The sequence below is a fragment of the Nocardiopsis sp. FR4 genome (assembly GCF_009830945.1).
Taxonomy (GTDB): domain Bacteria; phylum Actinomycetota; class Actinomycetes; order Streptosporangiales; family Streptosporangiaceae; genus Nocardiopsis.
Genome location: NZ_VWVV01000017.1, coordinates 56,318 through 113,019 on the forward strand (window position 1 = coordinate 56,318; position 56,702 = coordinate 113,019).

The following is a 56,702-nucleotide window of genomic DNA, read 5'->3' on the forward strand; positions in this document are numbered from 1 at the left end:
GCGGCGGCGAGGCCATCCACGCCCTGCTGCTGCTCCTGGCGGTGGCGCTGCTGGCCGCGGCCCTGTGGCAGGTGCGCCAGGACCGCAAGGGCCTGGCCGCGGCCGGGGCCGTCGCCGCGGTCCTGCTGCTGGCCTGGTACCTGACCACCGACTCGCTCCCGCGCGAGCTGGCCACCTACAGCCCGCACATCACCACCCTGCTGGTCCTGTCGCTGGCCTCCCAGCGGCTGCGCCCGCCCGCGGGCATCGGCAAGCAGTGGAGGGCGAGCCGCTCATGAGTTCCGCACCCCCGGACCCGGCCTCCGTGGACTGGACGGCGCTGCGGGACACCGCCCGCCAGGCGATGACCCGCGCCTACGCGCCCTACTCGCAGTACCCGGTGGGCGCCGCGGCGCTGGTCGACGACGGCCGCGTGGTCAGCGGCTGCAACGTGGAGAACGCCTCCTACGGGCTGGCCCTGTGCGCCGAGTGCGGCCTGGTCAGCGCCCTGCACGCCTCCGGCGGGGGCCGTCTGACCGCCTTCAGCTGCGTGGACGGCCAGGGGCGGATCCTCATGCCGTGCGGGCGCTGCCGACAGCTCCTGTTCGAGCACGGCGGCCCGCACCTGCTCGTGGACACCCCCGAGGGCGTGTGGACCCTGGACCGGGTCCTGCCGCAGGCCTTCGGCCCGCACAACCTCACCTAACCGCGCCGCTCCCCGGCCCCGCCCGCACGGCGACGGCCGGGGAGCGGCGTTCTCGCCAGGAAGGCCAGGACATGGACGTCATCGAGGTCATCCGCGCCAAGCGCGACGGGCACCGGCTGACCCCCGAGCAGATCGACTGGGTGATCGACGCCTACACCCGGGGCGAGGTGGCCGAGGAGCAGATGTCGGCCCTGGCCATGGCGATCTTCCTGCGCGGCATGGACCGCGCCGAGGTCAGCCGCTGGACCGAGGCGATGCTGGCCTCGGGGGAGCGCCTGGACTTCACCGGCCTGGACCGGCCCACCACCGACAAGCACTCCACCGGCGGCGTGGGCGACAAGATCACCCTGCCGCTCACCCCGACCGTGGCGGCCTGCGGCGGGGCCGTCCCGCAGCTGTCCGGACGGGGCCTGGGCCACACCGGCGGCACCCTGGACAAGCTGGAGTCCATCCCCGGATGGCGGGCCTCGCTGTCCACCGCCGAGATGCGCCGGGTCCTGGAGGAGACCGGCGGGGTGATCTGCGCCGCCGGAGCCGGACTGGCTCCGGCCGACCGCAAGCTGTACGCGCTGCGCGACGTGACCGGGACCGTCGAGTCGATCCCGCTCATCGCGGCCTCCATCATGAGCAAGAAGCTCGCCGAGGGCACCGGGGCCCTGGTCCTGGACGTCAAGGTGGGCTCGGGCGCCTTCATGAAGGACGTCGCCTCGGCGCGCGAGCTGGCCCGCACCATGGTCGACATCGGCACCGACCACGGGGTGCGTACGGTCGCGCTGCTCACCGACATGTCCACGCCCCTGGGGCGCCGGGTCGGCAACGCCCTGGAGGTGGCCGAGGCGGTGGAGGTGCTCTCCGGCGCCGGACCCGCCGACGTGGTCGGGCTGACCGTGGCCCTGGCCCGGGAGATGCTGGCCGCCGCCGGGCTCACCCCCGGACGGGGCGGGGTCAAGGACCCCGCCGAGGCGCTGCGGGACGGCAGCGCGCTGGCCGCGTGGAAGGATCTGGTCCGCGCGCAGGGCGGCGACCCCGAGGCGCCCCTGCCCGAGGCCGCCGAGCGCCGGGTCGTGCTCGCCCCCGCCACGGGGACGCTCACCCGTCTGGACGCCTACCAGGTGGGGCTCGCCGCGTGGCGGCTGGGCGCGGGCCGGGCCCGCAAGGAGGACGCGGTGTCCTTCGGCGCCGGGGTCACCCTGCACGCCAAGCCGGGGGAGCGGGTCGCCGCGGGCGAGCCGCTGTTCACCCTGCACGCCGACGAGGCCGCGCGGTTCGACCGCGCGGCACAGGCGCTGGAGGGCTCCTTCGACATCGGGGACGACGCCCGCCACGAGCCCCGGCCGCTGGTGATCGACCGGATCGCCTGAGGAGCCCGGGGCCGCCGGGGTCAGTCGCCGAACGGGGGCGGCGGGAGCTGGGTGCCCTCGGGCACCAGCACGTAGGCCACCACCGCCACGACCACCAGCAGCAGGCTCACGATCAGCGACGCGGCGGCCGCCCAGCGGGCCCAGGGCCGGGTGCGGACCCCGGCCAGGACCAGGGAGAGCCCGGCGACGGCGGCCGAGACCACGGCGGGCGCGCCGCTGACCAGGATCTGGATGGACAGCTGCCGGGCCTGCTCCACGGCGATCGGCTGCCCGCCGATGAGGAACACCGTGGCCAGCAGTTGGGGCAGCTGGCCCGATATCAGGGGGATCACGACCAGGACCAGCGCGGTCAGCGCGAAGGTCTCCGCGGACAGGGCCTCGCTCAGGCCGCGCCGCCTCCCGCGCTCCGGCGGGGCGGTCGCCTCCGCGGCCGCCCGGTCCTCAGCGGGGGCCTGCGGCTCTCCGGGGGCGGCGGGATCCTCGTCCGGCCCCGCGAAGGGGATCCCGGTGTCCTCCTCGTGGGCGGCGAACCGGGGGCGGTTCCCCTCGGGCTGCGGAGCGGCGGCTCCCCCGGCCGGGTCACCGTCGGTCTCCGGGTCGGTGCCCGGGGCGCGTTCCGTCGGTTCGTTGTCGCCTGGTGCTGTACTCACGGGCCCAACGTACCCGCGAGAACGCGGCGGGGATCTCGCGAAACGCCCCCGCGGCGCGCTTCGGCGGTGTTCGGGGGCCGGTCGCGCCCCCGCCGGCCCCGCCCCCGGTCCCGGGCGTGTCGTCCGGGCCGCCCTTCGGTGACCTGGCGTGCGGCGGCGCGGAACCCGGCTGGAGACCGGGGCCGGGACCGGGGCGGTGCGGTCAACGCCTGCCCGACGGGCCGGTGAACACGCCCTCCGGGTCCGGAGAGGGGCCGCGGCCCCTCCGGTCGGTCGGTCCCCGCCGGGGAGGCTCAGCCGGTGGCGGGCAGGCTGACGTAGGTCAGCACCGAGACCAGGACCAGCAGGGTCCCGACGATCACGGTCGCGGCGGCGGTCCAGCGGCTCCACGCGCGCGTGGTGTAGCCGCCCAGGAACAGCGACAGGGCCGCGGCGAGCACGGACAGGGCGCTCAGTCCGCCCGCGACCACGATCTCCGCGGACGCCGCGGCCGCGTTCTCCGCCGCCCCGAACCGTGCGTCGGGGCCCACGGTGAACAGGCCGAAGAGCTGCAGCAGCCGGGTGTTCAACGCGGTGACCGCGAGCATCATGACGCCGACGAGGCTGAAGGTCTCCGCGGAGAACAGGCCGCTGGGGGAGGAGGTCGGGGTACCGGCGAGGAACGCGTCGCCGGCCCCGCTCGTGCCCCCCTCCTCCTCCCGGGCGGTCGGGGCGTCCTCGGGGGCCGTGGACTCGTCCGTGGGCTGTGTGTCTTCTGGGGAGGTGTTCACGGCGCCCAAACTACCGCGCGCGTGCCCCGGGGGCGGAGGGCGGTAACGCACGCTGAGTGGCCGGTTTCGGCCATATGGTGACCAGCTGTCCGTTCCCAGAAAAACAAGCAGCACTGCTTGTTTTTCTGGGCGGCCGGTGCCACGCTCGGTCCATGACCGCTGCACCGGTGCCCCCTCTGGTGGTGGCCAACGCCTCCGGTTTCTACGGAGACCGCTTCCGCGCCGTCCACGAGACGCTCACCGAAGGCCCCCTGGACGTCCTCACCGGCGACTACCTGGCGGAGCTGACCATGGCCATCCTGGGCCGCGACCAGTTGGGCGACCCCGGCCGCGGCTACGCCCGCACGTTCCTGCGCCAGATGCGCGAGAGCCTGGAGCTCGTCATGGAGCGCCGGATCCGGGTGGTCACCAACGCGGGCGGCCTCAACCCGCGCGGACTGGCCGACCGGCTCACCGAACTCGCCGAGGCACTGGGCCTGGAACCGCGCATCGGCTGCGTCACCGGCGACGACCTCATCGGCCGGGCCGAGGAACTGGGCCTGGGCTCCCCGCTGACCGCCAACGCCTACCTGGGCGGCTTCGGGATCGCCGCCTGCCTGCGGGCGGGCGCCGACATCGTCGTCACCGGCCGGGTCACCGACGCCTCCCTGACCGTGGGTCCCGCCATCGCCCACTTCGGCTGGACCCACGAGGACCTGGACGCCCTGGCCGGGGCCACCGCCGCCGGGCACGTCATCGAGTGCGGCACCCAGGCCACCGGCGGCAACTACGCCCCGCCCGGCTCAGCCGCCCCCGGACCGGAGCACCCCGGCTTCCCCCTCGCCGAGATCCACGCCGACGGCAGCGCGGTCATCACCAAGCACCCCGGCAGCGGCGGCGCGGTCACCCCCGGCACCGTCACCGCCCAGCTCGTCTACGAGGTCGCCGGGCCCCGCTACCCCGGCCCCGACGTCACCACCCGCCTGGACACCGTCCGGCTCACCGAACAGGGCCCCGACCGCGTCCTGCTCAGCGGCACGCGCGGCGAGGAGCCGCCCGCCGACCTGAAGGTGGGCCTGACCAGCCTCACCGGCTTCCGCAACGAGGTCGAGCTGTGCGTGACCGGCCTGGACGCCCGGGCCAAGGCGGACCTGGCCGAACGCCAGCTGCGTGCCGCCCTGGCCGACCGGCCGCCCGAGGAGCTGCGCTTCACGTTCGTGCCCGCCGAGGACCCCCACGGGCCCACCCAGGACGCGGCCACCGCCCGGCTGCGCGTGGTGGCCCGCGACCCCGACCCCGCGGTGGTCGGCCGCTCCCTCGGCGCCGCGGCCGTGGAACTGGCCCTGGGCAGCTACGCCGGGTTCCACCTCACCGCGCCCCCGCGCGAGGCCCGTCCCGACGGAGTCGCCGCCACCGCCGCCCCCGTCCCCGCCGACCGGGTGGAGCACACCGCGATCCTCCCCGACGGCCGACGGACGGGCATCGCCCCGGCGCCGCGCACCCGCCCCCTGGAGGAGGTCCCCGAACCCCCGCCGCCCGACCCCCTGCCGCCGGGCCCCACCCGGACGGCACCCCTCGGCCTGGTCCTGGGCGCACGCAGCGGCGACAAGGGCGCCGACGCCAACCTGGGGGTGTGGGTCGACGACGACCTGGCGTGGCGGTGGCTGGTCCCCACCCTCACCCCCGACCTGCTGCGCGCACTCCTGCCCGAGACGGCCGGCCTGCGCGTGACCCGCCACCTGCTGCCCGGGCTGCGCGCCGCCAACTTCTGGATCGAGGGCCTGCTCGCCCCCGGCACCGCCCGCCGGGAGGGAACCGACCCGCAGGCCAAGGGGCTGGGGGAGTGGCTGCGGGCGCGCCGCACCGCGATCCCGGAGGTGCTCCTGGGAAGGGAGGGGCGGTCGTGAGCGTCCTTCCCACCCGTCTGGACACCGCCTCGCCCGACTTCGCCGAGGCCCGCCGGAGCATGCTCGCCGCCCTCGCCGAGATCGACGCCGAACACGCCAAGGCCCTGGCCGGGGGCGGCCAGCGCTACGTCGAGCGCCACCGCGCCCGGGGCGGCCTGCTGGCCCGCGAGCGGATCGAACTGCTCCTGGACGAGGGCAGCCCCTTCCTGGAACTGTCCCCGCTCGCCGCCTGGGGCAGCGACTTCCACGTCGGCGCCAGCGTCGTCACCGGCGTCGGCGTGGTCTCGGGGGCGGAGTGCGTGCTGGTGGCCAACGACCCCACCGTGCGCGGCGGCTCCAGCAACCCCTGGACCCTGAGGAAGTCCGCCCGGGCCGCCGAGATCGCCGAACACAACCGGATGCCGCTGATCAGCCTGGTGGAGTCCGGTGGGGCCGACCTGCCCACCCAGAAGGAGATCTTCGTTCCCGGAGGGCGCACCTTCCGCGACCTGACCCGCCTGTCCGCCGCCGGGATCCCCACCGTCGCGCTGGTCTTCGGCAACTCCACCGCCGGAGGCGCCTACATCCCCGGCATGAGCGACCACGTGGTCATGGTCCGCGGCCGCTCCAAGGTGTTCCTGGGCGGCCCGCCGCTGGTCCGGGCGGCCACCGGGGAGGAGAGCGACGACGAGTCGCTGGGCGGGGCGCGGATGCACGCCGAGGTCAGCGGCCTGGCCGACCACCTGGCCGAGGACGAGCGCGACGCCCTGCGCATCGGCAGGAGGATCGTGGCCCGCCTCCGGCACCGCAAGGCCGGACCGGTGTCCCGGGGGCCCGCCGCCGAACCCCTGTACCCGGCCGAGGACCTGCTCGGCGTCATGCCGCCCGACCTCAGGGCGCCCGTGGACCCCCGCGAGATCATCGCCCGGCTCGTGGACGGCTCGGAGTTCGACGAGTTCAAACCCGCCTACGGCGGCGGCCTGGTCACCGGCTGGGCGGACCTGCACGGCTACCCCGTCGGGGTGCTGGCCAACGCCAACGGCGTGCTCTTCAGCGCCGAGGCGCAGAAGGCCGCCCAGTTCGTCCAGCTCGCCAACCGCGCCGACACCCCGCTCGTCTTCCTGCACAACACCACCGGGTACATGGTCGGCCGCGAGTACGAGCGGGGCGGCATCATCAAGCACGGATCGATGATGATCAACGCCGTCTCCAACAGCACCGTGCCCCACCTGTCGGTCCTCGTCGGCGCCTCCTACGGCGCGGGCCACTACGGGATGTGCGGCCGGGCCTACGACCCCCGCTTCCTGTTCGCCTGGCCCAGTGCCCGCTCCGCGGTCATGGGCCCCCGCCAGCTGGCCGAGGTCCTGTCCACCGTCTCCCGCCAGGCCGCCGAACGCCGGGGCCAACCCTACGACGAGGAGGGCGACGCCGCGCTGCGGGAGATGGTCGAGAACCAGATCGAGGCCGAGTCGCTACCGCTGTTCCTGTCCGGACGGGTCTACGACGACGGCGTCCTCGACCCCCGCGACACCCGCACCGTCCTGGGCCTGTGCCTGTCCTTCGTCCACAACGCCCCCGTCCGGGGCACCGACCGCTTCGGCGTCTTCCGGATGTGAGGAAGGAACCCCGCGCCATGCCCTCCGCCGCCCCCCGTCCGGCCGTCCCCGCGCGTCCCGTCACCCGCCTGCTGGTCGCCAACCGCGGCGAGATCGCCCGCCGCGTCCTACGCACCTGCCGCGACCTGGGCATCGCCACCGTCGCCGTCCACGCGCCAGGTGAGGAGACGGCCGCGCACGCGGCCGAGGCCGACACCGCCGTGGCCCTGCCCGCACCCGAGGGCCGCGGCCCGGTGGAGGCCTACCTCGACCCGCTGGCCGTCGTCGACGCCGCCGTGGCCGCCGGCGCCGACGCCGTCCACCCCGGCTACGGCTTCCTGTCCGAGAACCCCGACCTGGCCCGCGCCGTCACCGCCGCCGGACTCACCTGGATCGGCCCCTCCGCCGACGCCATCGCGGCCATGGGCGCCAAGACCCGGGCCAAGGAGATCGCCCGCGCCGCCGGAGTCCCCGTCGCCGACGCCCTCGACCCCCGCGACGTGCGCGCCGAACACCTGCCCGTCCTGGTCAAGGCCGTCTCCGGCGGCGGCGGACGCGGCATGCGCGTGGTCACCGGCCTCGCCGACCTGGCCGCCGGGGTCGACTCCGCCCGCGCCGAGGCCGCCGCGGCCTTCGGCGACCCGGCCGTGTTCTGCGAGCCCTACGTGCGCGACGGCCGCCACGTCGAGGTTCAGGTACTGGCCGACGCCCACGGCACCGTCTGGGCCCTGGGCGAACGCGACTGCTCGGTCCAGCGCCGCCACCAGAAGGTCGTCGAGGAGACCCCCGCCCCAGGCCTGCCCGAGCACCTGCGCCGGAGCCTGCACGAGGCCGCCCGACGCCTGGCCCGCGCCATCGGCTACACCGGAGCCGGAACGGCCGAGTTCCTCGTGCCCGTCTCCGGGGAGGGCTTCGGCGCCCCCGTCTTCCTGGAGATGAACACCCGGCTCCAGGTCGAGCACCCCGTCACCGAGTGCGTCACCGGCCTGGACCTGGTCGAGTGGCAGATCCGGATCGCCGAGGGCGCGGCCCTGCCCCCCGGCGGACCGCCCGCCCCGCGTGGCCACGCCGTGGAGGCCCGCCTGTACGCGGAGGACCCCGGCGACGACTGGCGGCCCCGCACCGGCCGCCTGCACACCTTCGAGGTCCCCGCCGCCACCGCCCGCTTCACCCCCCTGACCGCGCCCGGCGTGCGCCTGGACGGCGGCGTCGAGGCGGGCGGGACCGTCGGCGCCGACTTCGACCCCCTGCTCGCCAAGGTCGTCGCCCTGGGCCGCGACCGCCCCGACGCGCTGCGCCGCCTGTCCGCCGCCCTGGCCGGAGCCCGGATCCACGGCGTGGGCACCAACCGCGACCTGCTCGTGCGGGTCCTGCGCGACCCCGCGTTCACAGCGGCCGAAGAGCAGCCCGGCCGCCTGCACACCGGCCACCTGGCCCCCGCCCGCCTCGCCGACCTCGCCCGGCCCCTGGCCGACGACGCCACCCGGCGCCTGTCCGCGCTGGCCGCCTCCCTGGCCGCCGCCGAGGCCGCACGCGCCGGTTCCCCCGTCCCCGCGGGGATCCCCGCCAACTGGCGCAACCTCGCCTCGGGGCCTCAGGTGCGCCGCCACACGGTCGCCGGGACGGCCCGGCCCGGGGAGGACGCCGAGCAGAGCACGACCACCACCGCCTACCGGACCAGCCGGGGCCGCCACCTGCCCGAACAGGAGGGGGTCCGGGTCCTGTCGGCCGCGCCCGACCTCGTGGTCCTGGAGGCCGACGGCCTGCGCCACGCCTTCCGCGTCCACCGGGGCGGCGCCGACGTCCACGTCGACTCCCCCCTGGGCGCGGTCACCCTCACCCCGCTGGACCCGCTCCCCGAACCCCGGGCCGAGGCCGACCCCGGCGCGCTGCCCGCGCCCATGCCGGGGACCGTCACCTCCGTGGACGTGTCCGTGGGCGAACACGTCGCCCCCGGCCAGACCCTGCTGCGCCTGGAGGCCATGAAGATGGAGCACCGCGTCACCGCGCCCGCCGCCGGTGCCGTCCGGGAGATCCCGGTCGCGGCGGGCCAGAGGGTGCCCGCCGGGGCGCCCCTCGCCGTCCTCGACTACGAAGGGGCCTGACCGTGACCGGTGCCATGACCTTCAACGAACCCCCCGAACGCCGCGAACTGCGCGCCGCCGTGTCCGCGTTCGCCGCCGGATACGGCTCGGAGTACTACCGCGCCAGGGCCCGGGAGGGCGCCTACCTCACCGACCTGTGGCGCGAGGCCGGAAAGCTCGGCTACCTGGGCGTCAACCTCCCCGAGGAGTACGGCGGCGGAGGCGGCGGCATCGGCGACCTGGCCGCCGTCCTGGAGGAGTTCGGCGCCGCCGGGTGCCCCACCCTGATGATGGTGGTCTCCCCGGCCATCTGCGGCACCGTCCTGGCCCGCTTCGGCACCCCCGCCCAGCGGCACCGCTGGCTGCCCGGACTGGCCACCGGCGAGACCATCATGGCCTTCGCCATCACCGAGCCCGACGCCGGGTCCAACTCCCACCGCATCACCACCACCGCACGCCGCGACGGCGACGGCTGGGTGCTCAACGGCCGCAAGACCTACATCTCCGGCGTGGACGTCGCCGACGCCGTCCTCGTCGTCGGCCGGATCCGGGACGAGGGCACCGGGCGCCTGTCCGCGGCCCTGTTCGCCGTCCCCACCGACACCCCCGGGTTCGAGGCCCGTCAGATCGAGATGGACCTGGTCAGCCCCGACCACCAGTTCCAGTTGTTCCTGGACGACGTGCGCCTGCCCGGCGACGCCCTGGTCGGCGACCCCGAGGCCGGGCTCCTGCAACTCTTCGCCGGGCTCAACCCCGAACGCATCATGGCCGCCTCCCTGGCCTCCGGCAGCGCCCGCCACGCCCTGGACCGGGCCGTCGCCTACGCCCGGGAGCGCAGGGTCTGGCGCGACACCCCCATCGGCGCCCACCAGGGCCTGGCCCACCCGCTGGCCCAGGTCAAGATCGAACTCGAACAGGCCCGTCTGATGACCCAGCACGCCGCGCTCCGCTACGATTCCGGCGACGACGCGGGGGCCGGGGAGGCGGCCAACATGGCCAAGTACGCCGCCGCCGAGGCGTGCGTGCGCGCGGTCGACCAGGCCGTGCAGACTCTGGGGGGCAACGGTCTGGCCAGCGAGTACGGGCTGGGTTCGGCGATCGCCGCCGCCCGCCTGGCGCGCATCGCCCCGGTGAGCCGGGAGATGGTGCTCAACTACGTGGCCCAGCAGTCCCTCGGCCTGCCCAAGTCGTACTGAGCACACGGGAGGGCCGCGCCGGGGCCGCGGCGGAGCGGTGGGGGAGGACGAGGTGGACACCGAGGCGTGCCGGGAACCGCGCCAGGAGCGCAGCCGGGCGACCCGGGCCCGACTGCTGGAGGCCGCGGTCGCCTGCCTGGCCGAGGGCGGCACGGCCGGAGCCAGCGTGGGCGCGGTCGCCCGCCGGGCCGGGGTGTCCCGGGGTGCGGCCCAGCACCACTTCCCCACCCGCGAGGACCTGTTCCTGGCCGCGCTGGGGCACATGCTCGACAGCCGCGGCGCCGAGCTGCGGCGCGGCGCCGCAGCCGTCCCCGAGGGGCCGGGCCGCACCGAGGCGGTCGTGCAGATGGTGGTGGACGCCTTCACCGGCACCGACTTCCGGGCCGCCCTGCAACTGTGGTCGGCCGCCGCCAGCGACCCGGTCCTGCGCGAGCGGATCATCCCCATGGAGGAGCGGATGGGCCGGGAGATCCACCGGGCCGCCGTGGAGCTGCTGGGCGTGGACGAGTCGGTGCCCGGGGTCCGCGAGACCGTCCAGGCCACCCTCGACCTGGCGCGCGGCCTGGGACTGGCCAACCTGCTCACCGACGACGGGCCCCGCAGGCGCCGGATCGTGCGCCAGTGGGCGCGCACCCTCGATGAGCAGCTGCGGGAGCGCACCGGCTGAACCGGCCGCGTAGGCGGGGACCGGGACCCCTATCATCGGAAAAAAATCGGACGGCGGAGCCAGGAACGGGGCGGTGCGGCGGTGGATGCGCGAGCGGGCAGGGACATCCCGGGCCTGGCCCGGCGGGCGCTGGACGCCTTCGCTGAGAGCGCCTCGCGCCGCAGGGACCGCGACGCCCTGATGGACGAGGCCTTCGCCGCCCTCTTCGAGCTGTACCGGGCCACCTCCCCAGCCGAGCGCCGCTCCCCCGCCGGGCGAGACTTCAGCGCCACCCTGGCCGAACTCCTGGGCGGCGGCAACAACCCCGACCGGCTCAGCCTGTACGTCATCCGGGGCCAGACCGCGGCCGAGAACGGCCACCACGAGGGGTACCGGCCCGCCTGCTGGCGGCGGTCCATGCTGGAGCTGCTCGGCACGGAGTTCGTGCCCTGGGAGCGGGTCCTGCGCCCGGGCGACCTGGAGGCCATCGAACGCACCGACGCCGCCCTGACCGAGGTAGCGGCCGGGGCGGTCGGCGGCGGGGAGGTGCCCGACTGGGTCCCGGAGTCGCACTGGTGGTGGTGGGAACCGGCCCGCCAGCGCGGCGAGGAGGTTCCCGAGTTCGACGACAGCGGCACCCTGGACGCGGTCGCGGACTGACCCGACCTCACGGGGAGCGCACGGCCCGGATCCCGGAGCGGTCGAGCACCAGGTGGTCCTCACCCGGCCCCCGGGTCTGCACCGCCTCCGCCAGGTGCACCGAGAACGCGGCTCAGCGCCGGGCGGCGACGAGGTCCCGGTACCACGCGAAGGAGTCCTTGGGCGTGCGCGCCTGGGTGGCGTGGTCCACGTGCACCAGGCCGAACCGCTGGTGGTAGCCCTCGGCCCACTCGAAGTTGTCGGTGAGCGTCCACACGAAGTACCCGCGCACGTCGGCGCCGCGCCGCCGGGCGGCCTCCACCGCGCCCACGTGCCCCTCCAGGTAGGCGATCCGGTCGCGGTCCCGGACCCGGCCGTCGGAGGAGACGGCATCGGGGTAGGAGCAGCCGTTCTCGGTGACGTACAGCGGCGGCAGCGCCGAGCCGTAGCGCTCACCCAGCAGGAGAATCATCCGCTCCAGCCCCTCGGGTACCACCGGCCAACCGAAGCCCGTCACCGGAACCCCGGGGATCTCGCCGAACCCGAACGGTAGGCCCGCCCCCGGCTCCGTTGCGGTGACCCGGGTGGGGTTGTAGTAGTTCACGCCGATCCCGTCGGCGCTGCCCGCGATCAGATCCAGGTCCCCCGCGCGCACCCCGGGCACCGCGTCCGCGCCCAGGGCCGACACGTCCGGGTAGGCGCCCGTCAGCACGGGGTCGGTGAACAGCCGGTTGTGCAGGGTGTCGTAGGCCCGCGCGGCCTCCTCGTCGGGTCCGCCGCCGGCGCCCGACCCGCCCGCGGGCTCGACGGGGGAGTAGTTGTTGGTCAGCACCGCCTCCAGGCCGCGCGAGCGCAGCTCGGCGGCGGCCAGGCCGTGCGCGAGCAGCAGGTGGTGGGCCACCTCCAGCACTCCTGGCACCTCCAGGGTGCGGCCGGGGGCGTGCACGCCGAGCGCGTGCCCGTAGGTGGCGTGCACCAGGGGTTCGTTGAGGGTGATCCAGCGCCCCACCCGGTCGCCCAGACGGTCGGCGGCCTTCGCCGCGTAGGAGGCGAACGCGTGCGCCGTCGCGCGCTCACTCCAGCCGCCCCCCTCCTCCAGGGCCTGGGGCAGGTCCCAGTGGAACAGGGTGGGCAGAGGAGTGATTTCCCGGGCGAGCAGGGCGTCCACCAGCCGGTCGTAGAAGTCCAACCCGGCCGGGTTCACCGCGCCGTCGCCGGTCGGGACCACGCGCGGCCAGGCGATCGAGAACCGGTAGGCGTTCACCCCGAGCCGCTCCAGCAACTCCACGTCCTCCTCCCAGCGGTGGTAGTGGTCGCAGGCCACGGCGGGGCTGTGCCCGTCGCGGACCGCGCCCGGGCGCGCGGAGAAGACGTCCCAGACCGAGGGGGCGCGGCCGTCCTCGGCCAGGGCTCCCTCCACCTGGAAGGCGGCCGATGCCACCCCCCACAGGAACGGTGTCGACACGGGGAGTACCTGCCTTTCGTCGGAAGGGGTTCACGCCACCCCCCGGATCCGCCACACGAGGGCGGCGCCGAGCAGGGTGAGCAGTCCGCACACGGTGTACAGCACCGGGTATCCGCCCAGGTACACCACGATCGGTCCGGCCAGCGCGGGGGCGATCACCTGGGGCCCGGCGCTGGCGATGTTGACGATCCCCAGGTCCTTGGCCCGTCCCCGGGCGCTCGGCAGCACCTGGGTGACCAGGGCGTTGTCCACCGCCAGGAAGACGCCGAAGCCGATTCCCAGCACCACCGCGCACACCAGGCTCATCGTCCACGTGGGGAAGGCGGCGAGCAGGAACGCGGGCACGGCCGCCACCACGCCTGACAGGCAGACCATGCCCCTGCGGCGGCCGAGGCGGTCCGAGACCAGCCCGGCGAGCACGGTCGTGGCCACCACGGCCCCCGTGTAGACCACGATCAGCACCAGCAGGCCGTCCGCGGCCGATGAGCCGGGGAAGAGTTCCTCGTAGCCCACGCCGTCGGCCAGGAAGTACAGCAGGTACAGGGTGAACATGGCGTTGCCCGTCTGCATGAGGAAACGGGTCAGCCACGCCCAGCCGAAGTCGGGGTGGCGGCGCGGGGACACCCACATCCCGCGCGCCAGCCCCCGCCAGGGCGGACGCGCCTCGCGCGGCAGCGGCGGGTCCGGGGCCAGCAGTGCGAACGGCAGCGCGCACAGCAGGGTGAGCACCCCGAGCAGGGTGTATCCGGGGGAGATCCCGGTGGCCACCACGGTCACCAGCAGCACCGCCACCACCACGCCCGCCGACTGCGGGATACCGATCCACCCCGAGACCACGCCGCGCTGTCGGACCGGAACGCGGTCGGGCACGGCGGCGAGCAGTGTCGCGTTCAGGCAGGACAGGGCGGCCTGGACGAAGCACCACCCCAGCAGCACGCCCGGAACGCCGTCCTGCCGACCCAGGACCACCAGGCCCAGGCCGCCGAGGAGGGCCCCGGCCAGGATCCAGGGGCGGCGGCGGCCGAACCGGCCGGTGGTGCGGTCCGACAGCGCCCCGGCCAGCGGGGTGCCCAGGGTGGAGCAGGCCGCGCCCGCGCCGGTCACCCAGGCCAGGGCGGTCTCCTTGGTGCCGGGGGCGAGCAGGCCGACCTGTTCGGGCAGCAGGACCTGCAGGGGGCCGAAGAAGGCCATCCACATGCCCAGGTTGGCCAGGCTGATTCCGGCCACCCACAGGCCGTGGACGGGACGGGTGGGTTCGGCGAGCGCGGCGTCGGGGGCGGGGGAGCGCGGTGCGGATGAGGGGGAGTGCGGTGCGGGGGGTGTGCGCACGTGCGGCCTGCCTAACGTGAATTTCCCTCATGTTAGGGAGGGCGGACGACCGGGGGAAGGCCTCTTTCCCGGAAAGATCCATTGATCAAGTTTGACTAGCCTCGCCCCGGGGGCTATTCTCCCTGTATTAGTCAAACTTGATCAATGTGCGAACGGGGCGGTCGTCCCCGTGCTGCCCTGCGTCTCGGCCGACGACGCCGCGCCCTGCCACGCCGCACTCACCGGCGCCATGCGCCGGATCTTCATCCGGCGCGACGAGCCCGCGGACGTGGAGTACGGCGGCTCCCCGGAGCTGGAGGGGCTGGCCCGGGCCCTCCGGGGTCCGGGTGGCGCATGATCTCGTAGTCAAATTTGATCAGTGGAGGGGAACTGTGGCCGACAACGACCCCGCGGTCCGTACACGGGGGCTGCGCAGAACCTACGGCGCCAGGAAGGCCCTGGACGGCCTGGACATGGAGGTGGGGCGCGGCACCGTGCACGCGGTGCTGGGCCCCAACGGCGCGGGCAAGACCACGCTCGTGCGGACCCTGGCCACCCTGCTGCGGGTCCAGGCGGGGTACGCCGAGGTCGTCGGGATCGACCTCGCGGCGCATCCGCGCCTGGTGCGCCGCCGCATCGGACTGCTCGGCCAGCACGCGGCGGTGGACGAGGAGCTGTCCGGGCGCCAGAACCTGGAGGTGTTCGGCCGCCTGTACCACCTGGGCGGGCGCCGGGCCGCCGCGCGGGCCGAGGAGCTGCTGGAGCGGTTCGGCCTCGCCGGCACCGGCCGCACGCCCGTGCGCGCCTACAGCGGCGGGATGCGGCGGCGCCTGGACCTGGCCGCCTCGCTCCTGGTGGACCCCGACGTCCTCTTCCTGGACGAGCCGACCACCGGCCTGGACCCGCGCGGGCGCGGCGAGGTGTGGAACGCGGTGCGCTCCCTGGTCGGCGGCGGCAGCACCGTGCTGCTGACCACCCAGTACCTGGAGGAGGCCGACCAGCTGGCCGACCGGATCAGCGTCGTCGACGGCGGACGGGTGATCGCCGACGGCACCGCCGACCAGCTCAAGGAGGAGGTGGGCGGCGACCGCATCGACGTCGTCCTGCGCGACCCCGGACGGCTGGCGGAGGCGGCCGCCGTGCTCGGCGGGGTCTCGGCCACCGGACGGGCCGACACCGACGCCGACACCCGCAGGGTGAGCGCGCCGGTCGCCGACCGGATGGCCGCCCTCCACCACGCGGTGCGGGCGCTGGACGCGGCGGGGATCGCCGCCGAGGACCTCGCCGTGCGCCGCCCCACCCTGGACGAGGTGTTCCTGCACCTGACCGGAGGCCCCGCCGGCGCGGTCCCCGGCGAGCACGAGGAGGTGTCCGCGTGAGCGACACGGCCTACGTTCCCCCGGTGGCCGGCACGGCGCCGCTGCACGGCTCCGCGTTCGGCTGGTGGCTCGCAGACTCCTGGACCATGACCCGCCGCGAACTCGCCCGCTGGGCCCGCCGGCCCGGACAGGTCGCGGTCAACCTGGCCTTCCCGGTCGTGATGCTGCTGATGTTCGCGCTCTTCCTCGGCGGCGCCATGACCGTCGCCGGAGGAGGGGAGTACACCGAGTTCCTGGTCCCCGGCATGTTCGTGCTCACCATGGCCTTCGGCTTGGAGGCCACGATGACCGCGGTCACCCAGGACCTGGGCCGGGGGGTGGTCGACCGCTTCCGCTCCATGCCCATGGCGCCCTCGGCGGTCCTGGTCGGCCGCGGCGTCGCCGACGTGCTGGAGTCGGCGGTCAGTCTGGGGGTCATGCTCCTGGCCGGTCTCGCGATCGGCTGGCGCTGGCACGGTTCGCTTCCCGCCGTCCTGAGCGCGGTGGGCCTGCTGCTCCTGCTGCGGCTGGCGATGCTGTGGTGCGGCATCTGGCTCGGGCTGGTCGTGGGCAGGCCCGAACTCGTCATGGCGGTGCAGATCCTCGTGTGGCCGTTCGCCTTCACCTCGGGCGTCTTCGCCCCGCCCGAGTCCATGCCCGGGTGGCTGGGGGCGCTGGCCGAGTGGAACCCGCTGTCGGCCACCGCCAGCGCGGTGCGCGCGCTGTTCGGCAACCCCGGGGCGGTGAGTGCCTCCTGGCCCGCGGAGAACGCCCTGCCGCTGGCCGTGCTGTGGCCCCTGCTGCTGCTCGCGGTGGCCTTCCCCCTGGCCGCGGCCCGGTTCCGGCGACTGGGCCGCTGAACCCGAGCCGCGCCGCCCGAAGGCGGCGCGGCCCCGGGGGCTCAGACGGGGGCGTCCCGGGTGAGGACGCCCTCGAAGGGTTCTCCCTCCTCACCGGCGAAGACGTGGGCGCCCTCCTCGATCCGGCGGATCAGCCCGCGCGTCCAGTCCGCGTCGGCCTCCGCCGAGTGCACCCACATGCCCATGATCTCGCCGATGTGCCCCATCCCCGCGATGCCGTCCTCGGTGACGTAGTGATCGACGACCCCTCCGCGCCAGGCCTCCAGGCCCTCGACCCGCCTCCTGAGCAGGGCGAGCGCCTCTTCGCGGGGCAGGTCGACGATGAAGCCGAGCCCGGCCGAGAGCACGTCGATCCGCTCGGAGTGCGAGGAGAGCGCCTCCCGCAGGAGGGAGAAGTACTCCCGGGTCCCCTCCTCGGTGAGCTCGTACTCGGTCCGGGGCGGCCCGCCCGCCGTGGAGGGAGCGACCTCGTGGGCGTGCAGCAGCCCCTGCCGGGCCATCTGCTTGAGTGCGTGGTAGATCGACCCCGGCTTGGCGGTGGACCACTCGTGGGCGCCCCAGAACTCCAGGTCGGCCCGTACCTGGTAGCCGTGGGCCCGCCCGCGCAGGCGCACGGCCCCCAGCACGAGCAGCCGTATGGCCGACATCCGTACACCCCTCACCGGCCGTTTCGGTTAGTCGAGTTCGACCAGCATAGATCCCGCCCGGCTCAGTCGCGCCCGGGAACGGGGTCGCCCTGGCGGGCGTGCTCGGCGCCCAGTGCGATCGGCGCGGCCAGCCACTCGTCGCGCAGGCCGAACGCGTTCACCAGCTGCACGGCGTAGGGGCGCAGCCCCCGGCACAGGTCGTTCACCGCCTGCGTGACCGCCTTGGCCCGCGCGGTGGAGAGCCGCTCGTGCTCCAGGAACCAGGCGCGGTCCTCCTCCACCACCGACAGCACGAACAGGTCGCACACGCGGTTGAGGAGCTTGGCCGTCGAGGTGTCCCCGCAGCGGTCGATCCCGGCCACGAAGGCCTCCAGCACCACCCGGTCCATGTGCGCGCGGGCCGCGTGCAGCACGTGGTCCTGGGCGCCGTTGAACACCTCGAAGGCGTCGCGGCCGTCCTTGCGCGCCCGGCGCAGCCGTCCGGCCAGGCCCTCGGTGATGTGCTTCTCGCGGTCCTCCAGCAGCTCCAGCTGCCAGCCGCGGTTGTACAGGCTGGTCTCCTCGCCGCGCCCCGGGGCCGCCGCCACGAGCCGGTCGATCAGCGGGATGGCGGCGGTGCGCTCGATGACCGTCTCGAAGACCTTGCCCGCCACGAACCGCACCAGCCCCAGCTGGTCCAGGTCGCCGAAGGAGTCCTGGAAGTGGGTCAGCAGGGCCTTGGTCACCTGCTGCATCAGGACGGTGTTGTCGCCCTCGAAGGTGGTGAAGATGTCGGAGTCGGCCCTGAGCTGGGGCAGGCGGTTCTCCGCCAGGTACCCGGCGCCGCCGCAGGCCTCCCGGCAGGTCTGGATGGTCTGGGTGGCGTGCCAGGTGGCCACCGCCTTGAGTCCGGCCGCCCGCGACTCCAGCTCCCGCTGGGCGTGCTCGTCGGGCCCGGCGGAGCGGGACAGCTCGTGCAGCCGCACCACCAGCTCCTCCTGCGCGAAGTGCAGCCCGTAGGTGCGGGCCAGGGCGGGCAGGAGCTTGCGCTGCTGGGCGAGGTAGTCCAGGACCCGCACCTCGCGCTCGGGCTCGCCGTCGGCCCCGGGCCGGGTGAACTGGCGCCGGGTGTCGGAGTAGCGCACCGCGATGGCAAGCGCGGCCTTGGTGGCGCTGCCCGCGCCGCCCGCCACGCTGATCCGGCCGCGGACCAGCGTGCCGAGCATGGTGAAGAAGCGCCGGTTCTTGCTCTCGATCGGGCTGGAGTAGGTGCCGTCCGGGGCCACGTCGCCGTAGCGGTTGAGCAGGTTCGCCCTCGGCACCCGCACGTGGTCGAACGACAGGCGACCGTTGTCCACACCGGGCAGTCCGGCCTTGACACCGCAGTCGCCGATGTGCACGCCCGGCAGGGGACGGTCCCGCCCGTCGCGGATCGGGACCATGAGGGCGTGCACCCCCTGCGACTCGCCCCCGGTGTACAGCTGGGCGAACACCACCGCCATGCGCCCGTCGCGGGCGGCGTTGCCGATGTAGTCCTTGCGCGCGGCCTCGTCGGGGGTGTGGACCACGAACTCCTCGGCGTCGGGGTCGTAGGTGGCCGTGGTGCGCAGGTTCTGCACGTCCGAGCCGTGCCCGGTCTCGGTCATCGCGAAGCAGCCGGGCAGCTCCACCGACATCACGTCGGGCAGGTACTCGGCGTGGTGGCGCTCGGTGCCCAGCGCGCGGATCGCCCCGCCGAACAGGCCCCACTGCACCCCCATCTTCACCATGAGGGACAGGTCGTTGACCAGCATCTCGAAGCCGACCACCGAGGCGCCGACGTCGTCGCGTCCCCCCACCGCCTCGGGGAAGCCGTAGGCGGGCAGGTCCGTCTTGGCCAGGGCCCTGAGCTGGGTGAGCGTGCGCTCCCGGTGCTCCTCCGTGGACAGTCCGTGGACGGGGGCGAACAGCTCGCCCTGCAGGACGTCGCGGGCCTGTTCTCGCACGTGGGCCCAGCGGCCGTCGAGCAGGCCGCGCAGTTCGGCCTCGTCCACCCGCAGTGCCTGTTCGGTCATGTGCTCCCCCTGTCGGTCCTGGCTGACGCGGCCCTGACTGCGTGCCTACCACCGCCCCGGGGCGCGGAAACGGCGCGGTCGGGTGCCGGTCGCCACTACTGACCACCGTAGCCCCGCGGCGGACCGGTCACCCGGCCAGGCCGGGGGTTGGTCCGGCCGTGTCCGAGGTAGTCCAGTCATCGGGTGTCCCGTGCGGACGGAAGGCGGGACCGCCGTGGTCGAGGACGAGGAGGAAACCGTGGACCGAGGCACGACCGGGGAACCGCATGTTCGCACACGGGTACTCCTGGCCGGGTGGTTCTCGTTCGTGGACGGGGAGGCCACGGCGGGCGACGTCGGGGCCGCGGAGGCGGTCTCGGCCGCGCTGCGGGGGGAGGGCGTCGACCACGACACCGCGTGGAGCCCCAACTTCCGCTCTGAGGGGCCGTCCCTCGACGAGGTGGACCCGGCCGCCTACTCGCATCTGGTCTTCGTGTGCGGTCCGGTCAGCGGGCACCGGATCGAGGAGCTCCACCGGACCTTCGCGTCCTGCCGGCGGATCGCGGTCGGTGTGTCGGTGACCGACTCCCGGGCCCCGGCCCTCCTCGGCTTCCACACCGTGCTCGCCCGCGACGGGGGAGGGGAGGAGCCGCGGCGGGACCTCGCCGCGGGAACTCCGGCGGGCCTCCCGGTGCCCGTCGTGGGAGTGGCCACCGCGCCCGGACAGCCCGAGTACCGGGGCCGGTCCGCCCATGCGCAGGTGCACCGCGACCTGGAGAGGTGGCTCGTGGCCAAGGACTGCGCGCGCGTGCCGATCGACACCCGGCTGGACACGGCCGACTGGCTGCACTGCGCCGAACCGCACCAGTTCGACGCCCTGGTGCGCCGGATGGACCTGGTGGTGACCACCCGGCTGCACGGACTGGTGTTCGCCCTGCGCAACGGGGTGCCCGCCGTGGCGGTGGACCCGGTCGTGGGCGGTGCCAAGGTCGCGGCCCAGGGCAGGGTCTGGGACTGGCCGGTGGAGAGGGTCCGCCGTCCGGGGGAGGCCCTCGACCCCGGGCGCCTGGACCGGCTCTGGAAGTGGTGTCTGGACTCCGGCCGCCGGGTCGCCCGGTCCCGGTCGGGCGGCCTCGGCTCACCGACGGTCGACGCGTTGCTGGAGGCGCTGTGGGAGGACCGGTCCGATCGCGCCTGAGAGCGGTCACCGACCGCTTCCGCGTGGTCAGACCGCCAGTGAGGTGGGCGCGGGTTCCCCGGCGGGGGCCTCGGCGTCCACCCGGCGCAGGAGGCCGTCCAGGGACAGGCCGAGCGCGGCGGCGATCGAGGCGACCGTGAAGAAGGCCGGGGTGGGAATGCGCCCGCCCTCGATCTTGCGCAGCGTCTCGACCGAGATCCGGGCCTGGCGCGCGACGTCGACCATCGTGCGCTCCCCCCGGGCCTGACGGAGCAGGGCGCCCAGCTGGCGTCCGCGCTCGATCTGCTCTGCGGTCAGCGGTTCACGAACCATGGGGGAAGTCTAACCGCGCCGCACATGGCCCCCATGGTTATGCCGGTATTTTTATTTGTTCCGATGTGCGGGGTCCCCTCCCCGGCGGCGGCCCGCGCACCGCGGGCGCACGGTGGCCGCCATCGGGGGCCGCCCGACCGGGCTCGCCGTTCCCTGCTGAAACCGGGACAGGGCGGTCGCGCGGCGCCCAGGTCCCGCGGAGTCACGCGGAACGGGCTGACGGTCATCGTCGGCGCGAGTGTTCCGGTCAACGCCCTGGTGTTCGACGGGACCGCGGGCGACCGGGCGCGCGCTCCCGGAGGAGGGGGACTCCTGTGCGGCACCCGCCGCCCGGCCCGGTGGAGGGCCGGGCGGCGCGGGTCAGGCCAGGCCCGGAACGGCCAGCTCCAGGGTGCCGCCGTCGGCGTCCAGCACCGCCGGGACCCCCAGCGGAAGGGTGAGCTGGGCCGCGCAGTGCCCGAACTCCAGCCCCCACAGCACCGGCACTCCCAAGGGTTCCAGCCGGTCGCGCATCAGCTCGGCCACCACACCCGGTCCGGGCGGGCAGTCGGTCCACGTGCCCAGCGCCACCCCGGCCACCCCCTCCAGCCACCCCGTGCGCAGCAGGTGGGTGAGCATCCGGTCCAGCCGGGCCACGTCCTCGCCGACGTCCTCCAGCAGCAGGACGCCCCCGGCGCCCGACAGGCGGCTGTGCGGGGTGGCCAGCCCGTCGTTGAGCAGGCTCAGGTTCCCGCCGAAGGTCACCCCCTCGGCCCGGCCCGGCACCAGCGCGTACGCGCCCGGCGAGGTCAGCAGCGTCCGCCGCTCGGGATGGAACAGGGTGGTGCGCAGCTCCTCCTGGGCCGTGCCATCGCCCACGAAGTAGCGGGTTCCGACCACCGGGCCGTGCACCGTGCCCACCCCCAGCTCCACCGCGAACGCCTCGTGCAGCGCCGTGATGTCGCTGAACCCCACCAGCACCTTGGGCTCGGCCCGCCGCATCGCCCCGAAGTCCACCAGGTCCAGGGTCCGGTGCGCCCCGTCGCCGCCGCGCACGCACAGCACCGCGGCCACGTCCGGATCGCACCAGGCCTCCTGGAGGTCCGCGGCCCGGGTGGCGTCCTCCCCGGCCAGGTAGGGCAGCCGGGGGTGGCGGTCGCGCACGTGCGGGGCCAGCTCCACCCGCAGCCCCCAGCCGCGCAGCACCTCCGCCGCCTCCTCCAGCCGCCCCTCCGGAACGGGGCTGCACGGCGCGACCAGCCGGACCCGGTCACCCTCCCGCAGCCGGGGCGGCCGCACGAGCTCGCGCACGCCCCGCCCGTCCGGGGCCCGCACCGCCGCCCCGGCCACCTCGGTCATCGCCTCTCCCACGGTCCGCCCTCCCGTACTCGTCCGCCTGCCCTGCTCCCTCGGCCCCGCGGTCAGGAGCGCAGGAACGTGTCCAGCACCCGCACGCCGAACCGCAGGCCCTCCACCGGAACCCTCTCGTCCACCCCGTGCAGCAGCTCGGTGTAGTCCAGCCCCTCCGGCTGGGCCAGGGGGGAGAAGCCGTAGCAGTCGATGCCCAGACGGGAGAAGACCTTGGCGTCGGTGCCCCCGGCCAGGCAGACCGGCACCACGTGGGCGCCCGGGTCGTGCAGCAGCAGGGCCTCGCGCAGCGCAGCGAAGGCGGGCACGTCCACGGGAGCGGCCACCGGCGGGGAGCGGTGGGCGTACTCCCAGGTCACCCGGTCGCCGGTGAGCGCGTCCAGGGTGGCGGCGAACTGCGCCTCACCGCCGGGCAGCACCCGGCCGTCCACCCCCGCGGTGGCCTCACCGGGCACCACGTTGACCTTGTACCCCGCCGAGAACATCGTGGGGGCGGCGCTGTTGCGGGTGGTGGGCCCGATCAGCGGCGCGGCCGTGCCCAGCCGCGCCACCAGCGCGTCCACCGCCTCGGCGGTCTCGGTGTCCCCCGGAGTGCGCTCCACCTCCAGGGCGGCCGCGATGGCGTCGATCGACGCGCGGGTGACGGGGGTCAGGTGCAGCGGCCACGCGTGGCCGTCCAGGCGGGCGACCGCCGCGGCCAGGGCGCCGATGGCGTTGTCCCCCGGCGGGCGCGACCCGTGCCCGGCCCGGCCCCGGGCGCGCAGGGTCAGCCAGGCGCTGCCCCGCTCGGCCGCGCCCACCGGGTACAGGCGCACGGGTTGGCCGGAACGGGTCCGGGCGTGCACCGTCTCCCCGCCGCCCTCGCCGATCGCGGTGGTGCACCCCTCGAACAGCCCGGCGTGCTCGCGGACCAGGTAGTCGGCGCCGTAGGCGGCGCTGTCCTCCTCGTCGGCGACGAAGGCCACGACGATGTCGCGGCGGGGGCGCAGCCCGTGCCGGGCCCAGTGGCGGAGAACGGCGGTGACCATGGCCACGGAGTTCTTCATGTCCACCGCGCCGCGCCCCCACACGGCGGGCTCGCCCGTGACGGGGCAGTCGGCGATCTCCCCGGAGAAGGGCGGCAGGGTCCAGTCCGCGGCGTCGGCGGGGACCACGTCCAGGTGGCCGTGCACCAGCAGTGCGGGCGCCGTCGGGTCGGTACCGGGCACCCGCGCGACCACGTTCGCGCGCCGGGGCGCCGGCTCCAGGACCTTCGGGGACAGCCCCGCGTCACCGAGCGCCTCGGCGACGTACTCGGCGGCGGCGCGCTCGTCGCCCTGCCCGCCCCCGTGGTTGGTGGAGTCGCGTCGGACGAGCTCGCGGGTCAGGTGGACGGCGTCCTCACCTGCCGCCGCCAGACCGTCGGTTCTCTCGGGAAAGGATGTGGCGGTCACGTGTAACGGCATCGCTCTCGGCTGGGGATTCGGGACGCGGGGAGCCCTGGTTGCCGGGAGGCGCCCCCGGCACAGTTCTACCAGCACCGGGCCCGCCCGCCCGGGTATTCGGCGAGGCCGGACCGCCTCGCGTGCCCCCGCCGAGCGCCCCCGGCGTGTCGCGGCCCTCAGCCGTAGCGCTCCTCCATGGCACTGGAGACCAGGGTGGTGACCGCCTTGAAGCAGCGGATCATCTCGTAGGCGTCCGGGGAGGTGTACCGCACGCGCCGCACCCCCGTACGGGTCACACCCGGCACGATGGCGGCGGCCTGGGCCAGGTGCGCGGAGTCCATCTCGACCTCCACCGCCCGGGGAGCGGGCTCGGCCGGGTCCAGGCGCCCGGCCAGCAGCATGGCGGCCCGCGCCTCCTGGCGGATGTCCCGCGCGGTCCGGATCGGCGGATGGCAGCGGGCCGCGTACCGGCTGACGTGCTCCTTGACCGCGACCGTGCGGGCGAAGGGGGCGTAGGAGGCCGCGTCCTCGCAGGCCCGGTCGTCCCCCGTGACCAGGATGACCGGGGTGCCGTACTCGGCGACCACCGCCGCGTTCAGGCGTCCCTCGCTGGCGGGCTCGCCGTCCAGCCACACGCCCGTCACGGCGTTGGGCAGGTAGGTGTGCGCGAGCACGCCCTCGTCCCCGGCGCCGCAGTGGTAGCCCAGGAACACCACGCCGTCGCAGTCGCCGGACTGCACGCCCTCGACCATGGACAGCTCCTTGTGCCGCCCCGTGATCATCGTGGCGTCGCCGTTGAGCTCCTCCAGCAGCAGGTTGCGCATGGTCGCGTGCGCCTCGTTGACCAGGACCTCGGTGGCGCCGCCCTCGAACAGGCCCTCGATCGCGGCGTTGACGTCGCTGGTGAACATGGACCGGCAGCGCTGCCACTGCTCGGTGCCGGGCTCGACGTCGGCGGGCCAGGTGACGCCGGTGGCGCCCTCCATGTCGGCGGAGATGAGGATCTTCACCCGCACGACCCTACGCCCGCGACCGCCGCCGTTCCACGGTCACCGCCTGGTGCCCCCGCTTCCCCGGTCCGGTCCTGTGCCTGCTCGTCTCGGCGGTCCGGGCGCGCCGCGGGTACGAGGCCGCCGGGGGAGGGCCCGCCGTCGCACCGGTCCCGCCTCCGGCCGGACCGTCAGGGCAGGGTGAGGATCTCCGCGCCGGTGTCGGTGATGACCAGGGTGTGTTCGAACTGGGCGGTCCAGCTCCGGTCCGCGGTCACGGCGGTCCAGCCGTCGTCCCACATGTCGTACTCCACGCCGCCGAGCGTGATCATCGGTTCGATCGTGAAGGTCATCCCCGGCTCCATGACGGTGTCCGCCCGCGGGTCGTCGTAGTGCGGCACCACCAGGCCCGAGTGGAACTCCGGGCCCACGCCGTGGCCGGTGAAGTCACGGACCACGCCGTAGCCGAAGCGCTTGGCGTAGGACTCGATGACCCGCCCGATGACGTTGATCTGACGGCCCGGACGGCACGCCCGAATGCCCCGCATCGTCGCCTCCCGGGTCCGCTCGACCAGCAGGCGGTGCTCCTCGGTGACGTCGCCGGCCAGGAAGGTGGCGTTGGTGTCGCCGTGCACGCCGTCCTTGTAGGCGGTGATGTCGATGTTGACGATGTCGCCGTCGGAGACCACGGTGTCGTCGGGGATGCCGTGGCAGATGACCTCGTTGAGCGAGGAGCACAGCGACTTGGGGTAGCCCTTGTAGCCCAGCGTGCTGGGGTAGGCGCCGTGGTCCAGCAGGAACTCGTGGCCGATCCGGTCCAGCTCGTCGGTGGTCACCCCCGGCTCGACGTGCCTGCCGACCTCCTCCAGGGCCTGGGCCGCGATCCGCCCGGCCACCCGCATCCGCTCGATGGTCTCGGGGGTCTGCACGTCGCCCAGGACCCCCTCCACGGGGTGCTTCCGTCCGACGTACTCCGGCCGGACGATGTGGGAGGGAACCGAACGTTGCGGCGAGATTCGCCCAGGAACCAGCGGAGTAGTCATGGACACTGATTGTAGTTCGTGGGGAGGGGCACCCGACCTGGGCCGGACCCCGCCCCGGGTGTGAGGAAGCACGCGGCGTGGGTAGGTCGCACGGGACGGTACGCGTCCCATCGCGGGCGGCGTTCGCAACGGAGGGAGTGACGGTGAGCGAGGACACGCCACGGGACGACAAGTGGTGGTACTGCCTCAAGCACAACCGGGTCGAGCACGGCCCCGGCTGCCCCAACAAGGTGCGCATGGGCCCCTATCCGGACGAGACCACGGCGGCCAGCGCGCTGGCCATCGCCGAGCGGCGCAACCAGGAGTGGGACGTCTCCGACGAGGAGGAGGAGATCTGACCCGGACGCGCGGCGGCCATGCCGGGCGCACCGGGCGCGGAGGCCTCTGACAGGATCGGGCCCATGACTGAACACACCACACCCGAGGGCACGGACGTCTCCGGACTGTCCGTCGCCGTCCTGGGCGGCACCGGCGACCAGGGGCGCGGCCTGGCCCGCCGCCTGTCCCTGGCCGGGCACACCGTGTACCTGGGTTCGCGCAGCGCCGAGCGGGCCGAGAAGGCCGCCCGCGAACTGGTGGCGGCCGAGGCCGTCGCGGTCGACGTGCGCGGCCTGGACAACGCCGGAGCGGCCGAGGCGGGCGACGTCGTCATCGTCGCCGTGCCCTGGGACGGCCACCGCGAACTGCTGGAGGGCCTGGCCGGACCGCTGGCGGGCAAGATCGTCGTGGACTGCGTCAACCCGCTCGGCTTCGACAAGAGGGGCCCCTTCGCGCTCGACGTGGCCGAGGGCAGCGCCGCCCAGCAGGCCGCCGAGGTGCTCCCCGACAGCCGGGTCACGGCCGCCTTCCACCACGTGTCCGCGGTCGTGCTGCTGGACCCGGAGGTGGCGGAGGTGGACCTGGACGTCCTGGTGCTGGGCGAGGACCGCGCGGCCACCGACGTGGTGCGCGCCCTGGCCGAGCGCATCCCCGGAGTACGCGGCGTCTTCGGCGGGCGCCTGCGCAACGCGCACCAGGTCGAGGCCCTGACCGCCAACCTCATCGCGGTCAACCGCCGCTACAGGACCCACGCGGGGCTGCGGATCACCGGACTGTAGCCCGCCCGGCGCCGGTCGCCACGGGCGACCGGCGCCGCACGCGCTCAGCAGTAGACCGCCCGCTCCTCGTCCGTCATGGGCCTCGTGGACTGGGTGACGGTACTGCCCTGGCCGTCCGCGGGCCCCTCGGCGGTGAAGGGGGCGTACCAGACGTAGTGGCCCCACTGGCGGTCGGGGAAGTGCAGTTCGTAGGTGCCGTGCACGCGCTGCATCCGGGGACCGTAGTACACGCGGGCCACCTCGCCCGGCTGGGCGGTGACCTGTGTGCGCTGGGTCTGGGTGTGGGAGGAGCTCCACTCGTGACCGTAGGAGATCGCGAAGCTCTGCTTGAAGACCACACCGAACGTCGCCGTCATGGAGAGGTTCACGCTGTTGGACTCGCCCGTGGTTTTGGACCACTCCACCATGGAGACCTGTTCGTGGTCGGTGCAGTTGTAGACGGGGGAGCCGACCGGCTCGGAGGTGTTCTGGAAGAACTCCGGGGAGCCGGAGGGGTGGAACTCGCACACGTCGGTGCCCTTCCCGCACCTCTCCAGCAGCTCCCGGACGGTCGGGGCGCCCCCGTGGTCCGCTGAGGCCGGCGCGGGGGACAGCGCCAGGGCGGCCGCCAGGCCCGCCGCGGCGCCCGTCGCGAGGAATCTCATCGCTCTGCCTTTCCTGTGTCGGCGGATCAGGGGCACGCGGCCCTCTCGGCGTCGGTCATGGGCCGCACGTTCTGTGTGATTGCGTCGTCGGCCGAGCCGGGCACGGGCCCCTCGGCGGTGAAGGGGGCGTACCAGACGTAGTGGCCCCACCGGCGGTCGGGGAAGTGCAGTTCGTAGGTGCCGTGCACGCGCTGCATCCGGGGCCGCCGCTCGACCCACCCCACCTCGCCGGGCCCGGTGTTGACGAAGGTGGTCTGCGCCTCGGTGTGCGAGGTCGTCCAGGTGCGCTGGTAGGACTGCTCGTAGGACACGGAGAAGGCCTCGCCGAACCCGGCCTCGGTGCTCAGCGTCAATCCCACGCTGTTGCTCTGCGAGGTGGTGTCGGACCAGGCCACGGCCATGTCCTGGCGGCCCGAGGTGCAGTTGAACACCTCCGAGCCCACGACGCGGCCCGCAGCGGAGAACAGCTCCCGCTCCCCGCCGGGGTGGAACACGCAGACGTCGGTGGCCACGTTGCACAGTTCCAGGAGTTCGCGCACGGTGGGGGAGTTCTCGTGGTCGGCGTGGGCGGCGGTCGCGGGCCCCGCGACCGCGCCCGCCGCGGCGACGGCGGCGGCGCACAGCACGGCGGACGTGCGTTTCATGTGCTTCTCCCTTCGAGGGACGGGGCCTCAGCCCAGGGTGGTGGAGACGGTGCGGTCGTTCATGTGGTCGCCCACGTAGGGGGTGTTCTCGCGGTAGGGGCCGTCACGGTCACCGGTGCCGTCCGGGCCGGAGTGCAGCCACAGCGCGCAGGTGGCCCAGGGCTGGGCCGCGCTGATCGTGTTCCGCCACTCCGGCGGGAAGGTGAACCAGAAGTCGGTGCCGTCCCCTCCGCGGCACAGGCCGTCGCCGTAGAGGGTGAAGGTCGCGCCGCCGTAGTTCTCGTGTTCGAAGTAGGTGCCGATGATGACGTCGGCGCGTGCGGCCAGGAGGGAGGCGGGGCCTCCGTCGAGGGAGCGGCGCTGCTGCTCCAGGGTCCGGCCGGTCTCCTCCTCGGCCTCCGCGATCGCCTCCTCGAAGGTGGCGAAGCACGCCTGGGCGCCGGTGTCGATGTCGGCGACGCAGTGCTGCGCGGTCTCGGCCCGGGCCGGGCTGGTGAGGGCGGCGACGGCCATCACACTGACGGCCGTGACGGTCGCTGAGCATAGCGGTCTACGGACTGGGGGCATGGGGATGCTCCGTGTCGTTCGCTGCGGCATATGACTTAACGCAGGTTAACCGAACTTTCAGCTCCCATACGGCTACTTTGGGTGATGAAGTTGTATGCGGTGGTGCTTCTCCCGAAAAAGAAATTTTCCTTCCTTCGTGGCGGATGTTGGCGTCAGTTCCCTTTCCCGTGGTCCGGTGATCGGTTGTTTGGCGCCGGGGTGCGGCGACGGCGCGGGGACGGCGGCTGTGAACTGCGGTTCGTGCGGTGTGCGGCGGCGCCCCCGCGCGCGGCGGGTGTTCCCGTGGTGTCCTCTCGGGCGATTCTTCGCTGTGACCCGCGTCACTGGCGCGCGTGCGCTCCCCGCCAGCCTCGGGGATAATTATCACTCTGGGTAACCATCGTGGGGTGGTCCTGTGGGAAACACATTCAGGTCGCGCGCGCCTCGGGTGGCTCGGAGGATGTTTCTGCCTGGTACTCCGTATCCGGATGGTGCTCCGTCTGGCCTGGGACGCGTCCTTCTGCACGTGTGTTGGCGTGGATACACGTGTGTGTCCGCGTGCTTTTCCGTCACGCTTCGAATCCGGGAGCATCCTGGAAAGGCGAGGGCCCCGCGCCCTCGCGGACGCGGGGCCCGGCCCGGTGGCTCAGGACACCCACTCCTTGACCCTGCCGATCAGCGCGGCCGGATCCTCGCCCACGGGCACCACGTTGAGCTGGGTGACCCCGGCGGCGCGGAAGGCCTCCACCCGCTCGCGCACGTAGGACTCCGGTCCGACCAGGTTGGTCAGCTCCACGAACTCCTCGGGCACGGCCGCGGCGGCCTCGTCCTTCCTCCCTTCCAGGTACAGGTCCTGGATCCGCTCCGCGGCCTCCTCGTAGCCGTACCGACGGGCGACCGTGTTGTAGAAGTTCTTGCCCTTGGCGCCCATGCCGCCCACGTACAGCGCGATCATCGGCCGGACCATGTCGAGCAGCTTCTTGGTCTCCTCGCCCTCGCCGATGGCGAGCAGGCCGCCCGCGGAGATCTCCAGGTCGCCCAGGGCCGGGTCGCGCCGTGCCCTGCCCTCGGCCAGGGACGCGCCCCACACCGACTCGGCCTTCTCCGGGATGAACAGGTGGGGCAGCCAGCCGTTGGCGACCTCGGCGGTCAGCGCCACGTTCTTCAAGCCCAGCGAGGCCACGTAGACGGGGATGTCGGGGCGGACGGGGTGATTGATGATCTTGAGCGGCTTGCCCAGGCCGGTGCCCTTCTCGGGCGGCAGGGGCAGCTGGAACACGGTGCCGTCGTGGGTCAGGCGGTCCTCGCGGGCCCACACCTTGCGGCAGATCTCGATGGTCTCGCGGGTGCGGGCGAGCGGCTTGACGTAGGGCACGCCGTGGAAGCCCTCGATGACCTGCGGCCCGCTGGCGCCCAGACCCAGGATGGCCCGCCCGCCCGACAGGTCGTCCAGCCCGGCGGCGGTCATCGCGATGAGGGTGGGGGTGCGGCTGTACAGCGGCAGGATGGCCGAGCCGATCGCCACGGTCTCGGTGCGTGCGGCGATGTAGCCCATCAGGGTGGGGCTGTCGAACCCGTAGGCCTCGGCCACCCACACCGTGTCGAGTCCGGCCTTCTCCAGCTCGGCCACCTGGTCCACGGCGGCCTTGGGGTCGCCCGCGTACTGGAGCGGCATCGAGACGCGCATCTGTCCTCCCGGGAGGGCCGGCGGATCCGGCCCCTAGGCTCTGGATTCGGTGCGACTCTACTCCCGAGTACCGTTCGGACTGCCGTGCGGCTCACACTCCTGCCCGCCGCCGGCCGGGAAGGGGTCCCGGCCGGCGGTCGAGGAGGTCCGCCCCGCACCGGGGCGGACCGCTCAGCTGGCGTAGGAGTGGCGCTCCTCGGGGAAGGCCCCGTGGACGACCTCGTCGGCGTAGGCCGAGGCCGCCTCGCGCAGCGTCTCGTGCAGGTTGGCGTAGGTCTTGACGAACTTGGCCACCCGCGGGCTCAGCCCGGCCATGTCCTGCCACACCAGCACCTGGGCGTCGGTGGAGGGGCCGGCGCCGATGCCCACGGTCGGGATGGACAGCTGCTCGGTCACCTGCGCGGCCAGCTCGGCGGGCACGCATTCCAGCACCACGGCGAAGGCGCCCGCGCGCTCCAGCTCCTTGGCGTCCTTGAGCAGCCCGGCCGCGTCCTCACCGCGCCCCTGCACCCGGTACCCGCCCAGGGTGTTCACCGACTGCGGGGTCAGGCCCAGGTGCGCCATCACCGGCACCCCCGCCGACACCAGCAGCTCCACCTGGGGGGCCACCGCGTGGCCGCCCTCCAGCTTGACCGCCTGCGCCCGCCCCTCCTTCATGAAGCGGGAGGCCGTCTCCAGCGCCTGCTGGGGGGAGGCCTGGTAGGAGCCGAACGGCAGGTCGGCCACGACCAGCGCCCGGCTGGTGGAGCGGGACACGGCCGCGGTCAGCGGGACCAGCTCGTCCACCGTGACCGGAAGGGTGGTGTCGTAGCCGTAGACGACGTTGGCCGCCGAGTCCCCGACCAGCAGGACCGGGATCCCGGCCTCGTCGAAGATCCGCGCGGTGAGCGCGTCGTAGGCGGTGAGCATCGGCCAGCGCTCGCCGCGCTCCTTGGCGGCGGCCAGGTCGCGGACCGTGACACGGCGGTTGGCGACCCCGCCGTACAGGGCGCCGCCCGAGGGGGTCTTGTCTGTGGTGGTCATGCTGTTTCCTCCGTTGTCTCGAAGCACCTCGGGGGTGTCTCCGGACGTGTGGACGAATGGTGGTATCGCGCTCGCGCGCGGGGCGGCCGGAGCCGCGGCGGTCCCGGGGACCGGACGTGCGCGGGGGTCGAACCCCGGGGAACGACCGCCCGCACGCCAGCATCATCGCACGGGTGCGCCGAACCGTCTGCCCCCGGGATACAACCGGAGTGCGGCCCCGGATGTTTCCGGGTAACCCAGGAACGGGTGCGGCGACGGAGCCGTCCGCGCGGGGCACGGGCCGTGCGCGGGTACCCGGGTGACGGAGGTGTGCGTGGACGCGGAAACGGCCTATCGGCGCAGGTGGGGCGGGCTGGTGGTACTCATCCTGTGCCTGTTGGTGATCGTCGCGGACAACACGATCCTCAACGTGGCGCTGCGGGTGCTCTCCGACCCCGACCTGGGCCTGGGGGCCAGCCAGTCCCAGCTGGCCTGGGCGATCAACTCCTACACCCTGGTCTTCGCCGGGCTGCTGTTCACCTTCGGCGTCCTCGGCGACCGGTGGGGGCGCCGCCGCCTGCTCGTGACGGGGCTCGCGGTGTTCGGCGCGGCCTCGGCGCTGTCGGCCTACTCACAGACCCCCGAACAGCTCGTCTGGGCCCGCGCCGTGATGGGGCTGGGCGCCTCGATGGTGATGCCGCAGACCCTGTCGACCATCACCAACGTGTTCCCGCCCGAACAGCGCCCCCGGGCGATCGGGATCTGGGCGGGCTCGGTCGGCATGGCGATGGCCATCGGCCCGTGGGCGGGCGGCCTGCTGCTGGAGAACTTCTGGTGGGGGTCGATCTTCCTCATCAACGTGCCCTTCGTGCTGGTGGGCCTGGCGCTGATGTTCTTCCTGGTGCCGGAGTCGCGGGACGCCAACCCCGGACGGCCCGACGTGGCGGGGGTGCTGCTCTCCATCCCGGGCCTGGTGCTGCTCATCTACGGCATCATCACCGCGGGGGAGCGGGCCTCCCTGGCCGACTGGGACGTGTACGGCGCCCTCGTCGGCGGCGCGGCGGTGCTCGCGCTCTTCCTGCTGCACGAGTCGCGCACCCCCTTCCCCTCCCTGGACGTGCGCTTCTTCCGCGACCCCCGGTTCAGTGTGGCCATCGCCACGATCACGGTCCTGTTCTTCAGCATGTCCGGGATCATCTTCTTCCTCAGCTTCTACTGGCAGAGCGTGCGGGGGTTCAGCCCGTTCGTCGCGGGGCTGCTGGTGCTGCCCGCCGCGCTGGGGCAGATGATCATGGCGCCGCTGAGTCCCACGCTCGTGCGCTGGGTGGGGCCGCGCGCGGTCGCCGCCGCCGGGGTGCTGGGAGTGTGCGCGACCTTCACGTTCTTCACCCGCCTGGAGGCGGACACGCCGCTGCCGGTCGTCATCGGCTTCTTCTTCCTCCAGGCCGCCGCGATGGCTGTGGTGCTGACCCCCGCCACCGACGCGATCATGTCCTCGGTGCCGCCGGAGAGGGCCGGGGCCGCCTCCGCCGTGCAGAACACGGTCCGCCAGGTGGCCACGGCGATGGGAGTCGCGGTCCTGGGCGCGGTCATCTCCTTCCGGTACCGGGCCGAGATCACCCCGGTCCTGGAGCGGGCCGCCGCGGGGGAGGACGGTCCGGGCCCGGAGCGGCTGCACGCGGCCGGGGAGTCCATCGAGGCCACCCTGGCCGTGGCCCGGAGCCTGGGCGAACAGGGCCGGGCCCTGGTGGCCCCCGCCCGGGAGGCGTTCATGTCCGGGCTGCACACGGCGGCGGTCGTGTCCCTGTGCTTCGGACTGCTCGGGCTGGCCGTGGTGCTGGTCTGGATGCCGCGCGAGGCGGGGAGGCACCAGCCGGCGGAGGCCCCCGGCGCCGACGCGCGGCGGTGAGGGGCGGCGCCGTCGCCTACGTTGGGGGCATGCGTCTGACCGCTTTCACCGACGTCTCCCTCCGGCTGGTCATGCGGCTCGCGGTCGCGGGGGAGGGCGAGCTCCTCACCACCCGGACCGCCGCCGCGATGCTCGGCGTGCCCTACACGCACATGGCCAAGGCCGTGGCCCGGCTCTCGGACATGGGCCTGGTGGAGGCCCGGCGCGGCCGCAACGGGGGACTGCTCCTGACCCCGGAGGGGAAGCGGGCGTCGGTCGGCTCGATCGTGCGTGAACTGGAGGGCTCGGGCGACCTCGCCGGGTGCGAGGACGACCCGCCCTGCCCGCTGCGCGCCGCGTGCCGCCTGCGCGGCGCCCTGAGCCGGGCGCGCGAGGCCTTCTACGCCTCCCTCGACGGGGTCACCGTGGAGTCCCTGGTCGGGCCGCCGACCGGCGTCGCCCTCACGCTGCTGCCCTCCGCCCCCGAGTAGCCGCGACGGCGCCAAACGGGACCCGGACGGGGGTCCTCCCGCGGCGGTTTTAATATGCATCTCAAATGCCAATTATCTGCCTGGGGCGACCCTTCCCCAGCTAGGAGGACGCATGCTCTCCACCGAGTCCGCCGCCACCGTCCGGGCCACCCTTCCCGTCGTGGCCGAGTCCCTGGACGCCGTCACCGCCAGGTTCTACGCGACGATGCTCGGCGAACACCCCGAACTCCTCGACGGCATGTTCAACCGGGGCAACCAGGCCTCCGGCGAACAGCGCAGGGCCCTGGCCGGATCCATCGCCGCCTTCGCCACCATGCTCCTGGAGCACCCGGACGAGCGCCCCGACGCCCTCCTGTCCCGCATCGCCCACAAGCACGTCTCCCTCGGCGTCACCGAGGACCAGTACGTGATCGTGCACAAGTACCTCTTCGGCGCCATCGCCCACACCCTGGGCGAGGCCGCCACCCCCGACGTCGTCAGCGCCTGGGACGAGGTCTACTGGCTCATGGCCGGGTCCCTCATCGCCCTGGAGGCCCGCCTGTACGCCGAGCGCGGCCACACCGGCGGCCGGGTCTGGCGCCCCTGGCGGATCACCGGACGCCACGACCAGACCCCCGACACCGTCTCCCTCATCCTCGAACCCGAGGACGACGCCCCCGCCCCCGCCTACGAGCCCGGCCAGTACGTCAGCGTCCGGGTCCGCATGCCCGACGGCGTCCGCCAGGCCCGTCAGTACTCCCTGACCGGAGGAGAGGGCAGGCGCCGCCGCATCACCGTCAAGCGCCTGCGTTCCTCGCCCGAGGGGGAGGTCTCCGCCCTCCTGCACCGCACCGCCGCCCCCGGCGACACCCTCATGGTCTCCACCCCCGCGGGCGACGTGACCCTGAGCGGGGGCGACCACCCCCTCGTACTGGCCTCGGCCGGGATCGGTTGCACCCCCATGGTCGCCATGCTGCGCCGGCTCGTCGCACAGGGCGGCCCCCGCCGGGTCCTGGTCCTGCACGCCGACCGCTCCGCCGAGGAGCACGCCCACCGCGACGAGGTCGGCGCCCTGGTCGGCGCGCTGCCCGGCGCGACCGCCCTCACCTGGTACGAGAACGGGCCGGGCGGTCGACGGGGACGCATGGACCTGGGCGGCGTGGAGGTCCCCGGGGACGCCGAGGCCTACCTGTGCGGCCCCCTGCCGTTCATGCGCGACGTCCGCGCCCAGCTGCTCGCGGCCGGGCTCCCCGCCCGCCGCGTCCGCTACGAGGTCTTCGGCCCCGACCTGTGGCTGGGCCAGGACTGACCCGGACCGGAACCCGGCCGGTCGCGGAGCGCGTGCGCCCGACCGGCCGATCCGGACCGGAACCCGGCCGGTCGCGGAGCGCACCCCGGTCCACGGTTGTCCACAGGGGTGCAGCGAGACGGCCGGGAAAGTCGTAGGCTCAGGAGTCACCACCCGTCCACCGACCCTGCTGGGGGCACCCTCGTCATGGCCGACTCCTTCGCCCATCTGCACGTCCACACCGAGTACTCCATGCTCGACGGGGCAGCGAAGCTCAAGCCCCTGTTCAAGGAGGCCTCCCGGTTGGGCATGCCCGCGGTCGCGATGACCGACCACGGCAACATGTTCGGGGCGTACGAGTTCTACCAGCAGTCCAAGGGCACCGGCGTCACCCCCATCATCGGCATCGAGGCCTACGTCGCGCCCGAGTCGCGCTTCCACAAGAAGCGGGTCTTCTGGGGCCGGGCCAGCGGGTCCGACGACGCCGCGGCCGAGGGCGGCAAGGACATCTCCGGCGGCGGCCGGTACCTGCACATGACGATGCTGGCGCAGAACGAGACCGGGCTGCGCAACCTGTTCCGGATGTCCTCGCTGGCGTCCATGGAGGGCTACTACATGAAGCCCCGCATGGACCTGGAGCTGATGTCGGAGTACAGCGAGGGCATCGTCGTCTCCACCGGCTGCCCCTCGGGCGGCGTGCAGACCCGCCTGCGGCTGGGCCAGGAGAAGGAGGCCATCGAGTACGCGGCCAAACTCCAGGACATCTTCGGCCGGGAGAACGTCTTCCTGGAGCTGATGGACCACGGCGTGGACATCGAGAAGGAGGTCCGCGACGGCCTGCTCAAGGTCGGCCGCGAGCTGGACATCCCCCCGCTGGTCACCAACGACTCCCACTACGTCTACGAGAGCCAGGCCGCCGCGCACGACGCCCTGCTGGCGGTGGGCGTGGGCAAGAACCTGGACGACCCCACCCGGTTCCGGTTCAACGGCTCGGGCTACTACCTCAAGACCGCCGACGAGATGCGCGGCATCCTCAACTTCGACGAGTGGCAGCAGGGGTGCAGGAACACCCTGCTCATCGCCGAGCGGATCGACCCCGGGGCCTACGACGCGGTGTTCGCGCACCGCGACCTGATGCCCACCTTCCCCGTGCCCGAGGGCGAGACCCAGTCCTCCTGGCTGGCCAAGGAGGTCGAGCGGCTGCTCAGGGAGCGCTACCCCGACGGGATCAGCGACGAGGTCCGCAAACGCGTCGACTTCGAGCTGGGCATCATCAACGAGATGGGCTTCCCCGCCTACTTCCTGGTGGTCTCCGACATCTGCCAGTACGCGCGCAAGAACGGGATCGCCCTGGGCCCGGGCCGCGGCTCGGCGGCCGGGTCGATGATCGCCTACGTGCTGGGCATCACCGACCTGGACCCGTTGGAGCACGGCCTGCTGTTCGAGCGGTTCCTCAACCCCGAGCGCGTCACCATGCCCGACATCGACCTGGACTTCGACGAGCGCCGGCGCGGGGAGATGATCGAGTACGTCACCCGGCTGTACGGCGAGGAGCGCGTCGCCCAGATCCTCACCTTCGGCACCATCAAGGCCAAGGCCGCGGTCAAGGACTCCACCCGCATCCTCGGCATGCCCTACTCGGTGGGCGACACGATCACCAAGGCCTTCCCGGCCGCGGTCGGCGGCAAGGAGATCCCGCTCGAGGCGGTGACCAACCCCGAGCACGAGCGCTACAGCGAGACCACCGAGCTGCGCAACCTCATCGACAACGACCCCCAGGTCGCCAAGGTCATGGAGACCGCGCGGGGTATCGAGGGCCTGACCCGCGGCACCGGCGTCCACGCGGCGGGCGTCATCCTGTCCAAGGAACCCCTGCTCGACGTCATCCCGCTGCACAAGCGCGACACCGACGGCGCCATCATCACCGGCTTCCCCTACCCGCAGTGCGAGGACATGGGGCTGCTCAAGATGGACTTCCTGGGCCTGCGCAACCTGACGATCATGGACGACGCGGTCAAGAGCATCAAGGAGTCCGAGGGGATCGACATCGACCTCGGGCAGCTGCCCCTGGACGACAGGAAGACCTACGAGCTGCTGTCCCGCGGCGACACCCTGGGCGTGTTCCAGCTGGACGGCGGCGCGATGCGCAACCTGCTCAAGCGGATGGAGCCCAAGAAGTTCGGTGACATCGCGGCCGTGCTGTCGCTGTACCGGCCGGGACCGATGGCGGCCAACGCGCACAACGACTACGCCGACCGCTCGAACGGCCGCCAGGAGATCACCCCGATCCACCCCGAGCTCAAGGACGCGCTGGAGCCGATCCTGGGGGAGACCTTCCACCTGCTCGTCTACCAGGAGCAGATCATGGCCATCGCCCAGCAGCTGGCCGGGTACAGCCTGGGCGGCGCCGACCTGATGCGCCGCGCGATGGGCAAGAAGAAGAAGGAGGCCCTGGAGGAGGAGGAGGCCAAGTTCTTCCCCGGCGCCATGGAGCGCGGCTTCTCCAAGGAGGCCGTCCAGGCCCTCTGGGACGTCATGCTCCCCTTCGCCGGGTACGCGTTCAACAAGTCGCACGCCGCCGGGTACGCGCTGGTCTCCTACTGGACCGCCTACCTCAAGGCCAACTACCCCGCCGCCTACATGTCCGCGCTGCTGACCTCGGTCAGCGACGACAAGGACAAGATGGCGGTCTACCTGGCCGAGTGCCGCGCCCAGGGGATCAAGGTGCTGCCGCCCGACGTCAACGAGTCGGGTCTGCGCTTCACCCCGGTCGGCAGGGACATCCGCTTCGGCATGGGCGCGGTCCGCAACGTCGGCGCCAACGTGGTCAACTCGATCATCAAGACCCGCACGGAGAAGGGCAAGTACACCTCCTTCACCGACTTCCTGTCCAAGATCGAGCTCGCGGCCTGCAACAAGCGCGTCATCGAGTCCCTGATCAAGGCGGGCGCCTTCGACTCCCTGGGCCAGCCGCGCCGGGAGCTGTACCGCCACCACGAGACCGCAGTGGACGGCATGATCAGCTCCAAGAAGCAGGAGGCGCACGGCCAGTTCGACCTCTTCGGCGGCGGGGACGAGGGCGACTCCACCCCCATCGGCCTCAACATCAACTGGGGCGACGAGGAGTGGGACCGCAAGACCAAGCTGGCCTTCGAACGCGAGATGCTGGGCCTGTACGTCTCCAGCCACCCGCTCGCCGGCGCCGAGCGGGTGCTGGCCCGCTCGCGCGACACCTCCATCGCCCAGGTCGTGGCCGGCGAGCTCAGCCGCGAGCGGGGCGAGGTGCGCATCGCGGGCCTGATCTCCAAGGTGGACAAGCGCACCAACAAGGCGGGCAACCAGTGGGCCATCGCCACGGTGGAGGACCTCGACGCCAGCATGGAGGTCCTCTTCTTCCCCAAGACCTACCCGCTGTACGTGGACGCCCTGCTGGAGGACACCGCCGTCACCGTCAAGGGCCGCCTGAACGACCGCGACGGCACCTGGTCCATGTTCGCCTCGGAGATGTCGATCCTGGACATCTCGCACGTCACCGAGGGCGAACCGCCGGTGCTGCTCACCGTGGACGAGAAGAGGCTGACCCCCGAGCTGATCGGTGACCTGCGCCAGGTGCTGAGCACGCACAAGGGGGAGACCCCGGTGCGGATCCGGGTGGACAACCCGGTGCGCTCGCGCATCTACGCGGTGGACCGCTACTCGGTGCGCGTCTCGCCGGAGTTCAACGGTGAGGTCAAGAGCCTGCTGGGGGCCTACTCGGTCGACTACTGACCGGTTGCCGCATCCCCGGACGCCCCAGGGCGTCCGGGGATTTTGTGTGTTCGGCGCTTGCCTCCGCAAAGTTATAGATATATCTTTGAGCTATAAGAACAGAGTATGACAGTCTATCTGTATCGATCAACGTGGAGGAGAGCACCATGACAGCCATGGCACTTCCCGGTCCCTGGTCCTGGAACGCGCGCGGTCCGCGCCGCGGCCGCCCCTTCCCCGGGCGCGGCGCCGAGCGCGCCGGGTTCGGCCCGCACGACCCCCGGGTACCGCCGGCGGTCCCGCCGTGGGCGGGCGGCGGGTTCGGTCCCGGCCACCCCTTCGGCGGGTTCGGCCCCGGCCCGGGGGGCGGTCGCGGCGGCGGACGCCGAGGCGGCGGACAGCGCGCCCGGCGCGGCGACGTGCGCACCGGCATCCTGCTGCTGCTCGCCGAGGAGCCGCGCAGCGGGTACGAGATCATCCGTGAGGGCCGCGAGCGCAGCGGCGGCATGTGGCGGCCCAGTCCCGGCTCCGTCTACCCCATGCTCCAGCAGCTGGAGGACGAGGGTCTGGTCACCCAGGAACCGGGCGAGGGGCGGCGGCGCCCCTACCGGCTCACCGAGGAGGGCGTCGCCCACCTGGAGGAGCGCGGCGCGGACCTCACCCCGCCCTGGGAGGCCGGCGCCGAGGCCTACGCCGACAGCCGCTCCCGCTACGAGGAGGTCGGCGCCCTGGCCTACCAGGTCGGCGCCGCCGCGGCACAGGTCGCCCAGGCGGGCAGCGCCGACCAGCTGGAGCGCGCCAAGCGCCTGCTGGCCGAGACCCGGCGGGGCCTCTACCTGATCCTCGCCGAGGAGGGACGGGACCCGGCCGCCCGGGACGGGGACGACGGGGACAGCGACCTCTGACCCCGTGACCGGGGGCCCGCGGACACCGTCCGCGGGCCCCCGGCGCCGGCGGTCTACTCCCCGGTCGTGCCGTCGGCGAGCTCGCGCAGCACGTCCAGGTGCCCGTTGTGCCGGGCGGTCTCCTCGACCATGTGCACCAGCACCCAGCGCAGGGTGGTGTGGCGCCCGTCGCGGCCCGCGCGCCGCGCACCCGAGCCCAGCTCCAGCCTTGCGGTGACCTCCCGGGAGCGGGCGCACTGCTCCTCGTACTCCGCGAGCAGCCTGTCCAGCGGAACCTCGTTGCCCCGGCGCCACTCGGCGTCCGGGTCCTCGGGGGTGGCGTAGCCCGCGTCGGGCATCCCCATCATGACCATCTCGAACCAGGCGTGCTCCACCCACCGCAGGTGCGAGACCACCGCGCCCACGCTCATCAGCGGCGAGGAGGGCAGGGGGGTGGCGACGGCGTGCTCGGCGGACAGCCCGGCGCACTTGGCGTGCACCGTGGCCCGGTGCCAGTCCAGCCAACTGGTGAGCATGGTGCGCTCGTCGGCGGCCTGGGGCGGATCCACACGGGCGGGCGGGGAAGCGGGGGCGCCATGGTTGCTCATCGGGGTATTCTCCGTTCCGGCTGGCCCCGTATCCACTGGTTTTCCGCAAGCCGGGACGGGGCGGGAAGTGGGGGAGATGGCGGACCAGGACAGGGCGCGCACGCGACCGCTGGCGGCGGGGGCGTGCGTCCTCACCGCGCTGCTGGCGCTGGGCGCGCTGCTGGGGACCGTGTGGTGGCTGATCGCCCCGCGCGCGCGCGGCACCGCGCTGGGCGGGGGCGAGATCTTCACCGGCACCGACCAGGCCGTGTTCGCGGCCGAGGGCTACTTCGTCCTCATGACCGCCCTGACCGGCCTGGTCACCGGCTACGCCGCCTACATGCTCCAGTTCCCGCTGGCCCGGCGCCGCTTCCAGGACCTGCGCATGGTGTTCCTGCTCTCGGGCTTCGCGGGCGCGCTGGGCGGAGCGGTGCTCGCCTGGCGGGTGGGCGTGGCCCTGGACGCCCCGGCCCGCGCCGCCGTCGCCGCGGCCGAGGCCGGTACCTCCCTCCAGGCCGGGCTGCGGCTCGACGCGACCGCCTTCCTGCTCGTGTGGCCGCTGGTGTTCGTCCTGCAGTACGGGTTGCTGGACGCGGTGAGCTTCCTGCGCGACGACCAGCCCGGCGTGCCCCCGCGGGAAGCGCCGGAAACCGGCGACGCGCCCGGGACCGGTGGGGGTTCCGGCCCGGACGCCTCCCCGGCTGCCGACCGCGACCACGCGCGGCCCCGGGACACACCCTGACCTCCGCGCGTCCCGCGGCCCGTGCGCCGGGCGGGGATCACAGCGTCTCGACGGTGTCCCCGTACATGCCGTCGAGCAGCGCCCGGTAGCGCTCCTCGACCGCCCGGCGCCGCATCTTCAGGCTGGGCGTGATCTCGCCCTCCTCCACCGTCAGCTCGCGGGGCAGGATCGCGAACTCCTTGATCGTCTCGTGGCGGGGCAGGTCCCGGTTGAGCTCGTCCACGGCCTCCTGGACCAGCGCCCGCACCCTCGGCTCCCGGGTCAGCTCCGCGTAGTCCAGGCCGTCCAGCCCGTTCTCGGCCGCCCAGGCGCGGACGGCCTCGGGATCCAGGGCCACCAGCGCCACGCAGTAGGGTCTGCGGTCTCCGTGCACCACCAGGTTGCCGACGTAGGGGCACAGCGCCTTGAAGCGGCTCTCGATCCGCTGCGGCGCCACGTACTTGCCGCCGGATGTCTTGATCAGCTCCTTCTTGCGGTCGGTGATGCGCAGGTGCCCGCCCTCCAGCACGCCGATGTCGCCGGTGGCGAACCAGCCGTCCTCGGTGAGCACCGCCTCGGTGGCGCCGGACAGGTTGTGGTAGCCGCGCATCACGCCGCCGCCGCGGATGAGGACCTCCCCGTCCTCGGCGATCCGGACCTCGGTGCCCGGCATGGGCAGCCCGACCGTGCCGAACCGCACGTCGCCGGGCCGGTTGACGAACGTTCCCGCGCTGGTCTCGGTGAGCCCGTAGCCCTCCAGGATGACGATCCCGGCGCCGTAGAAGAACCGGCCGATCTCGGGAGCCAGCGGCGCGCTGCCGGAGATGAGGTACCGGAGCCGCCCGCCGAAGCGCTCCCTGATCCTGGCGAACACGAGCCGGTCGGCGAGCGCGTGCTGGGCGGCGAGCGCCCCGGTGGGCTCGCGGCCCTCCTCCCTCAGGCGCGCGACCCGGTCGGCGACCCCCGCGGCCCACCGGAAGATCCGGTACCTGACCGGGCCGCCCTGCCGGGCCTGCGTGACCACCCGGTTGTAGACCTTCTCGAAGATGCGCGGGACGGCGGCCATGAAGGTGGGCCGCACGACGGACAGGTTGTCCACGATCCGGTCCACCCGGCCGTCCACGGCCGTCATGAAGCCGATGCGCAGCTGGCTGACCTGCATGACCTTGCCGAAGACGTGTGCCAGCGGCAACCACAGGTACTGCACGTCGTCGACGGTCATCAGCTCCTGGTCCCGCTGGCGCAGTTCGGCGTCCAACTGCTCCATGGCCTGGGACTCGTAGAGCCAGTTGGCGTGGTCCAGGCGCACGCCCTTGGGCCGTCCGGTGGTACCGGAGGTGTAGATGAGGGTGGCCAGGTGGTCGGGGCGGATCCGGTCCACCAGCTCCTCGAACAGCCCGGGCCGCTCCGCGTGCAGGGAGGCGCCCAGGGCGGCCAGGTCCTCCAGTGGCATCACCCAGTCGTCGTGGCCCGCGCCGCCCTCGAAGGCGATCACCCGGGACAGGCCGGGCATCTGGGCGCGCTGCCCGACGAGCTTGGCGACCTGCTCGTCGTTCTCGGCGAAGGCCACCATGCTGCCGGAGTCGGAGATGATGTAGGCGCAGTCGGGCGGGGTGGAGGAGGGGTAGACGGTGGTGGAGGCGCCGCCCGCGCACAGCACGGCCATGTCGGCGAGGATCCACTCGATCCGGGTGCTGGAGACGATCGCGCACCGGGCCTGGGGGGTCACGCCCAGCGCGTGCAGGCCCAGCGCGAGGTCGCGCACCCGGTCGCGGGTCTGGGACCAGGTGAGCTGTTCCCAGGTCTCGGAACCGCCGTCGGGGACGGGGTGGGTGAAGGCCGCGGCGTCGCCGGACTCGGCGACGCGGGCGAGGAACATGGCGGGGACGGAGGAGAAGGGGGATGCGGTGTTACCCATCTCACAAAGCTACCCCTGGGTAGAGGGACCGGCAACGGGCCGTGTGCGGCCCCGCCCCGCACCCCCGGTCAGGGGGCGCCGATGGGCGCGGTGACCGCCTCGGTGAGCGCGATGAGGTCCTGTGGCTTGAGTTCCATCTGCAGCCCCCGGCGCCCGGCCGAGACGTAGACCGTGGGCAGCGCGGCCACCGACGCGTCGACCACCGTGCGCAGGCGCCTGCGCTGGCCCAGGGGGCTGATGCCGCCGCGCACGTACCCCGTGGCCTTCTCCGCCCGGGCCGGGTCGGCCATGACGGCCCGCTTGCCGCCGACCGCCGCGGCCAGCGCCTTGAGGTCGAGCGTGGTGCTGACGGGGACCACCCCCACGGTGAGCTGACCGTCCACCTCGGCGATCAGGGTCTTGAAGACCTGCTCGCGGGGGACGCCGAGCGCGTCCGCGGCGTCGGTTCCGTAGGAGCGCCCGTCCGAGGAGCCGTCCACCTCGTAGGGGTGCAGCGTGTAGGTGGTCTTGGTTCGTCCGGCGGCCACCGTCGCCGGTGTGGCTTTCGCACTCATGGGGTACCTGCGTTCCTCTCCTGCCGCGCACACGCGGGTGTGTGTCCGGTAACCGGTGCCCGGGCGGGCCTCCCGCGCGGACACCGCGCCGGACCGGGAGGCCCGGCACCGGTTCCGGACAGCAGGCTAGGCGACCGGTGCCGTGAGCGCGCGCTGGCAGGCGGAGTGCAGGCGTGTTTCTTGCGATGGATGTCGCTGTTGGGGTCTTTGGTTCCTTGGTGGGGGAAGTTGCTTCAGTTGAAGGAGACACCGTTATTGAGGAAGGGCCCCGCAGGGAGGTTGGGCAGCGTGGGAGCGGCCACGATCCGGTTCTCCCGGCGCAGGAAGCGGGCCGCCACGGCCAGCCGGGTCGCGGCGTCCTCCGCCTCCAGCAACCGCTGCTTCTCCCACTGGTCCAGGACCGCGGAGGCCGCCACGCTGTAGGACAGCGCGATGGGGTCCTTGGGCAGCTCGGGCGAGGCGTCCGGCGACAGCCCGATCCCGGCCAGGCGCTGGCAGTAGGCCGCGTACAGGTCCCGCACCCGCTCGGCGTGCTCCTCGGCGTCCGGGCCCAGGGGCTCGGGCAGGAAGGCCACCGAGGCCGTGGCGTACTCCTCGGGGGAGGAGGCGTCCACCTCCGACAGGTCGGTCACGGTGAAGCGCGCCCCGCCCTCCACGACCAGGTCGAAGCGGCCGTCCTCGTAGGTTCGCACGTCACGTACCAGCGCGGTGCACCCGGTCGCGCTCACCCGGGGCAGCGCCACACCCGGCCCGCCCGCGACGGGCACACCGGTGTCGGCCTCCCCGGCGCCCTGCCCCGACTCCGAGGCCACCTCGTGGCCCAGTTCGATCCAGACCACCCCGAACCGGCGCGGCCCGCGCGGCGCCGAGCGCGCCTCACCCTCGGTGAGGGCCTCGCCCTGCGTGAGAGTGGGGCCCAGCAGCTCCGAGACCAGTCGGCGGTAGCGCCGCTCGAAGACGTGCAGCGGAACCGTCATACCGGGGAACAACACGGTGTTGAGCGGGAAGATCGGCAGTGCCAAGGGCATGGAACCCAGTATGCCCCCCGCGCCCGGAACACGGGCGGCGCGGGCGGGTTCCCGGCGCGGCCGGGGCACGCGTGCGGCCCGGGGCCGGCGCCCGTGTTCCCCCCTCTGGAACGGGCGCGGCCCCGGGCCGCGGGAACGGCCGCCGGAGCGGCCGGTGGCCTGTCAGGACACCGAGGGCCCGGCGGTGTCGGGCGCGCCCTGGCTGCCGTGGTCCCCGCTGGGCATGTCGCGGGCGACGAAGGCCTCCACGTCGAACAGGTTGCCGTTGGCGCGGTCCAGCACGTTGAGGAGGGTCGACATCTTGGCGACCTCCTCGGTCTGCTCCTGGATGAACCACTGCAGGAACTGCTCGCCGGTGTAGTCGTCCTCGTCGCGGGCCACCTTGGCCAGACGGTGGAACTGGTCGGTCACCGCGCGCTCCTGGCGCAGGGCCAGCGCGACCAGGTCGCGCGGCACGGAGAAATCGGTCTCGATCTCGTCCACGCCCGGAAGGGCGAAGGGAACGTCGTTGTCCAGCAGGAAGCGCACGATCATCATCGCGTGGTCGCGCTCCTCCAGGGCCTGCTCGTAGAAGACCCGCGCCAACTGGGGCAGGTCCTGATCGTCGAACCAGGCGGCGATGGCCACGTACTGGTGGGAGGCCGTGAACTCGTGCCGGACCTGGTCGACCAGGAGTCGGTGGAACTTGGAAAGGCCGATATCGCTGCTCTTGTTCGAGGTCATGGCCCCACCATAACGTATGAAAAAGCTTTATGCGAAACGCGAGTGCACTTCTCCATATTTGTTAGGCAAGCCTTTCTGAAGCTTAATAAGGTTAGGTGTTCCAAAGTAAGGCGACGCTTAATGGCGGCCTTTGTCGCACTCTGTTCGCCGATGCTGGGAAGGCGCGTACCCGCCGGTGGGGGCGGTGTGGTGTCCATCATTCGGACGTCGCCACCCACGGAATGGGCGACGCCCCCTAGACTGGGACCGTGATCAGTCGAATCGACCTCCGAGGCACCCAGGGCGACCCCCGCCAGGCCCTTCCGCGAGCGGAACTGGACGTGGCCGCCGCAGTCGAGCGCGTACGCCCCATCTGCGAGGACGTACGCCATCGCGGGGTGGAGGCGCTGGTCGAACTCAGCGAGCGCTTCGACGGCGTGCGCCTGGACGACGTCCGCGTGCCCAAGGAGAGGATCGAGGCGGCCCTGGCCGACCTGGACCCGGCCGTGCGCGCCGCGCTGGAGGAGTCCATCCGCCGCGCCCGACTGGTCCACCGCGACCAGCGCCGCACCGACCACACCACCCGCGTCGTGCCCGGCGGCACCGTCACCGAGAAGTGGATCCCCGTCGACCGCGTCGGGCTCTACGTCCCCGGCGGCCGGGCCGTCTACCCCTCCAGCGTGGTCATGAACGTCGTTCCCGCCCAGGAGGCGGGCGTGCGCTCCCTGGCGGTCACCTCCCCGCCCCAGCGCGAGTTCGGCGGACTGCCGCACCCGACCATCCTCGCCGCCTGCGCCCTGCTCGGCGTGGAGGAGGTCTACGCCGTCGGCGGCGCCCAGGCCGTGGCCATGTTCGCCTACGGCGCGGGCCCCTGCGAGCCCGCCGACATGGTCACCGGCCCCGGCAACATCTGGGTGGCCGCGGCCAAGCGCCTGCTCAAGGGCGTCATCGGCATCGACGCCGAGGCCGGACCCACCGAGATCGCGATCCTGGCCGACGCCACCGCCAACCCCGACTACGTCGCCGCCGACCTGGTCAGCCAGGCCGAGCACGACGTCGTCGCCGCCTCCGTCCTGGTCACCCCGGACGAGGCCCTGGCCGAGGCGGTCACCGGGCGCCTGGCCGTCCGCGTGGCCGCCACCCGGCACGGCGACCGCGTCCGCGAGGCCCTGTCCGGGCCCCAGTCCGGCATCGTCCTCGTCGACGACCTCGACCACGGCCTGGCCGTCGTCAACGCCTACGCCGCCGAACACCTGGAGATCATGACCGCCGACGCCGCCGCCTGGGCCGCGCGCGTGCGCAACGCGGGCGCGATCTTCGTCGGCGACTACTCCCCGGTCTCCCTCGGCGACTACGCCGCCGGATCCAACCACGTCCTGCCCACCGGCGGCTGCGCCTGCCACACCGGAGGCCTGAGCGTGCAGACCTTCCTGCGCGGCGTGCACATCGTCGACTACGACCGCGACGCGCTGGCCGAGGTCGCCCACCACGTCATCACCCTGGCCAACGCCGAGGACCTGCCCGCGCACGGCGAGGCCGTCGCCGCGCGCACGGACCCGGCCTGAGCCCGACGGCCACCCGCCCGGCGGGACCGGCGCGCCGCGACCGCCGCGCGCACCGCGCCCGCCCACAACCGACCATGAGCGTGGAACCCGTGAGCTTCACCCTGAACGACCTGCCCCTCCGCGACGACCTGCGCGGCCAGACGCCCTACGGCGCCCCGCAGCTGGACGTCCCCGTGGTGCTCAACACCAACGAGAACCCGCACCCGCCCTCCCCGCGGCTGGCCAAGGCCCTGGCCGACGCGGTCGCCGACACCGCCCTGGGCCTGAACCGCTACCCCGACCGGGACGCGGTGCGCCTGCGCGAGGGCCTGGCCGCCTACCTCGGCCACGGCCTGACCGCGGACCGGGTGTGGGCGGCCAACGGCTCCAACGAGATCCTCCAGCAGCTCCTCCAGGCCTTCGGCGGCCCGGGGCGCACCGCGATGGGCTTCGAGCCCTCCTACTCGATGCACCCGATCATCTCCCGGGCCACCGGCACCGCCTGGGTCGCCCAGCCCCGCGACGCCGAGTTCCGCGTCGACACCGACACCGCCCTGGCCGCGATCGCCGAGCACCAGCCCAGCGTCATCTTCCTCACCTCGCCCAACAACCCCACCGGCACCGCCCTGGACATCGACGACATCGCCCGCGTGTGCCAGGCCGCCCCCGGGGTCGTGGTCGTCGACGAGGCCTACGCCGAGTTCCGCCGCCAGGGCACCCCCAGCGCCCTGAGCCTGCTGCCCGACCACCCCCGGCTCGTCGTCTCGCGCACCATGTCCAAGGCCTTCGCCCTGGCCGGGGCGCGCGTGGGCTACCTGGCCGCGCACCCGGCCGTGGTCGAGGCCCTGCAGCTGGTCCGCCTGCCCTACCACCTGTCCGCCGTCACCCAGACGGTCGCGCTCACCGCCCTGGAGTACGCCGACGAACTCCTGGGCGCCGTGGCCGACCTGCGCGCCGAACGCGACGCCCTGGTCGCCTGGCTGCGCGGGCACGGCTTCTCCGTCGCCGACTCCGACGCCAACTTCGTCCTGTTCGGCGAGTTCGAGGACCGGACCAGGGTCTGGCGCGACCTGCTCGACCAGCAGGTCCTCATCCGCGAGACCGGCCCGCCCGGCTGGCTGCGCGTCACCGTCGGCACCCCCGGCGAGATGGACGCCTTCCGCCGGGCCCTGCTCCGGGCCACCGGACACCCATCCGCCACCACCGAGGAAGTTCCGTCACCATGAGCCGCACCGGACGCGTCGAGCGCACCACCAAGGAAACCAAGGTCCTGGTCGAGATCGACCTGGACGGCACCGGCGTCGCCGACGTCTCCACCGGCGTCGGCTTCTTCGACCACATGCTCGACCAGCTCGCCAAGCACGGCCTGTTCGACCTCACCGTGCGCACCGAGGGCGACCTGCACATCGACTCCCACCACACCATGGAGGACACCGCCCTTGCCCTGGGCGCAGCCTTCCGCGAGGCCCTGGGCGACAAGCGCGGCATCCGCCGCTTCGCCGACGCCAGGGTCCCCCTGGACGAGGCGCTGGCCGAGGTGACCGTCGACGTCTCCGGCCGCCCCTACCTCGTGCACAGCGAGCCCGAGGGCATGGCCCCGGTGATCGGCCGCGACTACGACACCACCATGACCCGCCACATCCTGGAGTCCTTCGTGGCCCAGGCCCGGGTGGCCCTGCACGTCCACGTGCCCTACGGGCGCAACGCCCACCACATCGTGGAGTGCCAGTTCAAGGCGCTGGCCCGCGCCCTGCGCGCCGCCACCGAGGACGACCCGCGCGTCAGCGGGATCCCCTCCACCAAGGGAGCCCTGTAGATGGACACCGACCTGTGGGCCCTGGCCCTGGTCGTGCTCGCCGGCTTCCTCGCCGGGGGCGCCTTCGCCATGTGGCGGATCAACAAGGCGCTGGCCGCCGCCCTGGCCGCCTGCACCTTCCTGGCGCTGGCCGCCGGCGTCCTCCGACTGGGTTACCTCTGACAGGAAGGGCAGTCATGCCGTCACGTGTGGTCGTCTTCGACTACGGTTCGGGCAACCTGCGCTCGGCGCAGCGCGCCATGGAGCGCACCGGTGCCGACGTCACCGTCACCTCGGACCCGCACGCCGCCCTGGAGGCCGACGGCCTCCTCGTCCCCGGCGTGGGCGCCTTCGGCGCGTGCATGGGCAGCCTGCGGGCCGCCGGCGGCGACCGGATCATCGGCAAGCGCGTGGCCGGGGGACGCCCGGTCCTGGGCGTGTGCGTGGGCATGCAGGTGCTCTTCGAACGAGGCGTGGAGCGCGTGGGCCCCGCCGACGGGGAGGCCGGGGTGGCCGAGGGCTGCGGCGAGTGGCCCGGCACCGTGGACCGCCTGCGCGCCCCCGTCCTGCCGCACATGGGCTGGAACACCGTCCGCCCGCCCGAGGACACCCGGCTCTTCGCCGGGATCGGGCCCGAGGAGCGCTTCTACTTCGTGCACTCCTACGCCGTGCGCGAGTGGGAGTTCACCCCCACCAACCCGCGCATCCCCGCGCCCAAGGTGACCTGGTCCGAACACGGCGAACCCTTCGTGGCCGCCGTCGAGAACGGACCGCTGTGGGCCACCCAGTTCCACCCGGAGAAGTCCGGCGACGCGGGCGCCCACATCCTGGCCAACTGGGTCGCCACCCTCTGAGGGCCGCCCACCCGCTTCACCCGACCAACGAGCACGAGAAGGCTTCATGACCGGCGAGACCACCACCCCCGCACTCGAACTGCTGCCCGCCGTGGACGTGGCGGACGGTCAGGCCGTCCAGCTCGTCCAGGGCAGGGCGGGCTCGGGCGGACAGTACGGCGACCCCTTCGAGGCGGCCATGGCCTGGCAGAAGGCCGGCGCCGAGTGGATCCACCTCGTGGACCTGGACGCCGCCTTCGGCCGCGGCCACAACCGCGACCTGCTGCGCGACATCGTCGGCCGCCTCGACGTCAGGGTGGAGATGTCCGGCGGTATCCGCGACGACGAGTCCCTGGCCGCCGCCCTGGCCACCGGCTGCACCCGGGTCAACATCGGCACCGCCGCCCTGGAGAACCCCGACTGGTGCGCCCGCATCATCGCCGAGCACGGCGACCGGATCGCCATCGGCCTGGACGTGCGCGGCACCACCCTGGCCGCGCGCGGATGGACCCGCGACGGCGGCGACCTCCTCGAGACCCTGGAGCGCCTGGAGGAACAGGGCTGCGCCCGCTACGTCGTCACCGACGTCAACAAGGACGGCACCCTCAAGGGCCCGAACCTGGACCTGCTGCGCACCGTGTGCGAGCGCACCGACAAGCCGGTGGTGGCCAGCGGCGGCGTCTCCAGCCTGGAGGACCTGCGGGCGATCGCCACCCTGACCCCCCTGGGCGTGGAGGGCGCCATCATGGGTACCGCCCTGTACGAGGGCGCCTTCACCCTCCAGGACGCCCTGGCCGCCGTGCGCGGGCCCCAGGGGGCCGGCCAGTGAGCGTGGCGGTACGCGTCATCCCCTGCCTGGACGTGGACGCCGGGCGGGTGGTCAAGGGCGTCAACTTCGAGAACCTGCGCGACGCGGGCGACCCGGTGGAGCTGGCCGCCACCTACGACGGCGACCGCGCCGACGAACTCACCTTCCTGGACGTGACCGCCTCCAGCGGCGACCGGGAGACCACCTACGACGTGGTGCGCCGCACCGCCGACCAGGTGTTCATCCCGCTCACCGTCGGCGGCGGGGTGCGCACCCCCGAGGACGTGGACCGGCTGCTGCGCGCGGGCGCCGACAAGGTCGGCGTCAACACCGCCGCGGTCAACCGCCCCGAACTCATCGGCGAGATCGCCGAGCGCTTCGGCCGCCAGGTCCTGGTGCTCTCCGCCGACGTGCGCCGGGTCCGCGCCGACGGCCCGCCCACCCCCAGCGGGTTCGAGGTCACCACCCACGGCGGCCGACGCGGCACCGGCGTCGACGCCCTGGAGTGGTGCGAGCGCGCCGCCGAGCTGGGCGCGGGGGAGATCCTGCTCAACTCCATGGACGCCGACGGTACCAAGGCGGGCTTCGACCTGGAGCTGATCCGGGCCGTGCGCGCCCGGGTGGAGGTGCCGCTCATCGCCTCCGGCGGCGCGGGCGCGGTGGAGCACTTCGCCCCCGCCGTCGACGCGGGCGCGGACGCCGTGCTCGCCGCGACGGTCTTCCACTTCGGGGAGTTCACCATCGCCGACGTCAAGAGGAACCTGCGCGAGGCGGGCCACACCGTGCGCTGAACCGCCCGCACCGCACCCTCCCGGGCGCGTCCCCGGGCCGGGGACGCGCCCGGCGGTGTTTCGGTTGACACCCGTGCCCGAACAGGTCCGGCCAGGACAGCAAAGTATGTCCTCCTGGCGGCATTTGTGCTCTTTGTGTGAACGTGGCGCAGCTCTCACGCATCACACGGAGTGCAGGAACCACCCGCACCGCGGGCACCGCACACCGGGAAAGGAACACCCGCCATGTCCACCGCGACGCGGCGCGGCGCCGCCCTCGGGGCCGCCACCGCACTGGCCGCGGCCACCCTCCTGGCCGCCGCGCCCCCCGCCCTGGCCGACGACCTCGACCAGACCTCCGCCGAGACCCTGGCCGCCATCGAGGCCCAGAGCTGGCCCGAGTACACCCTCGGCGACTTCGACATCGACGTCTACGCCGCCAAGATGCTGCTCGACCAGGGAGAGATCTACCCCGGCGAGCTCGACCTGGAGTTCGACCAGGACCTGCACGACGCCCTGGTGTCCTACCAGGACGCCTTCGGCCTGCCCGCCTACGGCGACCTCGACACCGCCACCTGGGAGCACATGCGGGACCTGGTCTTCGGCCAGCACCAGTTCCGCCGCGGCGACACCGGACCCGTCGTGGTCATGATCCAGCGCCAGCTCAACGCCAAGTTCAACTACCACCTCGCCACCGACGGCGTCTACGGCTACTGGACCGAACAGGCCGTCCGCGACGCCCAGGGCCACTTCGGCATCGGCGTCGACGGGGTCTTCGGCCCGGTCAGCTTCCAGGCCCTGATCAGCTACCAGGACTACGACCGCTGACCCCGGCCCCGCGTCCCACCCGTCCGGGCCCGGCCCGCCGGGCCCGGACACCCCGCCCCCGCCCGCCCCGCCCGGCCACCCGGTCCGCGCTGGACGGAATAGCACCGTGGCGCGCCGCGCTGAAACAATCCGGTGGAACCTGTCCGCACCGCTGGATAGGTTGACACCACACGCGCACTCCACGGTCCTTCGGCATGCCCGGAGCCCGCCGTGCGCGCGTCGGCAGCGCCGGGCCCGGCCCGGCAGGCGAGCAGAACGGGGAGCGCATGGCGCAGGGAACCAGCACCACGCGAACGCGCGAGGGGACCGCCGGGGGCGAGGGCGAGGACACCCGTTCCCAACCCCCGGACCCGGCGCACACCGGCGTCTTCACCCGGGGCATGAGGGTCCTGGGGGTCGCCGCCCGCACCGAACCGTGGGTCTTCCTCGCCGCCGCCCTGGGCGCCGCGCTCCACGCCGCCGTCAACGTCGGCTCCGCCTCCGTCCTCGGCCACCTCACCGACGCCACCATCCTGCCCGCCTTCGCCCAGGGCAGCACCACCGCCGCCGCCCTCACCGCCGCCGCGGCCCTGCTCATGGCGGTCGGCCTCGGCAAGGCCGTCGGCGTCGCCATGCGCCGGATGCTCGCCGCGCTCATGCAGTTCCGCATGCAGGCCCGCTACCGGCGCGCCGTGGCCCGCAAGTACCTCGAACTCCCCCTGTCCTGGCACCACCGCCACCCCACCGGACAACTCCTGTCCAACGCCAACGCCGACGTCGAGGCCACCTGGCAACCGCTCGCCCCCCTGCCCATGGCGGTCGGAAGCGTCTTCATGCTGGCCATCGCCGCCGTCGCGATGGTCCTCACCGACCCGGTGCTCGCCCTGGTGGCCTTCGTCGTCTTCCCCACCCTCGCCGCCGCCAACGTCGTCTTCCAGCGCCGGGTCTCACCCATGGCCTCCCGCGCCCAGGCCCTGCGCGCCGAGGTCAGCGGCGTCGCCCACGAGTCCTTCGACGGCGCCCTCGTCGTCAAGACCCTGGGCCGCGAGGACACCGAGACCGAACGCTTCACCGAGGCCGCCCACCGCCTGCGCGACGCGCTCATCCAGGTCGGCCGCATGCGCTCGATGTTCGACCCCGTCATGGAGGCCCTGCCCAACTTCGGCGTCCTGGCCGTCCTGCTCCTGGGCATGTGGCGACTGTCCACCGGCGCCATCGACCCCGGCGACCTGGTCCAGATCGCCTTCCTGTTCACCCTGCTGACCATGCCCATCCGCTCCTTCGGCTGGATCCTGGGCGACCTGCCCCGCAGCGTCGTGGGCTGGGACCGCGTCCAGTCCGTCCTGCGCGCCGACGGCGCCATGGAGTACGGCGACCGCACCCTGGAGGACACCCCCACCGGAATCGCCCTGAGCGCCCGCGGCGTCACCTTCTCCTACGCCGACTCCTACGACGCCGACGGCGGCGGGCGCGACCTCATGGACGGCCGCGCCGACGGACCCCGCACCACCGTCCTCAACGGCGTGGACCTGGACATCGCCCCCGGGCGCACCGTCGCCCTGGTCGGCCCCACCGGAGCGGGCAAGTCCACCCTCACCACCGTGCTCATGCGCCTGGTCGACGCCGACAGCGGCACCGTCACGTTCGACGGCGTCGACGTCCGCGACCTGGCCCGCGACCAGATCCCCCGCCACGCCGCACTGGTCCCCCAGGGCACCTTCGTGTTCGAGGACACCGTCCGCGACAACGTCACCCTGGGCGCCCCCCTGGGCGACGACGAGGTCTGGGCCGCCCTGCGCCTGGCCCGCGCCGACGGGTTCATCCGCGAGCTGGAGGGCGGACTCGACGCCCGCCTCGGCGAGAAGGGCACCACCCTCTCCGGCGGACAACGCCAGCGCCTGGCCCTGGCCCGCGCCGTCGTCCGCCGCCCGCGCCTGCTCATCATGGACGACGCCACCTCCGCGGTCGACCCGCAGATCGAGGCGCAGATCCTCGCCGGCCTGCGCGAACGCGACGCCGCCGCCACCGTGGTCGTGGTCGCCTACCGGCGCGCCACCATCGAACTCGCCGACGAGGTCGTCTACATGGAACGCGGCCGCGTCCTGGCCCGCGGCACCCACGAGGAGCTGCTCACCACCTCACCCGGCTACACCAAACTCGTCACCGCCTACGAGCGCGCCTCCGCCGAGGCCGGGCCCGGCCCCCTCCCAGAGGAACCCGGGCCGCTCGAACCCTCCCGCCGCAGCGACGACGCCACCGAGGAGACCAGCCGATGAGCGCACCCGTCCGCACCGGTCAGCGGCCCGACCCAGGCGCGCGGCAGGAGGAGGGCACGGGCACCGCCGTGTCCCTGCACCGCTCCTCCGACGGCGCGCTCGAGACCATCAGGCGCGGCCTGCGGCTGTCCCCGGAGTTCGCCCGCGGCCTGTGGCTCACCCTGGCCCTCGCGGTCGCGGCCACCGCCGGCAAGATCATCGTGCCCGTCGCCGTCCAGCAGATCATCGACAACGGCCTGTCCGGACCCGCCGGACCCGACCTGGCCTTCGTCACCCGCATGGTGAGCGTGTGCGCCGCCCTGCTCCTGGTCACCATGGTCTTCTCCTACCTGATGAACGTGCGCCTGTACCGGGCCACCGAGTCCGGCCTGGCCACCCTGCGCCGCAGGGCCTTCCGCCACGTGCACGACCTGTCCGTGCTCACCCAGAACAGCGAGCGCAAGGGCGCCCTGGTCTCCCGCGTCACCAGCGACGTCGACCAGATCAGCACCTTCATGCAGTGGGGCGGCATGCTCCTCATCGTCAGCAGCGGCCAGCTGCTGGTGGCCACCGCCCTCATGGCGGTCTACTCCTGGCAGCTCACCCTCGTGGTGTGGATCTGCTTCCTGCCCCTGCTCTTCGGCGTGCGCTGGCTGCAGAAACTGCTCTCCAGGGCCTACCTGAAGGTGCGCGAGCGCACCGGCGACATGCTCGGCGTCATCGGCGAGACCGTCATGGGCGCCGCCGTCATCCGCGCCCACGGCACCGAGCGGCGCACCGCCCAGCGCATCGACACCACCGTCCTGGCCACCCGCCGCGCCCAGGTCCGCGCCCAGCGCCTGTCCATGGCCGTCTCACCCTTCGCCGAGATCGTCTCCGCCCTCGGCAACACCGCGGTGGTCCTCATCGGCGTCTGGCTGGGCCTGGGCGGCGACCTGACCGCCGGACAGCTCATCGCCTTCCTGTTCCTGATGACCCTGTTCATCCAGCCGATGATGATGGCCACCGAGATCTTCAACGAGGCCCAGAACGCCATCGCGGGATGGCGCCGGGTCCTGGGCGTACTCGACACCGTGCCCGACATCGCCGACCCGGGCGAGGCCGGACGCGAACTCCCCCGCGGACCCGTCGAGGTCGCCTTCGACCGCGTCACCTACTCCTACCCCGGGGGACCCGTCGTCCTGGACGACGTCAGCGTCGGGATCACCCCCGGCACCCGGGTGGCCGTGGTGGGGGAGACCGGCTCGGGCAAGACGACCTTCGTCAAACTGCTCACCCGCCTCATGGATCCCGACCACGGCACCGTCCGCCTCGACGGCGTCGACCTGCGCGAGGTGGCCTTCTCCTCCCTGCGCAGCCGCGTGGTGATGGTCCCCCAGGAGGGCTTCCTCTTCGACAGCTCCCTGGGCGACAACATCCGCTTCGCCCGCCCCGAGAGCACCGACACCGAACTGGAGGCGGCCATCACCGAGCTCGGCCTCGCCGAGTGGCTCGACAGCCTCGCCCACGGACTCGACACCCCCGTGGGCCAGCGCGGCGAGTCCCTCTCGGCGGGGGAGCGCCAGCTCGTCGCCCTGGTCCGCGCCTACGTCGCCGACCCCGACCTGCTCGTGCTGGACGAGGCCACCTCCGCCGTGGACCCGCACACCGAGGTGCGCATCCAGCGCGCCCTGGACCGGCTCACCCGGGGCCGTACCTCCGTGGCCATCGCGCACCGCCTGTCCACCGCCGAGGCCGCCGACCGGGTCCTGGTCTTCGACGACGGACGCATCGTGCAGAGCGGCTCCCACACCGAACTGGTCGGCCGGCCCGGCGTGTACGCCGACCTGTACGCCTCCTGGGTGCGCTCCTCGGCCTGACCCGCGCCCGCGGTCCGGGGCCCGCCACGGGAGCGGTGTCCCCGGACCGCCTCAGCGGCCCGAGGCCGCCCACCAGTGCGCCGCCAACAGCTCCGCCACCAGCGGTTCCGCCAACAGGCCCACGTCCGGGTCGCCGTCACCCGGATAGCGCACCGTCACCCCCGCCCCCGGCACCCGCTCGCGTCCGGGGGTGGGACCCACCGCCACGAACGCCCCGCGCAACTGCCCCAGGTGCTCGGCGAACCGCTCGTCGTAGGCCGACCCCGCGAACAACAGGGCCCGGTAGTCGGTCACCGCGGCCAGGTGACGGTCGGTGTGCGACCACTCCCCGGTCTCGGCGGCGTGCGCCACCTTCACCGGACCCTTACGCAACACCTGCACCCCCTGCCACGCCGATGCCAGCCGCTCGGCCGGGGCCACCAGGTGCACGCCGTCCGGCCCCTCCAGCACCCGCGCCGCCCGGGGCACCCACTTCGGCGCCCCCTCCAGCAGGAAGGACGTGGCGTTGGCCACCCGGCGCAGCAGGCCGGGGAAGTTCGCGCTCGCCCCCGACACCGGGGCGCCCAGACGGTGCCCCAACAGCAGGAGCAGGGCCAGCGCGTGCTGATAGGCGCGGCACCCCAGGCCGCTGGCCTCCTCACCCGCGTGCAACGGCACCAACAAATCCGCCTGGCGCCCCACCACCGCATCCACCGACGGCGCCAGCACGACCACGGGCGACCGCGCCACGTACCGGTCCAGGACCGTGTACAGCTCCTTCTGCCCGCCGCCCAGACTCACCGCCACCACCAGCGTCTCCGGACCCGCCGGAGGCGCCTCCGCCGAGGAGGAGAAGTCCGCGGTCGCCGCGATCCCCGCCCGGCGCAGCCGGGCCGCCGCCACCGCGCACGCGTGCCGCGCCGCGCCCAAGCCCACGAAGCGCACCGAGGCGGGCTCGTCGTCCAACAGTGCGGGCAGCGCCGCGTAGGGGTCCCACCGCGGAAAGCGGTCGGCCAACCGGGACAGCGCGTCGGGCATGCCCGCCAGGTCGGCGGACAGGGAATCGGCGGTCACGACAACCCCCAGGGTGGAAGGGACAGGGCGGAGGGGACGAGGCGGCGGTACCAACGCACGCACTCTAGTACCGCCCCGGCCACCGCCGCCCCGCCCCGGACGATCCCCCCGCGACAC

General features: G+C 73.5%; 53 protein-coding genes (1 of these 53 cut by a window edge). 31 read left to right on the forward strand and 22 right to left on the reverse strand.

The genetic code is table 11. The features are described 5' to 3' along the window. The 3 genes from FYW95_RS17020 to FYW95_RS17030 all read left to right on the forward strand — a co-directional run. On the forward strand, positions 1-278 hold the final stretch of the coding sequence (locus FYW95_RS17020) for an ABC transporter permease (RefSeq protein ID WP_159942262.1). Its footprint begins 985 nt before the window's first position; 278 of the gene's 1,263 nt are visible here — the last part of the coding sequence; the start codon falls outside the window, past its left edge; it ends in the stop codon at positions 276-278. Then, positions 257-685, forward strand: a complete 429-nt coding sequence (locus FYW95_RS17025; RefSeq protein ID WP_159942261.1) for a cytidine deaminase — start codon at positions 257-259, stop codon at positions 683-685. Before FYW95_RS17020 ends, FYW95_RS17025 begins: the two co-directional genes overlap by 22 nt. A 71-nt stretch (positions 686-756) precedes the next feature. Next, a complete protein-coding gene (locus FYW95_RS17030; protein ID WP_159942260.1) occupies positions 757-2,046 on the forward strand; it encodes a thymidine phosphorylase in 1,290 nt (429 codons plus the stop codon). A 20-nt stretch (positions 2,047-2,066) separates the two neighbouring features. Here FYW95_RS17030 and FYW95_RS17035 read toward each other — a convergent pair whose 3' ends face one another. Both FYW95_RS17035 and FYW95_RS17040 read right to left on the reverse strand, forming a co-directional pair. Beyond that, complete coding sequence (locus tag FYW95_RS17035; protein ID WP_159942259.1) at positions 2,067-2,696, reverse strand: hypothetical protein; 630 nt, start codon at positions 2,694-2,696, stop codon at positions 2,067-2,069. Positions 2,697-2,989: 293 nt separating this feature from the next. Then, positions 2,990-3,466: a hypothetical protein gene (locus FYW95_RS17040; protein WP_159942258.1), complete on the reverse strand. Its 477-nt coding sequence runs from the start codon at positions 3,464-3,466 to the stop codon at positions 2,990-2,992. Positions 3,467-3,618: 152 nt separating this feature from the next. On the opposite strand from FYW95_RS17040, the gene FYW95_RS17045 reads away from it, so the two are divergent. The 6 genes from FYW95_RS17045 to FYW95_RS17070 all read left to right on the forward strand — a co-directional run bounded on the left by FYW95_RS17045 (position 3,619) and on the right by FYW95_RS17070 (position 11,512). After that, the gene (locus FYW95_RS17045) at positions 3,619-5,352 is read left to right on the forward strand and encodes an acyclic terpene utilization AtuA family protein (RefSeq protein WP_159942257.1); all 1,734 of its coding nucleotides are present in this window, start codon (positions 3,619-3,621) and stop codon (positions 5,350-5,352) included. Beyond that, positions 5,349-6,947, forward strand: coding sequence for an acyl-CoA carboxylase subunit beta (locus FYW95_RS17050; RefSeq protein ID WP_159942256.1), 1,599 nt, complete (start codon positions 5,349-5,351; stop codon positions 6,945-6,947). The genes FYW95_RS17045 and FYW95_RS17050 overlap by 4 nt, the downstream gene beginning before the upstream one ends. A 17-nt stretch (positions 6,948-6,964) precedes the next feature. After that, the gene (locus FYW95_RS17055; protein ID WP_159942255.1) at positions 6,965-9,031 is read left to right on the forward strand and encodes an ATP-binding protein; all 2,067 of its coding nucleotides are present in this window, start codon (positions 6,965-6,967) and stop codon (positions 9,029-9,031) included. Between the two features lie 2 nt (positions 9,032-9,033). Next, entirely contained in the window at positions 9,034-10,206 is a 1,173-nt protein-coding gene (locus FYW95_RS17060) for an acyl-CoA dehydrogenase family protein (RefSeq protein WP_159942254.1), read from the forward strand. Between the two features lie 52 nt (positions 10,207-10,258). Next, complete coding sequence (locus FYW95_RS17065; protein WP_159942319.1) at positions 10,259-10,873, forward strand: TetR/AcrR family transcriptional regulator; 615 nt, start codon at positions 10,259-10,261, stop codon at positions 10,871-10,873. 81 nt (positions 10,874-10,954) lie between these two features. Then, positions 10,955-11,512 (forward strand): hypothetical protein, encoded by a 558-nt coding sequence (locus FYW95_RS17070; RefSeq protein ID WP_159942253.1) that lies wholly within the window; start codon positions 10,955-10,957, stop codon positions 11,510-11,512. 112 nt (positions 11,513-11,624) lie between these two features. Here FYW95_RS17070 and FYW95_RS17075 read toward each other — a convergent pair whose 3' ends face one another. Both FYW95_RS17075 and FYW95_RS17080 read right to left on the reverse strand, forming a co-directional pair. Next, positions 11,625-12,956, reverse strand: a complete 1,332-nt coding sequence (locus FYW95_RS17075; protein WP_160050559.1) for a GH1 family beta-glucosidase — start codon at positions 12,954-12,956, stop codon at positions 11,625-11,627. Positions 12,957-12,986: 30 nt separating this feature from the next. After that, positions 12,987-14,285: an MFS transporter gene (locus FYW95_RS17080; RefSeq protein ID WP_159942251.1), complete on the reverse strand. Its 1,299-nt coding sequence runs from the start codon at positions 14,283-14,285 to the stop codon at positions 12,987-12,989. Between the two features lie 169 nt (positions 14,286-14,454). On the opposite strand from FYW95_RS17080, the gene FYW95_RS28295 reads away from it, so the two are divergent. Genes FYW95_RS28295 through FYW95_RS17095 form a run of 3 tightly spaced genes read left to right on the forward strand, consistent with a single transcriptional unit; the run spans position 14,455 to position 16,482 of the window. Continuing rightward, positions 14,455-14,622, forward strand: a complete 168-nt coding sequence (locus tag FYW95_RS28295) for a hypothetical protein (protein ID WP_236567737.1) — start codon at positions 14,455-14,457, stop codon at positions 14,620-14,622. Positions 14,623-14,656: 34 nt separating this feature from the next. After that, entirely contained in the window at positions 14,657-15,643 is a 987-nt protein-coding gene (locus FYW95_RS17090; protein WP_159942250.1) for an ATP-binding cassette domain-containing protein, read from the forward strand. After that, positions 15,640-16,482, forward strand: a complete 843-nt coding sequence (locus FYW95_RS17095) for an ABC transporter permease (RefSeq protein WP_236567736.1) — start codon at positions 15,640-15,642, stop codon at positions 16,480-16,482. Before FYW95_RS17090 ends, FYW95_RS17095 begins: the two co-directional genes overlap by 4 nt. Positions 16,483-16,523: 41 nt before the next feature. Here the strand turns inward: FYW95_RS17095 and FYW95_RS17100 are convergent, their stop codons facing one another. Together FYW95_RS17100 and FYW95_RS17105 are read right to left on the reverse strand one after the other, a co-directional pair. Further along, complete coding sequence (locus FYW95_RS17100; RefSeq protein WP_159942249.1) at positions 16,524-17,129, reverse strand: PadR family transcriptional regulator; 606 nt, start codon at positions 17,127-17,129, stop codon at positions 16,524-16,526. A 62-nt stretch (positions 17,130-17,191) separates the two neighbouring features. Beyond that, positions 17,192-19,162 (reverse strand): acyl-CoA dehydrogenase family protein, encoded by a 1,971-nt coding sequence (locus FYW95_RS17105; protein WP_159942248.1) that lies wholly within the window; start codon positions 19,160-19,162, stop codon positions 17,192-17,194. Between the two features lie 238 nt (positions 19,163-19,400). Here FYW95_RS17105 and FYW95_RS17110 point away from each other — a divergent pair, with 238 nt between their 5' ends. Next, positions 19,401-20,339 (forward strand): polysaccharide pyruvyl transferase family protein, encoded by a 939-nt coding sequence (locus FYW95_RS17110; RefSeq protein ID WP_159942247.1) that lies wholly within the window; start codon positions 19,401-19,403, stop codon positions 20,337-20,339. Between the two features lie 27 nt (positions 20,340-20,366). Here FYW95_RS17110 and FYW95_RS17115 read toward each other — a convergent pair whose 3' ends face one another. The 5 genes from FYW95_RS17115 to map form a co-directional block, all read right to left on the reverse strand. Further along, a complete protein-coding gene (locus FYW95_RS17115) occupies positions 20,367-20,651 on the reverse strand; it encodes a helix-turn-helix domain-containing protein (protein ID WP_159942246.1) in 285 nt (94 codons plus the stop codon). Positions 20,652-21,011: 360 nt separating this feature from the next. Then, positions 21,012-21,989: a S66 peptidase family protein gene (locus tag FYW95_RS17120; RefSeq protein ID WP_159942245.1), complete on the reverse strand. Its 978-nt coding sequence runs from the start codon at positions 21,987-21,989 to the stop codon at positions 21,012-21,014. A gap of 62 nt (positions 21,990-22,051) precedes the next feature. Continuing rightward, complete coding sequence (locus tag FYW95_RS17125; protein WP_370462373.1) at positions 22,052-23,431, reverse strand: M20/M25/M40 family metallo-hydrolase; 1,380 nt, start codon at positions 23,429-23,431, stop codon at positions 22,052-22,054. Between the two features lie 167 nt (positions 23,432-23,598). After that, the gene (locus tag FYW95_RS17130) at positions 23,599-24,432 is read right to left on the reverse strand and encodes a M55 family metallopeptidase (RefSeq protein ID WP_159942243.1); all 834 of its coding nucleotides are present in this window, start codon (positions 24,430-24,432) and stop codon (positions 23,599-23,601) included. A gap of 170 nt (positions 24,433-24,602) precedes the next feature. Further along, positions 24,603-25,454 (reverse strand): type I methionyl aminopeptidase, encoded by an 852-nt coding sequence (gene map, locus FYW95_RS17135; RefSeq protein WP_159942242.1) that lies wholly within the window; start codon positions 25,452-25,454, stop codon positions 24,603-24,605. 143 nt (positions 25,455-25,597) lie between these two features. Here map and FYW95_RS17140 point away from each other — a divergent pair, with 143 nt between their 5' ends. Both FYW95_RS17140 and npdG read left to right on the forward strand, forming a co-directional pair. Continuing rightward, the gene (locus FYW95_RS17140) at positions 25,598-25,792 is read left to right on the forward strand and encodes a hypothetical protein (RefSeq protein WP_159942241.1); all 195 of its coding nucleotides are present in this window, start codon (positions 25,598-25,600) and stop codon (positions 25,790-25,792) included. Positions 25,793-25,855: 63 nt separating this feature from the next. Continuing rightward, entirely contained in the window at positions 25,856-26,551 is a 696-nt protein-coding gene (gene npdG / locus FYW95_RS17145) for an NADPH-dependent F420 reductase (protein ID WP_159942240.1), read from the forward strand. 44 nt (positions 26,552-26,595) lie between these two features. On the opposite strand, the gene FYW95_RS17150 is transcribed toward npdG, so the two are convergent. The 5 genes from FYW95_RS17150 to panB all read right to left on the reverse strand — a co-directional run bounded on the left by FYW95_RS17150 (position 26,596) and on the right by panB (position 31,095). Further along, complete coding sequence (locus tag FYW95_RS17150) at positions 26,596-27,195, reverse strand: hypothetical protein (RefSeq protein ID WP_159942239.1); 600 nt, start codon at positions 27,193-27,195, stop codon at positions 26,596-26,598. Between the two features lie 26 nt (positions 27,196-27,221). Beyond that, the gene (locus tag FYW95_RS17155) at positions 27,222-27,839 is read right to left on the reverse strand and encodes a hypothetical protein (RefSeq protein WP_201294900.1); all 618 of its coding nucleotides are present in this window, start codon (positions 27,837-27,839) and stop codon (positions 27,222-27,224) included. Positions 27,840-27,866: 27 nt separating this feature from the next. Beyond that, positions 27,867-28,352 (reverse strand): hypothetical protein, encoded by a 486-nt coding sequence (locus FYW95_RS17160; RefSeq protein ID WP_236567735.1) that lies wholly within the window; start codon positions 28,350-28,352, stop codon positions 27,867-27,869. 679 nt (positions 28,353-29,031) lie between these two features. Beyond that, positions 29,032-30,072 carry an LLM class F420-dependent oxidoreductase gene (locus FYW95_RS17165; RefSeq protein ID WP_159942237.1) on the reverse strand — a complete coding sequence of 347 codons (1,041 nt, stop codon included), beginning with the start codon at positions 30,070-30,072 and terminating at the stop codon, positions 29,032-29,034. A 171-nt stretch (positions 30,073-30,243) separates the two neighbouring features. Then, positions 30,244-31,095: a 3-methyl-2-oxobutanoate hydroxymethyltransferase gene (panB, locus tag FYW95_RS17170; protein ID WP_159942236.1), complete on the reverse strand. Its 852-nt coding sequence runs from the start codon at positions 31,093-31,095 to the stop codon at positions 30,244-30,246. Positions 31,096-31,408: 313 nt separating this feature from the next. Here panB and FYW95_RS17175 point away from each other — a divergent pair, with 313 nt between their 5' ends. The 5 genes from FYW95_RS17175 (at position 31,409) to FYW95_RS17195 (ending at position 39,372) form a co-directional block, all read left to right on the forward strand. Beyond that, entirely contained in the window at positions 31,409-32,983 is a 1,575-nt protein-coding gene (locus tag FYW95_RS17175) for an MFS transporter (RefSeq protein ID WP_159942235.1), read from the forward strand. Between the two features lie 29 nt (positions 32,984-33,012). Beyond that, on the forward strand, positions 33,013-33,453 hold the full coding sequence (locus tag FYW95_RS17180; protein WP_159942234.1) for an RrF2 family transcriptional regulator: 441 nt from the start codon (positions 33,013-33,015) through the stop codon (positions 33,451-33,453). A 112-nt stretch (positions 33,454-33,565) separates the two neighbouring features. Then, positions 33,566-34,741: a globin domain-containing protein gene (locus tag FYW95_RS17185; RefSeq protein ID WP_159942233.1), complete on the forward strand. Its 1,176-nt coding sequence runs from the start codon at positions 33,566-33,568 to the stop codon at positions 34,739-34,741. A gap of 186 nt (positions 34,742-34,927) precedes the next feature. Continuing rightward, positions 34,928-38,488, forward strand: coding sequence for a DNA polymerase III subunit alpha (dnaE, locus tag FYW95_RS17190; protein ID WP_159942232.1), 3,561 nt, complete (start codon positions 34,928-34,930; stop codon positions 38,486-38,488). A 146-nt stretch (positions 38,489-38,634) separates the two neighbouring features. Beyond that, on the forward strand, positions 38,635-39,372 hold the full coding sequence (locus FYW95_RS17195) for a PadR family transcriptional regulator (protein WP_159942231.1): 738 nt from the start codon (positions 38,635-38,637) through the stop codon (positions 39,370-39,372). 53 nt (positions 39,373-39,425) lie between these two features. Here the strand turns inward: FYW95_RS17195 and FYW95_RS17200 are convergent, their stop codons facing one another. Beyond that, positions 39,426-39,959: a DinB family protein gene (locus FYW95_RS17200; RefSeq protein ID WP_159942230.1), complete on the reverse strand. Its 534-nt coding sequence runs from the start codon at positions 39,957-39,959 to the stop codon at positions 39,426-39,428. Between the two features lie 76 nt (positions 39,960-40,035). On the opposite strand from FYW95_RS17200, the gene FYW95_RS17205 reads away from it, so the two are divergent. Continuing rightward, complete coding sequence (locus FYW95_RS17205; RefSeq protein WP_236567734.1) at positions 40,036-40,680, forward strand: hypothetical protein; 645 nt, start codon at positions 40,036-40,038, stop codon at positions 40,678-40,680. Positions 40,681-40,717: 37 nt separating this feature from the next. On the opposite strand, the gene FYW95_RS17210 is transcribed toward FYW95_RS17205, so the two are convergent. The 4 genes from FYW95_RS17210 to FYW95_RS17225 all read right to left on the reverse strand — a co-directional run bounded on the left by FYW95_RS17210 (position 40,718) and on the right by FYW95_RS17225 (position 44,882). Beyond that, complete coding sequence (locus FYW95_RS17210) at positions 40,718-42,577, reverse strand: AMP-dependent synthetase/ligase (RefSeq protein ID WP_159942229.1); 1,860 nt, start codon at positions 42,575-42,577, stop codon at positions 40,718-40,720. Positions 42,578-42,645: 68 nt separating this feature from the next. Next, complete coding sequence (gene ybaK, locus FYW95_RS17215; RefSeq protein ID WP_236567733.1) at positions 42,646-43,131, reverse strand: Cys-tRNA(Pro) deacylase; 486 nt, start codon at positions 43,129-43,131, stop codon at positions 42,646-42,648. 233 nt (positions 43,132-43,364) lie between these two features. Then, positions 43,365-44,159: an LON peptidase substrate-binding domain-containing protein gene (locus FYW95_RS17220; RefSeq protein WP_159942228.1), complete on the reverse strand. Its 795-nt coding sequence runs from the start codon at positions 44,157-44,159 to the stop codon at positions 43,365-43,367. Between the two features lie 162 nt (positions 44,160-44,321). Then, the gene (locus FYW95_RS17225) at positions 44,322-44,882 is read right to left on the reverse strand and encodes a ferritin (protein WP_159942227.1); all 561 of its coding nucleotides are present in this window, start codon (positions 44,880-44,882) and stop codon (positions 44,322-44,324) included. 248 nt (positions 44,883-45,130) lie between these two features. Between FYW95_RS17225 and hisD the strand changes: the two genes are divergently transcribed. From hisD to FYW95_RS17270, 10 genes are all read left to right on the forward strand, one after another. Beyond that, positions 45,131-46,426 carry a histidinol dehydrogenase gene (gene hisD / locus FYW95_RS17230; RefSeq protein ID WP_201294901.1) on the forward strand — a complete coding sequence of 432 codons (1,296 nt, stop codon included), beginning with the start codon at positions 45,131-45,133 and terminating at the stop codon, positions 46,424-46,426. 74 nt (positions 46,427-46,500) lie between these two features. Beyond that, positions 46,501-47,631 carry a histidinol-phosphate transaminase gene (locus FYW95_RS17235; protein WP_201294902.1) on the forward strand — a complete coding sequence of 377 codons (1,131 nt, stop codon included), beginning with the start codon at positions 46,501-46,503 and terminating at the stop codon, positions 47,629-47,631. After that, a complete protein-coding gene (hisB, locus tag FYW95_RS17240; RefSeq protein ID WP_159942226.1) occupies positions 47,628-48,221 on the forward strand; it encodes an imidazoleglycerol-phosphate dehydratase HisB in 594 nt (197 codons plus the stop codon). The genes FYW95_RS17235 and hisB overlap by 4 nt, the downstream gene beginning before the upstream one ends. Continuing rightward, a complete protein-coding gene (locus FYW95_RS27765) occupies positions 48,222-48,383 on the forward strand; it encodes a hypothetical protein (protein WP_201294903.1) in 162 nt (53 codons plus the stop codon). It begins immediately after the preceding gene. Between the two features lie 14 nt (positions 48,384-48,397). Continuing rightward, positions 48,398-49,054 carry an imidazole glycerol phosphate synthase subunit HisH gene (gene hisH / locus FYW95_RS17245; RefSeq protein ID WP_201294904.1) on the forward strand — a complete coding sequence of 219 codons (657 nt, stop codon included), beginning with the start codon at positions 48,398-48,400 and terminating at the stop codon, positions 49,052-49,054. 46 nt (positions 49,055-49,100) lie between these two features. After that, on the forward strand, positions 49,101-49,862 hold the full coding sequence (gene priA / locus FYW95_RS17250) for a bifunctional 1-(5-phosphoribosyl)-5-((5-phosphoribosylamino)methylideneamino)imidazole-4-carboxamide isomerase/phosphoribosylanthranilate isomerase PriA (protein WP_159942225.1): 762 nt from the start codon (positions 49,101-49,103) through the stop codon (positions 49,860-49,862). Further along, positions 49,859-50,632: an imidazole glycerol phosphate synthase subunit HisF gene (hisF, locus tag FYW95_RS17255; RefSeq protein ID WP_159942224.1), complete on the forward strand. Its 774-nt coding sequence runs from the start codon at positions 49,859-49,861 to the stop codon at positions 50,630-50,632. Before priA ends, hisF begins: the two co-directional genes overlap by 4 nt. Before the next feature lie 225 nt (positions 50,633-50,857). Next, positions 50,858-51,439 (forward strand): peptidoglycan-binding domain-containing protein, encoded by a 582-nt coding sequence (locus FYW95_RS17260; RefSeq protein WP_159942223.1) that lies wholly within the window; start codon positions 50,858-50,860, stop codon positions 51,437-51,439. A gap of 266 nt (positions 51,440-51,705) precedes the next feature. Beyond that, the gene (locus FYW95_RS17265) at positions 51,706-53,694 is read left to right on the forward strand and encodes an ABC transporter ATP-binding protein (protein WP_159942222.1); all 1,989 of its coding nucleotides are present in this window, start codon (positions 51,706-51,708) and stop codon (positions 53,692-53,694) included. Beyond that, a complete protein-coding gene (locus tag FYW95_RS17270; protein WP_159942221.1) occupies positions 53,691-55,532 on the forward strand; it encodes an ABC transporter ATP-binding protein in 1,842 nt (613 codons plus the stop codon). The genes FYW95_RS17265 and FYW95_RS17270 overlap by 4 nt, the downstream gene beginning before the upstream one ends. A 51-nt stretch (positions 55,533-55,583) precedes the next feature. Here FYW95_RS17270 and FYW95_RS17275 read toward each other — a convergent pair whose 3' ends face one another. Continuing rightward, positions 55,584-56,585 carry a sugar isomerase gene (locus FYW95_RS17275; RefSeq protein ID WP_159942220.1) on the reverse strand — a complete coding sequence of 334 codons (1,002 nt, stop codon included), beginning with the start codon at positions 56,583-56,585 and terminating at the stop codon, positions 55,584-55,586. Positions 56,586-56,702 lie beyond the last annotated feature (117 nt).

Excerpts from the sequence above, each read along its gene's own strand:
- FYW95_RS17030 (WP_159942260.1), top strand. The coding sequence starts at position 757 with ATGGACGTCATCGAGGTCATCCGCGCCAAGCGCGACGGGCACCGGCTG.
- FYW95_RS17045 (WP_159942257.1), top strand. The coding sequence starts at position 3,619 with ATGACCGCTGCACCGGTGCCCCCTCTGGTGGTGGCCAACGCCTCCGGT.
- FYW95_RS17055 (WP_159942255.1), top strand. The coding sequence starts at position 6,965 with ATGCCCTCCGCCGCCCCCCGTCCGGCCGTCCCCGCGCGTCCCGTCACC.
- FYW95_RS17100 (WP_159942249.1), bottom strand. The coding sequence starts at position 17,129 with ATGTCGGCCATACGGCTGCTCGTGCTGGGGGCCGTGCGCCTGCGCGGG.
- FYW95_RS17105 (WP_159942248.1), bottom strand. The coding sequence starts at position 19,162 with ATGACCGAACAGGCACTGCGGGTGGACGAGGCCGAACTGCGCGGCCTG.
- FYW95_RS17115 (WP_159942246.1), bottom strand. The coding sequence starts at position 20,651 with ATGGTTCGTGAACCGCTGACCGCAGAGCAGATCGAGCGCGGACGCCAG.
- FYW95_RS17120 (WP_159942245.1), bottom strand. The coding sequence starts at position 21,989 with ATGACCGAGGTGGCCGGGGCGGCGGTGCGGGCCCCGGACGGGCGGGGC.
- map (WP_159942242.1), bottom strand. The coding sequence starts at position 25,454 with ATGACTACTCCGCTGGTTCCTGGGCGAATCTCGCCGCAACGTTCGGTT.
- npdG (WP_159942240.1), top strand. The coding sequence starts at position 25,856 with ATGACTGAACACACCACACCCGAGGGCACGGACGTCTCCGGACTGTCC.
- FYW95_RS17150 (WP_159942239.1), bottom strand. The coding sequence starts at position 27,195 with ATGAGATTCCTCGCGACGGGCGCCGCGGCGGGCCTGGCGGCCGCCCTG.
- FYW95_RS17155 (WP_201294900.1), bottom strand. The coding sequence starts at position 27,839 with ATGAAACGCACGTCCGCCGTGCTGTGCGCCGCCGCCGTCGCCGCGGCG.
- FYW95_RS17160 (WP_236567735.1), bottom strand. The coding sequence starts at position 28,352 with ATGGCCGTCGCCGCCCTCACCAGCCCGGCCCGGGCCGAGACCGCGCAG.
- FYW95_RS17165 (WP_159942237.1), bottom strand. The coding sequence starts at position 30,072 with ATGCGCGTCTCGATGCCGCTCCAGTACGCGGGCGACCCCAAGGCCGCC.
- panB (WP_159942236.1), bottom strand. The coding sequence starts at position 31,095 with ATGACCACCACAGACAAGACCCCCTCGGGCGGCGCCCTGTACGGCGGG.
- FYW95_RS17180 (WP_159942234.1), top strand. The coding sequence starts at position 33,013 with ATGCGTCTGACCGCTTTCACCGACGTCTCCCTCCGGCTGGTCATGCGG.
- FYW95_RS17185 (WP_159942233.1), top strand. The coding sequence starts at position 33,566 with ATGCTCTCCACCGAGTCCGCCGCCACCGTCCGGGCCACCCTTCCCGTC.
- dnaE (WP_159942232.1), top strand. The coding sequence starts at position 34,928 with ATGGCCGACTCCTTCGCCCATCTGCACGTCCACACCGAGTACTCCATG.
- FYW95_RS17195 (WP_159942231.1), top strand. The coding sequence starts at position 38,635 with ATGACAGCCATGGCACTTCCCGGTCCCTGGTCCTGGAACGCGCGCGGT.
- FYW95_RS17200 (WP_159942230.1), bottom strand. The coding sequence starts at position 39,959 with ATGAGCAACCATGGCGCCCCCGCTTCCCCGCCCGCCCGTGTGGATCCG.
- FYW95_RS17205 (WP_236567734.1), top strand. The coding sequence starts at position 40,036 with ATGGCGGACCAGGACAGGGCGCGCACGCGACCGCTGGCGGCGGGGGCG.
- FYW95_RS17210 (WP_159942229.1), bottom strand. The coding sequence starts at position 42,577 with ATGGGTAACACCGCATCCCCCTTCTCCTCCGTCCCCGCCATGTTCCTC.
- ybaK (WP_236567733.1), bottom strand. The coding sequence starts at position 43,131 with ATGAGTGCGAAAGCCACACCGGCGACGGTGGCCGCCGGACGAACCAAG.
- FYW95_RS17220 (WP_159942228.1), bottom strand. The coding sequence starts at position 44,159 with ATGCCCTTGGCACTGCCGATCTTCCCGCTCAACACCGTGTTGTTCCCC.
- FYW95_RS17225 (WP_159942227.1), bottom strand. The coding sequence starts at position 44,882 with ATGACCTCGAACAAGAGCAGCGATATCGGCCTTTCCAAGTTCCACCGA.
- FYW95_RS17235 (WP_201294902.1), top strand. The coding sequence starts at position 46,501 with ATGAGCGTGGAACCCGTGAGCTTCACCCTGAACGACCTGCCCCTCCGC.
- hisB (WP_159942226.1), top strand. The coding sequence starts at position 47,628 with ATGAGCCGCACCGGACGCGTCGAGCGCACCACCAAGGAAACCAAGGTC.
- FYW95_RS27765 (WP_201294903.1), top strand. The coding sequence starts at position 48,222 with ATGGACACCGACCTGTGGGCCCTGGCCCTGGTCGTGCTCGCCGGCTTC.
- hisH (WP_201294904.1), top strand. The coding sequence starts at position 48,398 with ATGCCGTCACGTGTGGTCGTCTTCGACTACGGTTCGGGCAACCTGCGC.
- priA (WP_159942225.1), top strand. The coding sequence starts at position 49,101 with ATGACCGGCGAGACCACCACCCCCGCACTCGAACTGCTGCCCGCCGTG.
- FYW95_RS17260 (WP_159942223.1), top strand. The coding sequence starts at position 50,858 with ATGTCCACCGCGACGCGGCGCGGCGCCGCCCTCGGGGCCGCCACCGCA.
- FYW95_RS17265 (WP_159942222.1), top strand. The coding sequence starts at position 51,706 with ATGGCGCAGGGAACCAGCACCACGCGAACGCGCGAGGGGACCGCCGGG.
- FYW95_RS17270 (WP_159942221.1), top strand. The coding sequence starts at position 53,691 with ATGAGCGCACCCGTCCGCACCGGTCAGCGGCCCGACCCAGGCGCGCGG.